52 protein-coding genes (2 of these 52 cut by a window edge) are annotated in these 57,671 nt (G+C 60.1%); 29 read left to right on the forward strand and 23 right to left on the reverse strand.

Annotated features, from left to right (window positions below; genetic code table 11):
* On the forward strand, window positions 1-412 hold the 3' portion of the coding sequence (locus ACIY1O_RS05070) for a response regulator (RefSeq protein ID WP_397474073.1). 290 nt of this gene lie to the left of the window's left edge; only the last 412 of its 702 coding nucleotides appear in the window; the start codon falls outside the window, past its left edge; the stop codon is at window positions 410-412.
* On the forward strand, window positions 413-1,831 hold the full coding sequence (locus ACIY1O_RS05075) for an ATP-binding protein (protein WP_397473999.1): 1,419 nt from the start codon (window positions 413-415) through the stop codon (window positions 1,829-1,831).
* A gap of 88 nt (window positions 1,832-1,919) precedes the next feature.
* On the opposite strand, the gene ACIY1O_RS05080 is transcribed toward ACIY1O_RS05075, so the two are convergent.
* A complete protein-coding gene (locus ACIY1O_RS05080; protein ID WP_397474074.1) occupies window positions 1,920-2,978 on the reverse strand; it encodes a cytochrome d ubiquinol oxidase subunit II in 1,059 nt (352 codons plus the stop codon).
* Window positions 2,978-4,315, reverse strand: a complete 1,338-nt coding sequence (locus ACIY1O_RS05085) for a cytochrome ubiquinol oxidase subunit I (protein ID WP_397474000.1) — start codon at window positions 4,313-4,315, stop codon at window positions 2,978-2,980. Before ACIY1O_RS05085 ends, ACIY1O_RS05080 begins: the two co-directional genes overlap by 1 nt.
* Window positions 4,316-4,424: 109 nt before the next feature.
* Here ACIY1O_RS05085 and ACIY1O_RS05090 point away from each other — a divergent pair, with 109 nt between their 5' ends.
* The 11 genes from ACIY1O_RS05090 to ACIY1O_RS05140 all read left to right on the forward strand — a co-directional run bounded on the left by ACIY1O_RS05090 (window position 4,425) and on the right by ACIY1O_RS05140 (window position 14,459).
* Window positions 4,425-6,182 (forward strand): glutamine--tRNA ligase/YqeY domain fusion protein, encoded by a 1,758-nt coding sequence (locus tag ACIY1O_RS05090; protein ID WP_397474001.1) that lies wholly within the window; start codon window positions 4,425-4,427, stop codon window positions 6,180-6,182.
* Entirely contained in the window at window positions 6,182-7,009 is an 828-nt protein-coding gene (gene minC / locus ACIY1O_RS05095; protein ID WP_397474002.1) for a septum site-determining protein MinC, read from the forward strand. The genes ACIY1O_RS05090 and minC overlap by 1 nt, the downstream gene beginning before the upstream one ends.
* A 105-nt stretch (window positions 7,010-7,114) precedes the next feature.
* On the forward strand, window positions 7,115-7,930 hold the full coding sequence (gene minD / locus ACIY1O_RS05100; RefSeq protein ID WP_397474003.1) for a septum site-determining protein MinD: 816 nt from the start codon (window positions 7,115-7,117) through the stop codon (window positions 7,928-7,930).
* A 1-nt stretch (window position 7,931) separates the two neighbouring features.
* Window positions 7,932-8,201, forward strand: coding sequence for a cell division topological specificity factor MinE (minE, locus tag ACIY1O_RS05105; RefSeq protein WP_397474004.1), 270 nt, complete (start codon window positions 7,932-7,934; stop codon window positions 8,199-8,201).
* 191 nt (window positions 8,202-8,392) lie between these two features.
* On the forward strand, window positions 8,393-10,102 hold the full coding sequence (locus ACIY1O_RS05110; RefSeq protein WP_397474005.1) for a thiamine pyrophosphate-requiring protein: 1,710 nt from the start codon (window positions 8,393-8,395) through the stop codon (window positions 10,100-10,102).
* An 11-nt stretch (window positions 10,103-10,113) separates the two neighbouring features.
* On the forward strand, window positions 10,114-10,473 hold the full coding sequence (locus ACIY1O_RS05115) for a RidA family protein (protein WP_397474006.1): 360 nt from the start codon (window positions 10,114-10,116) through the stop codon (window positions 10,471-10,473).
* A gap of 54 nt (window positions 10,474-10,527) precedes the next feature.
* Window positions 10,528-11,520 carry an ABC transporter substrate-binding protein gene (locus ACIY1O_RS05120; RefSeq protein WP_397474007.1) on the forward strand — a complete coding sequence of 331 codons (993 nt, stop codon included), beginning with the start codon at window positions 10,528-10,530 and terminating at the stop codon, window positions 11,518-11,520.
* A complete protein-coding gene (locus ACIY1O_RS05125) occupies window positions 11,517-12,317 on the forward strand; it encodes an ABC transporter ATP-binding protein (RefSeq protein WP_397474008.1) in 801 nt (266 codons plus the stop codon). Before ACIY1O_RS05120 ends, ACIY1O_RS05125 begins: the two co-directional genes overlap by 4 nt.
* Window positions 12,310-13,083, forward strand: coding sequence for an ABC transporter permease (locus ACIY1O_RS05130; RefSeq protein WP_397474009.1), 774 nt, complete (start codon window positions 12,310-12,312; stop codon window positions 13,081-13,083). Before ACIY1O_RS05125 ends, ACIY1O_RS05130 begins: the two co-directional genes overlap by 8 nt.
* Window positions 13,080-13,835, forward strand: coding sequence for an ABC transporter permease (locus ACIY1O_RS05135; RefSeq protein WP_397474010.1), 756 nt, complete (start codon window positions 13,080-13,082; stop codon window positions 13,833-13,835). The genes ACIY1O_RS05130 and ACIY1O_RS05135 overlap by 4 nt, the downstream gene beginning before the upstream one ends.
* A gap of 33 nt (window positions 13,836-13,868) precedes the next feature.
* Entirely contained in the window at window positions 13,869-14,459 is a 591-nt protein-coding gene (locus ACIY1O_RS05140; protein ID WP_397474011.1) for a MarR family winged helix-turn-helix transcriptional regulator, read from the forward strand.
* 42 nt (window positions 14,460-14,501) lie between these two features.
* On the opposite strand, the gene ACIY1O_RS05145 is transcribed toward ACIY1O_RS05140, so the two are convergent.
* Together ACIY1O_RS05145 and ettA are read right to left on the reverse strand one after the other, a co-directional pair.
* Window positions 14,502-14,729 (reverse strand): glycine zipper 2TM domain-containing protein, encoded by a 228-nt coding sequence (locus ACIY1O_RS05145; RefSeq protein WP_397474012.1) that lies wholly within the window; start codon window positions 14,727-14,729, stop codon window positions 14,502-14,504.
* A 363-nt stretch (window positions 14,730-15,092) separates the two neighbouring features.
* On the reverse strand, window positions 15,093-16,766 hold the full coding sequence (gene ettA, locus ACIY1O_RS05150) for an energy-dependent translational throttle protein EttA (protein ID WP_397474013.1): 1,674 nt from the start codon (window positions 16,764-16,766) through the stop codon (window positions 15,093-15,095).
* A 106-nt stretch (window positions 16,767-16,872) separates the two neighbouring features.
* On the opposite strand from ettA, the gene ACIY1O_RS05155 reads away from it, so the two are divergent.
* Window positions 16,873-17,364: a hypothetical protein gene (locus ACIY1O_RS05155; protein WP_397474014.1), complete on the forward strand. Its 492-nt coding sequence runs from the start codon at window positions 16,873-16,875 to the stop codon at window positions 17,362-17,364.
* 72 nt (window positions 17,365-17,436) lie between these two features.
* Here the strand turns inward: ACIY1O_RS05155 and ACIY1O_RS05160 are convergent, their stop codons facing one another.
* Window positions 17,437-18,423: a glycosyltransferase family 2 protein gene (locus ACIY1O_RS05160; RefSeq protein ID WP_397474015.1), complete on the reverse strand. Its 987-nt coding sequence runs from the start codon at window positions 18,421-18,423 to the stop codon at window positions 17,437-17,439.
* A gap of 373 nt (window positions 18,424-18,796) precedes the next feature.
* On the opposite strand from ACIY1O_RS05160, the gene uvrA reads away from it, so the two are divergent.
* Window positions 18,797-24,568, forward strand: a complete 5,772-nt coding sequence (gene uvrA, locus ACIY1O_RS05165; RefSeq protein ID WP_397474016.1) for an excinuclease ABC subunit UvrA — start codon at window positions 18,797-18,799, stop codon at window positions 24,566-24,568.
* A 374-nt stretch (window positions 24,569-24,942) separates the two neighbouring features.
* Here the strand turns inward: uvrA and ACIY1O_RS05170 are convergent, their stop codons facing one another.
* On the reverse strand, window positions 24,943-25,800 hold the full coding sequence (locus ACIY1O_RS05170; RefSeq protein ID WP_397474017.1) for a tRNA threonylcarbamoyladenosine dehydratase: 858 nt from the start codon (window positions 25,798-25,800) through the stop codon (window positions 24,943-24,945).
* 136 nt (window positions 25,801-25,936) lie between these two features.
* Here ACIY1O_RS05170 and ACIY1O_RS05175 point away from each other — a divergent pair, with 136 nt between their 5' ends.
* From ACIY1O_RS05175 to purU, 4 genes are all read left to right on the forward strand, one after another.
* Window positions 25,937-26,587 (forward strand): gamma-glutamylcyclotransferase, encoded by a 651-nt coding sequence (locus ACIY1O_RS05175; RefSeq protein ID WP_397474018.1) that lies wholly within the window; start codon window positions 25,937-25,939, stop codon window positions 26,585-26,587.
* An 86-nt stretch (window positions 26,588-26,673) separates the two neighbouring features.
* A complete protein-coding gene (gene pdxH, locus ACIY1O_RS05180; RefSeq protein ID WP_397474019.1) occupies window positions 26,674-27,306 on the forward strand; it encodes a pyridoxamine 5'-phosphate oxidase in 633 nt (210 codons plus the stop codon).
* Window positions 27,307-27,315: 9 nt separating this feature from the next.
* Window positions 27,316-27,840, forward strand: a complete 525-nt coding sequence (locus ACIY1O_RS05185; RefSeq protein ID WP_397474020.1) for a flavin reductase family protein — start codon at window positions 27,316-27,318, stop codon at window positions 27,838-27,840.
* Window positions 27,841-27,877: 37 nt separating this feature from the next.
* A complete protein-coding gene (gene purU / locus ACIY1O_RS05190; RefSeq protein ID WP_397474021.1) occupies window positions 27,878-28,732 on the forward strand; it encodes a formyltetrahydrofolate deformylase in 855 nt (284 codons plus the stop codon).
* Here purU and ACIY1O_RS05195 read toward each other — a convergent pair.
* Entirely contained in the window at window positions 28,725-29,621 is an 897-nt protein-coding gene (locus ACIY1O_RS05195; RefSeq protein ID WP_397474022.1) for a LysR substrate-binding domain-containing protein, read from the reverse strand. The genes purU and ACIY1O_RS05195 overlap by 8 nt on opposite strands.
* Window positions 29,622-29,745: 124 nt before the next feature.
* Between ACIY1O_RS05195 and ACIY1O_RS05200 the strand changes: the two genes are divergently transcribed.
* The gene (locus tag ACIY1O_RS05200; RefSeq protein WP_397474023.1) at window positions 29,746-30,933 is read left to right on the forward strand and encodes an acyl-CoA dehydrogenase; all 1,188 of its coding nucleotides are present in this window, start codon (window positions 29,746-29,748) and stop codon (window positions 30,931-30,933) included.
* 99 nt (window positions 30,934-31,032) lie between these two features.
* Here the strand turns inward: ACIY1O_RS05200 and ACIY1O_RS05205 are convergent, their stop codons facing one another.
* From ACIY1O_RS05205 to ACIY1O_RS05235, 7 genes are all read right to left on the reverse strand, one after another.
* Complete coding sequence (locus ACIY1O_RS05205; RefSeq protein ID WP_397474024.1) at window positions 31,033-32,196, reverse strand: vWA domain-containing protein; 1,164 nt, start codon at window positions 32,194-32,196, stop codon at window positions 31,033-31,035.
* A 189-nt stretch (window positions 32,197-32,385) separates the two neighbouring features.
* Complete coding sequence (locus ACIY1O_RS05210) at window positions 32,386-33,501, reverse strand: helix-turn-helix transcriptional regulator (RefSeq protein ID WP_397474025.1); 1,116 nt, start codon at window positions 33,499-33,501, stop codon at window positions 32,386-32,388.
* A gap of 144 nt (window positions 33,502-33,645) precedes the next feature.
* Entirely contained in the window at window positions 33,646-34,095 is a 450-nt protein-coding gene (locus ACIY1O_RS05215) for a MaoC family dehydratase (protein WP_397474026.1), read from the reverse strand.
* Between the two features lie 19 nt (window positions 34,096-34,114).
* Window positions 34,115-35,392, reverse strand: a complete 1,278-nt coding sequence (gene boxA / locus ACIY1O_RS05220; protein ID WP_397474027.1) for a benzoyl-CoA 2,3-epoxidase subunit BoxA — start codon at window positions 35,390-35,392, stop codon at window positions 34,115-34,117.
* Between the two features lie 118 nt (window positions 35,393-35,510).
* Window positions 35,511-36,938, reverse strand: a complete 1,428-nt coding sequence (gene boxB, locus ACIY1O_RS05225) for a benzoyl-CoA 2,3-epoxidase subunit BoxB (protein ID WP_397474028.1) — start codon at window positions 36,936-36,938, stop codon at window positions 35,511-35,513.
* 34 nt (window positions 36,939-36,972) lie between these two features.
* Entirely contained in the window at window positions 36,973-38,649 is a 1,677-nt protein-coding gene (gene boxC, locus ACIY1O_RS05230) for a 2,3-epoxybenzoyl-CoA dihydrolase (RefSeq protein ID WP_397474029.1), read from the reverse strand.
* Window positions 38,650-38,763: 114 nt separating this feature from the next.
* Window positions 38,764-39,699, reverse strand: a complete 936-nt coding sequence (locus ACIY1O_RS05235; protein WP_397474030.1) for a helix-turn-helix transcriptional regulator — start codon at window positions 39,697-39,699, stop codon at window positions 38,764-38,766.
* 152 nt (window positions 39,700-39,851) lie between these two features.
* Here ACIY1O_RS05235 and ACIY1O_RS05240 point away from each other — a divergent pair, with 152 nt between their 5' ends.
* The 9 genes from ACIY1O_RS05240 to ACIY1O_RS05280 all read left to right on the forward strand — a co-directional run bounded on the left by ACIY1O_RS05240 (window position 39,852) and on the right by ACIY1O_RS05280 (window position 49,040).
* Complete coding sequence (locus ACIY1O_RS05240; protein WP_397474031.1) at window positions 39,852-40,322, forward strand: 4-hydroxylaminobenzoate lyase; 471 nt, start codon at window positions 39,852-39,854, stop codon at window positions 40,320-40,322.
* 80 nt (window positions 40,323-40,402) lie between these two features.
* Window positions 40,403-41,944, forward strand: coding sequence for a 3,4-dehydroadipyl-CoA semialdehyde dehydrogenase (locus tag ACIY1O_RS05245; protein WP_397474032.1), 1,542 nt, complete (start codon window positions 40,403-40,405; stop codon window positions 41,942-41,944).
* A gap of 86 nt (window positions 41,945-42,030) precedes the next feature.
* Window positions 42,031-43,584, forward strand: coding sequence for a benzoate-CoA ligase family protein (locus ACIY1O_RS05250; protein ID WP_397474033.1), 1,554 nt, complete (start codon window positions 42,031-42,033; stop codon window positions 43,582-43,584).
* A gap of 1 nt (window position 43,585) precedes the next feature.
* Window positions 43,586-44,398 carry an alpha/beta fold hydrolase gene (locus ACIY1O_RS05255; RefSeq protein ID WP_397474034.1) on the forward strand — a complete coding sequence of 271 codons (813 nt, stop codon included), beginning with the start codon at window positions 43,586-43,588 and terminating at the stop codon, window positions 44,396-44,398.
* Window positions 44,399-44,455: 57 nt separating this feature from the next.
* Entirely contained in the window at window positions 44,456-45,613 is a 1,158-nt protein-coding gene (locus ACIY1O_RS05260) for an ABC transporter substrate-binding protein (RefSeq protein WP_397474035.1), read from the forward strand.
* Window positions 45,614-45,681: 68 nt separating this feature from the next.
* Window positions 45,682-46,560 (forward strand): branched-chain amino acid ABC transporter permease, encoded by an 879-nt coding sequence (locus ACIY1O_RS05265; protein ID WP_397474036.1) that lies wholly within the window; start codon window positions 45,682-45,684, stop codon window positions 46,558-46,560.
* A 17-nt stretch (window positions 46,561-46,577) separates the two neighbouring features.
* Window positions 46,578-47,576: a branched-chain amino acid ABC transporter permease gene (locus ACIY1O_RS05270; protein ID WP_397474037.1), complete on the forward strand. Its 999-nt coding sequence runs from the start codon at window positions 46,578-46,580 to the stop codon at window positions 47,574-47,576.
* Window positions 47,577-47,586: 10 nt separating this feature from the next.
* Window positions 47,587-48,333, forward strand: a complete 747-nt coding sequence (locus tag ACIY1O_RS05275) for an ABC transporter ATP-binding protein (RefSeq protein ID WP_397474038.1) — start codon at window positions 47,587-47,589, stop codon at window positions 48,331-48,333.
* Window positions 48,330-49,040 (forward strand): ABC transporter ATP-binding protein, encoded by a 711-nt coding sequence (locus tag ACIY1O_RS05280; RefSeq protein ID WP_397474039.1) that lies wholly within the window; start codon window positions 48,330-48,332, stop codon window positions 49,038-49,040. Before ACIY1O_RS05275 ends, ACIY1O_RS05280 begins: the two co-directional genes overlap by 4 nt.
* A gap of 5 nt (window positions 49,041-49,045) precedes the next feature.
* On the opposite strand, the gene ACIY1O_RS05285 is transcribed toward ACIY1O_RS05280, so the two are convergent.
* The 9 genes from ACIY1O_RS05285 to tkt form a co-directional block, all read right to left on the reverse strand.
* Entirely contained in the window at window positions 49,046-50,122 is a 1,077-nt protein-coding gene (locus ACIY1O_RS05285; RefSeq protein WP_397474040.1) for an L-threonylcarbamoyladenylate synthase, read from the reverse strand.
* Window positions 50,110-51,294, reverse strand: coding sequence for a 5-(carboxyamino)imidazole ribonucleotide synthase (locus tag ACIY1O_RS05290; protein WP_397474041.1), 1,185 nt, complete (start codon window positions 51,292-51,294; stop codon window positions 50,110-50,112). The genes ACIY1O_RS05285 and ACIY1O_RS05290 overlap by 13 nt, the downstream gene beginning before the upstream one ends.
* A 57-nt stretch (window positions 51,295-51,351) precedes the next feature.
* Window positions 51,352-51,891, reverse strand: coding sequence for a 5-(carboxyamino)imidazole ribonucleotide mutase (gene purE, locus ACIY1O_RS05295; RefSeq protein ID WP_397474042.1), 540 nt, complete (start codon window positions 51,889-51,891; stop codon window positions 51,352-51,354).
* Between the two features lie 48 nt (window positions 51,892-51,939).
* Window positions 51,940-52,818, reverse strand: a complete 879-nt coding sequence (locus ACIY1O_RS05300) for a phosphoribosylaminoimidazolesuccinocarboxamide synthase (RefSeq protein WP_397474043.1) — start codon at window positions 52,816-52,818, stop codon at window positions 51,940-51,942.
* Entirely contained in the window at window positions 52,819-53,883 is a 1,065-nt protein-coding gene (gene fba / locus ACIY1O_RS05305) for a class II fructose-bisphosphate aldolase (protein ID WP_397474044.1), read from the reverse strand. It lies immediately after the preceding gene.
* A gap of 183 nt (window positions 53,884-54,066) precedes the next feature.
* Entirely contained in the window at window positions 54,067-54,699 is a 633-nt protein-coding gene (gene mog / locus ACIY1O_RS05310) for a molybdopterin adenylyltransferase (RefSeq protein WP_397474045.1), read from the reverse strand.
* Between the two features lie 26 nt (window positions 54,700-54,725).
* Window positions 54,726-55,922, reverse strand: coding sequence for a phosphoglycerate kinase (locus ACIY1O_RS05315; RefSeq protein ID WP_397474046.1), 1,197 nt, complete (start codon window positions 55,920-55,922; stop codon window positions 54,726-54,728).
* A gap of 67 nt (window positions 55,923-55,989) precedes the next feature.
* Entirely contained in the window at window positions 55,990-57,003 is a 1,014-nt protein-coding gene (gene gap / locus ACIY1O_RS05320) for a type I glyceraldehyde-3-phosphate dehydrogenase (RefSeq protein WP_397474047.1), read from the reverse strand.
* 14 nt (window positions 57,004-57,017) lie between these two features.
* Window positions 57,018-57,671, reverse strand: the 3' portion of a protein-coding gene (gene tkt / locus ACIY1O_RS05325) for a transketolase (protein ID WP_397474048.1). Its footprint extends 1,392 nt past the window's final position; the window shows 654 of its 2,046 coding nt (coding positions 1,393-2,046); its start codon lies beyond the right edge, outside the window; the stop codon is at window positions 57,018-57,020.

Here is a 57,671-nt window from a genome sequence, read left to right on the forward strand (position 1 = left end):
AGCCGGCGCCGACGACTATCTGGGCAAGCCTTTCGACCCGCGCGAGCTTCTGGCGCGCATCGAGGCGGTGCTGCGCCGTAAAAAAGGGGCGTCAGCCTTCATCAAGGGAAAGCCCGTCGAGTTCGGCCCCTTCATTTTCGACCCGGCCACCCGCCAACTTACGCGCGACCAAGTCCTTATCAAACTGACGGGCGGCGAAGTCAACCTGCTCGAGGCCCTGGTGTCCAATCCAGGCAAGCCCCTTTCGCGCGACCGCCTGCTGGCTCTGGCTCGCGACGACGAAGAAGGCGAGCGTAACGACCGAGCCATCGATATCGCCGTCTTGCGACTGCGCCGCGCCATTGAAGACGATCCCAAGCAGCCGCGCTGGATACAGACAGTCTGGGGTGTGGGCTATCGGTTTTCCCCCTGAATGACCATGTTGCGGCGCTTCATTCCGCGGTCGCTACGCGCGCGACTCATCCTGCTGACACTAGGCACCATTCTGCTTGTGCAGGCCGGCACCATGGCTTCCGTCAGCCATTTTCGCAACCAGTTCACCGAGACCGTCACGATAGAAATCGTCTCGACCACGATACGGACGCTGCGCGCCGCCCTGGCCGAGATCCCGGCCGAACAGCGGGCCGACTTCGTGCGCGACGCTTCACGCAACGAATGGCGGCTATGGACCCGCACCCTGCCGTCCGAAGCCGAGCTCGAGCGACGGCCACGCCACTCCGCGCACGAATACCGGCACTCGGGCGACCATGCGCGCCAAGCCGGGCAGCCTCCGCCGCACGACGATCTGCGTCGCGATCTGCGCAAGCTTGTCGACACCCTGAATCTCCGGCTGGACGACGGAACCCGCGTCGCACTGTCGCGCGGCCCTACGCCCCGAATCTACGTATCGCTGCAAACCGAGAAGCACACCGACGCCGACGCCCTGGCCACCCGTGAATGGCTGGTCATCCCGCTGGACAAGCTCTCCCCGCCTGTTGCAACGCCTTTGGTCGCGATCTGGCTGGCCGGCATGGGCGTCATCTTGCTAATTTCGGCGGCGTTCTCGTGGCATATCACCCGGCCGCTTACCCGGCTTGCCAAGGCGGCCGACCAGCTTGCGGCAGGCCAGCCTCAACGAGTCGTGCCCGCCGGCCCAAGTGAAACGCGCGCGCTCGGAGAACGATTCAACGCCATGCTCGACGCGCTGAACGAGTCGGACGCCGTCCGGCGCACGCTGTTGGCCGGCCTGCCGCACGACCTGAAAGGCCCCCTGTCCCGCATGTGGTTGCGCATCGAGATGATCGACGAGGCGCCGCTCAAGGAAGGCCTGCGCCACGACCTGAAGGATATGCAACGCATGGTCGACCAGTTCATCGGTTTCGTGCGCGGCACCGATCCCGCCAACTACCGCTTCACCATGCTTGACTTGGGCCAGTGGCTGCAAGAACACGTAGCCACCTGGGAAAGCGCCGGCAGCGACGTTCGCATTCTAGAGCCCATACCGCAAGGCATAAGGCTTCATGCCGACAGCTTTGCCCTGGGGCGATTGCTGGACAACCTCATCACCAATGCCATGAATTACGCTGCGCCACCCATAGACATTGAATTGACCGCCACCGCCTCGCACGCCGTCATCACCGTCTCGGACCACGGCCCGGGCATTTTGTCTGAACGCCGCACCGAGGCCCTGCGCCCGTTTTCGCGGCTGGACGACGCGCGCACCCTGACCGGGTCCGTCGGCCTGGGCCTGGCTTTGTGTAATTCGATCGCACTGGCCCATGGCGGCAGCCTGTCGCTGGACGAGGCAAAGTCAGGGGGCTTGAAAGTGACGGTAAGCCTTCCGCTGGCGTAGAAAATCCGCCCGCAGCATGGAATGCGCCGGCATGAAAAAATCGTTTGCGGCAACACGCCGGCCAGGCCCGCATGCGGGCCTGGCCGCGTCATGCATCGATGCGCTTCAGCTCGGGTGGCTCAGGCGCGCGTGACAAGCCGAACATGCGCCAATAAACCCAGATATTGAAAATCAGGGCGACCGGAAGGGCCACGACGCAGGCGGCCAAGATCAAGCGTAAAGAGTCGACCGATGCAGCCGCGTCCCAAATGGTGATGTCGTCCAGCACCAGGTATGGGAAAAAGCTGTAAAACATACCGCCCAAGACCACCAGAAACGTCAGCAAAGTTGCCAGAAAAGGCAGCAGGGTCGCGCGGTCGCTATGTGTGACCATTCGCTGAAGGCTGAGCTCGATCGTCACGAAACACAGCAGCAACACGAACCACAGCACGGCGACCATTGTCCATTGCGGACCGTCGCTCCATTTCAAAAACACGCCGGTATTGGCAAACGCCAGCACCACCGATACGGCGACAGCACCGGCCGCCGTCCAGCGAACGGCGCGCCGGCCCCAGAATATCGCCTTCAGGCGCAACGCGCCCTGTTCCCTCATGATGAGCCAGGCCGCGCCCAAGAGGCAATAGGCCGCCAGACAACAAATGGCCACGAAGACGCCAAAGACGAGATAGCCGTCGCCGCTGCGGTAGGCAACCACCAGGCGCGCAAGAAGCAAGCCATGAGCCACAGCCGTGGCGAGCGAGCCCAGCCCGAACCCGATGATCCATCGCTGCTGCATGCCCGCTGGCGCACGCAGCCGAAATTCGAACGAGACCGACCGCAGCAACACCCCCAGCGCCAGCAGGCACAGCGGAAGGTAGAGCTGCCCCATGATGGCGCCCCAGGCATTGGGGAAGGCCGCGACGAAGACGCCAAGCCCCAGGAAAAGCCAAAACTCATTGGCGTCTCGCCACGGGCCAAGCAAGGACATCATGCGCGGCCGCAAGGAGGGCGGCGCAAAGAGGGTGAGACACCCAACGCCAATGTCGAACCCATCGAGAACCACTGCCGCGACAATGATGCAGAACAACAGCCCCATGAAAACCAGGGGCATCCAGAATGCGGGGTCTTCGGCGCTGAACCCCAGCAATTGAACCAGTGTGTCGACGATCATGCCCTGCCCCTTCGCCTGGCAACCGGCACCACGCCATACTGCACGCCATGGCGCAACAGGTGGATGAAGCCCGCCATCAGCAGCACATACACCATCAGGTGCGCGACGATGCCAATCAACAGGTGGACCGGCGCGGTGGAGCCGACCACTTCCAGGAAAGTAACCGTATGGTTGACCACGAACGGCGCCAAGCCCGCCAGCACGTGGCAAAGCACTGCCACCCCGGCCACCCAGCCCAGAAAAGTCAGGCTCGAGAAAAATATGCGCCACGCAGGCGGCATATCGCCGTGTTCGATATATTTGCGGCGCATACACCATAATGCGCCGCAGGCCGCAGCCACCATGGCAAGCGCAACGGCCAAAGTCAGGCGAAAGGACCAGAAAGTAAGCGCCACCGGGGGGTGCATTCCCGAAAAATGATCAAGGCCCAGCAGTCGCCCTGTTTCGTCCCGACCCAGCCATTTTCCACCCGCGTGTGACCAAGCGATCAGGCCGCTCGTCTGGGCACGCCTCTCGTCAGGCCAGCCGAACAACGCCAGATCGGGCTGCGAGCCGCCGTGCCAATAGGCTGCGGTCGCCGCAGCTTTGGCAGGTTGATGATCGGCCACCATTTTGCCGTAGCCCGTGATGGCCACCGCGTACACCAGCACAGCCGCCAGGCCAATGACGGCGCCGGTTCGAAACACATGGACGGCACTGCCGTCTGCAGGCAAGGACGAAGCCCTGCGAGCGATCACACCGAGCATGACGAATGCCACTGTCAAACCTGAGGCGGCAACCAATAACAGGAAGATCCATCCCACGGAAGGATTGAGCACGACTTCGTACCAATTGATGACAAAATACTTGCCATTGAGAAAGCCGACGCCTGCCGGGGTTTGCATCCACGACAATAGCGCCACGGCCCAGAAAACAGCCAATGAGGTACCCAAAGCCACCATCAGCACCACCGCGGTATGAGCCGCATCGGACAGCCCCCGCTGGCCGAACAGCATGGCGCCCATGAAGCATGACTTGACGATGAAAGTGGTAAGAATGGCTCCCGCCAACAGCGGCCCGGCCACGTCTCCGATACGGTCCAACAGGCCTGGCCAGAGGCTGCCTATCTGTATAAGCACCGGCACGGCTGCCGCAAGCGCCAGAATTGCTGCCAGCGCATACACGCGAACCCAGAACCGGTATGCCAATACCCATGTGTTGTCTTGGGCCAAGTGGTTGGCGGCCTTGAACAGCAGCAACACCCAGGCAAGGCCGAGTTCCAGCAGGAGGAACAGCAACAGGAAGCCCAGGCTGGTGAGGAATTGAACCTGTGAAAGCCAGACGGTGGTATTCATAGCCCGCTAGTTTAGAGCCTGAATAGCGATTTTGTGTACCGAAGCGAGCAAATTAATGCGAACATGGCAAAATGCTTACTTTGCTTGATTTTCTGCCTTATCTGGACCCATGACCGCTGCTTCGACCCCTTCCACCTCTAATTTCCTTCGCACCATCATCGAACGCGACCTTGACGAAGGCCGCCACGCCAGCAAGCTCTGGGCGGGCCGTCCCGGGCCCGCCAGTGTCCAACAAGAGGGCCAGGTCGACACCGCCCGCATCCGCACACGCTTTCCGCCCGAGCCGAATGGCTATCTGCACATCGGCCATGCCAAAAGCATCTGCATCAACTTCGGCTTGGCAAACGACTACCAGGGCGCCTGCCATCTGCGCTTCGATGATACCAACCCCGAGAAAGAAGAGGCGGAATATGTCGAAGCCATTATCGAGGCGGTAAAGTGGCTGGGTTTCGACTGGCAATATCAAGACGAAGACAACCAGTACTACGCCAGCGATTATTTCGGCTTCATGTTCGAATTCGCCTGCGCCCTGATCGAGTCGGGCGACGCCTATGTGGATGAGCAGTCGCCCGAGCAAATGCGCACCGCTCGCGGCACCCTTACCGAAAAAGGCGTCGATTCGCCGTGGCGCAACCGGCCCGCGGCCGAATCGCTCGCCCTGTTCCACGAAATGCGGGCAGGCAAGCATCCCGACGGCAGTATGGCCCTGCGCGCCAGGATAGACATGGGGTCGCCCAATATGAACATGCGCGATCCAGTTCTGTACCGCATCCGGCACACGCCCCATCATCGCACCGGAAGCGACTGGTGCATCTACCCCATGTACACCTGGGCCCATCCTCTTGAGGATGCCCTCGAAACCATTACCCATAGTTTCTGCACGCTCGAGTTCGAAGACCAGCGCCCCTTCTACGAATGGACGCTCGACAAATTGGCCGACCTTGGCCATTTGCGTCGTCCGCTGCCCCAGCAGATCGAATTCGCTCGCCTGCATCTTAGCTATGTGGTCACCAGCAAACGCAAGCTGCTCGAGCTGGTCCGCGGCGGACACGTCGCCGGCTGGGACGATCCACGCATGCCCACGCTGGCGGGCTTGCGGCGGCGCGGTTATACGCCGGCATCCATCCGGCTGTTCTGCGAACGCCTCGGGGTGTCCAAGGCCGATTCACGCATCGACTACAGCGTGCTCGAGCAAGCGCTGCGCGACGATCTCGACCCCAAGGCCGAACGTCGCGTCGCCGTCCTCGATCCGGTCAAACTTGTCATCACCAATTACCCCGAAGGCCAAAGCGAGCTTTGCCACGCACCCCGCAATCCGCATGACCCCGAAGCGGGCCGCCGAGAATTCCATTTCTCGCGCGAGCTCTGGATCGAGCGCGACGATTTCCGCGAAGACCCGCCCAAGAAGTATTTCAGGCTGTTCCCGGGCAACACCGTCAGGCTTAAATACGGCTATGTCGTCCAATGCACAGGTTGCGTCAAGGATGCCGACGGCCGCGTCACTGAAGTACACGCCGAATACCTGCCCGACACGAAAAGCGGTACGCCGGGCGCCGATTCGGTCAAGGTCAAGGGCAATATCACCTGGATCAGCGTGGACCACGCTGTTGCGGCAGAGGTCCGTCTTTACGACCGCCTGTTCTCCGACCCTCATCCCGACAGCGCCGACAAGAATTTCCTCGACGCCCTGAACCCAAATTCCTTCCATACCGTACAGGCGTGGCTCGAGCCGGGCATCCAGGCCTCTCCCGAAAGCTTCTGGCAATTCGAACGACTTGGCTATTTCGTGGCCGACCGTTACGATTCCACCATCGAACGCCCGGTGCTGAACCGCAGCACCACGTTGCGCGACGCTTGGGTTAAATAATGAGTAAATCCACCCCGACACAGAAAGACGCCGCGAAGGATCTCGCCGGCGGCACCACCAAAGGTCCGGCGGCGCTAGACTTCAAAAGCGCGGCGCTCTATGCGCTTAGAGTCGTTCTGCACAGTGCCGACACGTCCGAGCTCCAGGCCGCGCTTGACCGCCGCATGAACGACGCGGGCTCGTTCTTCGAGAATGAGCCCGTGGTCATCGACGCTTCCGGCATTGAAGGCGCAATCGATTGGCCCCCCCTGCTTCAATCATTGCGCGATCATTCCCTGCATCCCATCGGGGTTGTGGCCGAAGGGGCCCTCCTGGAGGCAGCGCGCGCCAACGGGCTTGCCGAGGTCGATCTATCAAGCCCGCCTGCTCGTCCACCCAGCACGCCGGCCCCGGAGGCTGACGTTCCCGTGGTGGCGCCCTCCTCGTCGGCTGCGGCGCCCGAACAGGACGCCGACGATACACCGCCCGCACCCGCCGTAGCGCCGGCCGCCATGATCATCAACCGTCAGCTACGTTCGGGCCAGCGCGTCTATGCTCGAGACACCGACCTGATCATCATCGGCGTGGTCAGCCAGGGCGCCGAAGTCATTGCAGACGGCAACATCCACGTCTACGGCCCCTTGCGCGGCAAAGCCATGGCCGGCGCCCGCGGCGATTCAAGCGCCCGCATATTCACCACCCAGCTCGACCCCGAGCTGGTGGCCATCGCCGGGGTCTATCGGGTCATTGAGACCAAACTCGACGACGAGCTGCACAACCAGGCGGCCATCGTGCAGCTTGAAGACGAGACATTACGCATCACCGCACTGAACGCCAAGGCGGGGTGACAAGTTTTGTTGCCAAGCCTTTATTCAATTAACGCCAAGTCACGGCAATCGGACGCAGTTTTGCTTTACGATTACGGGATTTATAACTAGAGGAACTCAACCATCATGACACGCATCGTTGTGGTGACATCCGGAAAAGGCGGTGTGGGAAAAACCACCACCAGCGCCAGCTTTTCGGCCGGTCTGGCCATGCGCGGCCACAAAACCGTTGTCATTGATTTTGACGTCGGGCTGCGCAATCTCGACCTGATCATGGGTTGTGAACGCCGGGTCGTTTACGACTTCGTCAACGTCATCCAGGGCGAAGCTACCCTCAACCAAGCGCTGATCCGCGACAAACAGCTCGAGAACCTCTTTATCCTGCCGGCGTCTCAAACGCGCGACAAAGAGGCGCTGACCCAGGAAGGCGTCGAAAAAACGCTTAACGATCTTAAGGAAATGGGGTTCGAGTACATTGTGTGCGACTCGCCCGCAGGCATTGAAACCGGCGCGCTCATGGCCTCGTACTTTGCCGACGACGCCATTGTGGTCACCAACCCCGAAGTGTCTTCGGTTCGAGATTCAGACCGTATACTGGGCATACTGTCGGCCAAGTCTCATCGGGCGGTCAGCAGCCAAGAACCCATTAAAGAGTATCTGCTGCTTACCCGCTACCATCCCAAGCGCGTGGCCGACGGCGAAATGCTGTCGCTGCAAGACGTGGAGGACATCCTGCGCATCAAACTGATCGGCGTCATCCCAGAATCCGAATCCGTGTTGCAGGCCTCCAATCAGGGTATCCCGGCCATCCACATCCGCGAGAGCGATGTCGCCGTGGCCTATAAAGACGTCGTGGCGCGCTACTTGGGCGAAGAAATTCCCCTGCGCTTTGTCGACTACGAGAAACCGGGCCTGTTCAAGCGCCTTTTCGGAGGCAAGTAATATGTCGTTCCTGTCTTTCTTACTCGGACAAAAGAAAACCTCGGCCAGCGTGGCCAAAGACCGCCTGCAGCTCATACTTATTAACGAACGCGGCACGGGCAACGGTCCCGACTACCTGCCTCAGTTGCAGAAAGAACTTGTCGAAGTCATCTCACGCTACGTGAAGATCAGCCCCGACGACATCAAGGTCAATCTCGACCGTCAAAACTCGCTTGAAGTGCTGGAAGTCAAGATAGAGATGCCGCAGCCGGGCGCTGACGCCACAACCTGAACACCCCGAGAAGTAAATAGCTTAAAAGCCGGCCCATGGGCCGGCTTTTTTACGTCTTGTATTCCTTACCCGCAAAACCGACGCACGGGTGAAAACTAGGGAAATCCATAATGACTAGAAATTAATTTTATACAGTAAGCTGATTTAAAACATAAAAAACATTTTCATTTTTACAAAATAGAAAGATGGCCATGGTCAGCACTGCTCCAAATTCTGTCGCATATCGGTTTCTCACCGGACTTTCCGAAAGAGGAGTGCGTCATATCTTTGCCAACGCCGGCACCGACTTCGCTCCTTTGATAGAAGCCGAGCTTCTAGGCCGCCAGCACAACGCGGCCATGCCGCGTTTCATCAACGTTCCTCACGAACACACTGCGGTCACCGTCGCTCACGGAGCCCACCTCGTCGATGGTCAGCCACAGGTGGTCGGTGTGCATCACACTGTTGGAACGGCCAACACGCTCTCGGCCGTAATGACTGCAGCTCGTGAACGCATCCCGCTGCTTTTGTTCGCCGGCCGCACTCCTTCCACCGAACAGGGCCATATCGGCTCCAGAGATGTCGTAGTGCATTGGGGCACCGACACCTTTGACCAAGCCGGCATGCTGCGCGAATACACCAAGTGGGATCATGAATTACGCGAGGGGCAAAACATTGAAGATATTCTCGATCGCGCACTGGATATAGCACTCTCAGAGCCCTGCGGCCCGGTCTACCTGACTTTGCCCCGTGAGGTCCTGTCCGGCAACCCTGCTTTCAAGGCTATACCCGGGCGGAGGCGCACTGGTTCCCATGGCGCGGCACCCGACCACGACGCGATCGAGCATGTTACCGACTGGCTGCTTGAGTCTGACCACCCGGTCATCGTTACGTCGTCCGCAGGACGAGACCCGTCGATTCCGGAGATCTTGGCGCAGTTTGCCGAACAGGCCGCCGTTCCGGTCGTCGAGCATTACCCTCGCGCCGTCAACCTGTCGAGCAAACACCCTTTCCACGCAGGCTTCGATCCATCGGGCCTGGTCGCCGAAGCAGACCTGGTGATTGTGCTCGATTGCGAAGTGCCCTGGATTCCTCGCACAGTCGCCCCGCATGCTCACGCACGTATCGTTCATATCGGCGTCGATCCGCTTTATGCACGAATCCCGGTTCGGTCATTTCCTGTTGACAGCAGCATTACCGGACGGCCCGCGGCAGCGCTTCGCATGATGGCAGAATCTTTGCGTAGAAAATGCAATATCGACACGTCATCGATGGCGCGACGTCGAGAGCAAGCACAGTCTGAAGCGATACATCGTGCCGACTCGAACCCTGCCGCCACATGTCCGGCCCCAGACGACCGGATCGACGCTGCCGAACTCAGCGCCAGCCTGGGCAGGTTGATCGACAACGACATGATCGTGCTGAACGAGTACGGGCTCCAGCTGGAATCACTGGGCCTTACCAAAGCTGGCACATTTTTTAGCGCGGGTATCTCGGGCGCACTGGGTTGGACAGTCGCAGCGGCGATTGGCGTACAAATGGCCGCCCTAGACAAAACGGTAATCGCTGTTGTAGGAGACGGCTCTTATATTTTCGGCAATCCCGTATCGTGCCACTACCTGGCACAAGCCGAACAATTACCCATAATCACGATTGTCGTTAACAACGCCGGATACGCCGCTGTAAGCCGTGCCGTTGAAAGCGTATATCCCAACGGACTGGCGGCAAAAACGTCTGACATCCCTCTGGCCAGTTTTCATCCGCAACCTTCTTACGAAGGCGTGGCTTCCGCCTGTGGCGCTTATGCCGAAAGGGTCGAAACGCGACAGCAGTTGCATGACAGTCTCACCCACGCAATTCAAATAGCCCGTCGGGAACGTCGACAGGTATTACTTAACGTTATCTGCAACCCCACGTCCTGAAGGAGTGTCCAATGTCCGCCATTACCCGCAAACAACTCAACCCCCGTATGAGCCAGATCGTTGTGCATCAAGACATCGTCTACTTATCCGGACAGGTACATTCGAGGTATTTGGAAGAGTGCCCCCCGATCGAAGCGCAAACGGCTGAAGTACTGGCACGCATTGATGAGTTGCTTACCGAGGCGGGAACTGATCGATCCAAGCTTTTGACAGCCCAAATCTGGTTGGCCGACGTCGCTGAGTTCGAGCTTATGAACGCCGTATGGGAGCGCTGGATCGATCCAGAGAACCCACCGGCGCGCGCCACATGCGGCGTCACGCTGGGACACCCCAACGTGCGCGTTGAAATCACCGTTAGCGCGGCCATGTGACACGCCCCCGTTTTTTCGTCATGGCCCCACACCACAACATCCAGGAGACAAATCATGGGCTTGATTCAAACAGTACTTGCATCGGCTGTGCTGGCTGGCGCCGCAGTTTCCGCCTCTGCACAACCCATCCCCACAATCAAGGTTGCCTTCAACGCGCCAGGAGACGAAGCCAAATTGCTTATGCGCGAACACCCCGAATATTTTCCAGCTATCGGGCGCGACTACAAGATAGAGTGGCTACATCTGCAAGGTACGGCCACTGTGTCGCAAGCCTTGATAGTCGGCACAGCCGATTGCGGCATCAGCGCCCCATTGACACTCGCCCAAGGCATTATTGCCGCCGGGCTTCAGCCCGTACTGATCGGCGCGACAATCGGCGAATCTCCTACTTCGTTTACCAGTTACTGGGCGGTTAAAGAAGACTCGCCGATAAAAACGATACAAGACCTGAAAGGAAAAACAGTAGCGGTCAATACCATAGGCTCCCAATTGGATGCGTTCACTCGCATGTGGCTCAAGCAGAACGGCATCGACCCGCAACGGGGCGTCAATATTGCAGAGATTCCCTTCCCTCTTGCAGAAACCGCCTTACGGCAGGGTAGGGTTGACGCCATCATTCTGGTTCAACCTTTTGCATCGCGCGCTGAAGAAGCCGGCGGGCTACGTAAGCTGGGTGCGCAACGCGATGTACAGACCACGTTGCTAAACCTGATCGAAGTCTGCAGCAAGCGGTTCGTCGATGAGCACCCCGATGCCGCCGCCCAATACGCCAAGGATTTTGCTTCAGCCTCCAGCAGATTCTCGTCCGATAAAGAGGCTTCGATAAAACTGATCTCAAAAACCGTCAAACTGCCCGAGCCGGTGCTGAAAAGCTTTATGTTTACGGACAAAGATTATCAGCGCTACCCCGACGGTGCGATCGATATCGACTCCTTGCAACAGAGTTTTGATATTTTCCATGCCAACGGCTTTTTGGATAAAAAGCTGGACGCCAAAGCGTATATCCGGCCACAAATCAGTTTGACCACTCAGCCGGAGGCACAATGAACGCGACATCAATCGGCGCTAATCCAGCGCCGGCACTGTCCCTGGCACGGGTCGGCAAACAGTTTCCGGGCCCGGCCAACACATTCGTCGCCCTCGACAACATTAACCTGGACGTCAACGAAGGCGAGTTCATCTCGGTTCTGGGTCCCAGCGGCTGTGGAAAAAGCACATTGCTGTACATGATCGGCGGCTTCATACCGGTAAGTTCCGGCACAATCCTGGCCGGAGACACTCCGATAGCTGGCCCGGGCCGCGACCGAGGAGTGGTATTCCAGGATGCGGCGCTCTTCCCGTGGATGACCGTTCGCGCCAATATCGCCTACGGCTTGCTTGAGGGAGGCATGAGCCGCAAAGAAGCGAACCCTGCGATCGACGAGATGCTGTCGCTCGTTCACCTCGATAGTTTCGCTGATTTTTATCCAGGCCAATTGTCGGGGGGTATGCGACAGCGAGTCGCGATCGCCCGCACCTTGGCCTATGACCCACGCATTCTCTTGATGGACGAACCTTTCGGAGCCCTCGATGCCTACACTCGCAGCGTATTGCAAGACGAGTTATTACGAATCCACGATTCTCAGCGCAAAACCGTAGTGTTTATCACACACAGCGTGGATGAAGCAGTCTATCTTTCGGATCGGGTTGTCGTGCTCGACCGCTCACCCGGACGAGTACATAGCAACGTTGCCATCGATCTGCCCCGCCCACGGGTGCGTCAAGAGTTGCTGCGCAACCAAGTCTATCAAGACCATGTTATCGCGCTTGGCAACATCATGATGCATATGCATGCCCATGCGTGATTCACTGCGTACTTATCTCTCTGCCGAGCTCGTCTTCTATTATGTGTTGACCACTGCAATTTTATTCGGCTTTTGGCAGGGCGCCTCATGGCTTGTCCAGGCCGACTATCTCCCCAGTCCGCTCAAGGTCGTACCAAGACTCATAGAAATGCTGGGCAATGCGGAGCTCTGGCTTGCCCTGTTGGCCAGCTTGCAACGCTTGGTCATCAGCTTCGTTTGCGCCCTGGCCGGGGGCATTGTGGTGGGCCTTGCAATCGGTCGCTCTACACTGGCGCGAGGCCTTATCGAACCGCTGCTGGCCCTAAGCTACCCCATACCCAAGGCCGCCGTTCTGCCCATCGTGATGCTGTGGTTCGGCGCCGGCGACATATCGCAAGTATTCGTGATCGCCACCACCGCTACCCTTCCCATTATTTACCACACCGCCGACGGGTCAAGACGAGTCAACCAAAAACTTATCTGGGCGGCAAATTCCATGGGCAGCAATTCCATAACTTGTCTCCGGCGCGTCATTCTTCCCGCGACGCTGCCTGACATAGCCGCCGGCAGCCGCACCGGCATCATGATGGGATTGATTGTGATGGTAACCGCCGAGATGATCGCTCGCACCGACGGCGTCGGCAGCCTGCTGTTCGTGTATTTCGACATGGGGCAGAACGTGGATATGTATGCGCTGATCGTGTTACTTGGTATCGTCGGCCTGGCTCTGGATCGCCTGCTCGCCTGGCCGCTTCGCCGTCTTACTCACTGGGCAGCCTCGCGATGAACGAAGCCGCAACCTCCCCCCCACGCTGGCTGGGCCTAATCTCGATATTCACGGTACTGGCTATTTGGGAGGCCGCGTGTCGCATGGAGGCCATTCCGCCGGCGCTGCTGCCGTCGGTTTCGACCATTGCCTCACGGTTTTTTGTATTTTTAACTGACCCCTATCTGCTCACGCAACTAGGCACCACACTGCAACGCTTGGCGGCCGGGCTGACCTTGGCCATCGTTATCGGCGTAGTCGTTGGCATTATGGCTTCGATGTACCGACCCACGTCGAAAATACTGGAAATCGTGATCGGCATACTTGCCCCATTGCCTAAAATTGCGCTCTACCCGGCACTGTTGTTGACCCTGGGTTTCGATCATGCTCCAAAAATAGCCTTGGTCGCTATCGACGCATTGTTTCCGATTCTGATCGCCACTTTTCAAGCCGTACGGTTAATGGATTCCAAACTGCTTTGGTCTGCCTCGTCGATGGGCACTACCCGCTTAAGCAGCGTATATAAAATTGTTCTGCCGGCGTGCTTGCCCGCTGTCCTCACAGGGATAAGAATCGGCGCGGTTATCGCTTGCATCGTCGTCCTGCTTGCAGAAATGCTGGCCTCTACCAATGGTTTGGGCCATGTGCTGGTGTCGGCGTCCCGTAGTTTTCGCAGCGCCGATATGTTCGTGCCCATTATCATTATGTCGTTGATTGGATTTAGTCTGGACAAAGGCCTGGCATTCCTTGCTCGCAAATCAGCACACCGCTAAATACGAGATCTCGACTTAAGGCAAAATAAACGCATGGATTCTCCTGAACAACCCATAGTTCCCGCCCCCAAGACAAGGCAACGCGCCCGTCGGCCATCGAAACTGCCGTTCTCAGTACCCGCTTATCCACGGCCCAGCGACAAAGAAGTAGAGAAAATGTATGCCGAGATGTTCACCGGGCATTTTTTCGATGAGTATCTGGCCGCACTTTTAGCTCGCGCGAGCGCTGCAGTATCGGCCGAATTCAATGAAGACATTACTCGCGCCGGCCTGCCTGTTCTACATTGGCGCGTTCTGGCTACGCTGCATGATGTCGACAATATGGCGATGTCACAGATAGCCGAGCTAACTCTAATCCCGCTACCGTCACTAACCCGGCTCATCCAGCGGCTCGTGACAAGCGGTGACGTCCTAACCACAAAGGCTCCGGGTGATCGACGCACAACCTGGGTGTGCATTACGCCAGAAGGCCGCGACAAAGTCAGCGGCCTTCTTGCCATGGCAAAAGAACGGCAACGTACGTTCCTGGAAGGCGACTTGCACGCCGAAGCGCTAAAAAAATCGCTACAGCACCTGATCGCCTTCTGTGCAGCGCGTCGCAGACGACCAACTATTATTACGTGATTCGTCGTTCTGGCGCCTGAGTATCCGTTAGCCGCTTGGCATTTACCGGTTTTTACCTATCTGGTCGCCGATGACACCGCCGATTGCGGCGCCGCCGACCGTGCCAAGCACGCCGCCGTTGGAGATCACCGCGCCGGCAACACCACCAACGCCCGCCCCAGTGACAGTGCTTTTCTGGCGACCGCTCATGTTGTCCCAAGAGGAACATCCCGCAGTGGCTATCGCCACCAAGCCAATGGCCGCCCACTTGGTAAATTGATGCGCTTTCATGTGTGTACTCCCGTTTTTTAACAGTCTTGGATTCACCTTAACCGGTTTGACGCCTTTGGAAAAGCCCAATTGTTAGCATCAGAAAATGCTGTATCAGGGCGCGCGCCCAAGTCTATTTCAGGAAACCAGCAATTAGCTTGCCCAGGCACGAGACGACCACGACGGGAATGACCGCCTTGAGTAGATACAACCGCCTTAAGTAGATTGGCCGCCTCGAGGCAACGCTTAAAGACTCAAATCAACGCTAAACAATCGCCCGACCGCGCAAGGCCTCTGTCATGAGACACCGGTCGGTAAATATTCGCATCGCGCGGTGATTTCACCTTGTGATCACTTACAAAAAACTGACAACTGTAACCAACACTACTTCAAGGCTTTGTAGCGTAAACGCCGCGGCTTGGCGGCTTCCTCGCCCAGGCGTTCGCGTTTGTCAGCCTCGTATTCTTGATAGTTGCCATCGAAGAACACCACCTGTGAGTCTCCCTCGAAAGCCAGGATATGAGTGGCGATGCGATCGAGAAACCAACGGTCGTGGCTGATTACCATGACCGTACCGGCGAATTCGAGCAAAGCGTCTTCGAGGGCGCGCAGGGTTTCAACGTCCAAGTCGTTGGAAGGCTCGTCCAGCAGCAACACGTTGCCGCCCGAAATAAGCGTTTTGGCCAGGTGGAAACGACCGCGCTCTCCACCCGACAAATTGCCCACCCGCTTGTTCTGGTCTCCGCCCTTGAAGTTGAAGCGGCCCAGGTAGGCTCGCGACGACATTTCAAATTTGCCGATGGTGATCAGGTCGGCACCGTCAGACAGGGCCTCGAATACGGTTTTTTCGTCGGGCAGCGACTCGCGCGATTGATCCACGTAGGCGAGCTGCACCGTCTGGCCGATCTTGACCTCGCCCGAATCGGGCTGGTCTTTGCCCGCAATCATGCGAAACAAAGTGGACTTTCCCGCGCCGTTGGCGCCGATGATGCCGACAATGGCCCCGGCAGGCACCCGGAAGCTGAGATCGTCGATCAACAGCCGGTCACCGAAGCCCTTGGACACGTTCTGGAACTCGATCACCTCATTGCCCAGACGCTCGGCCACCGGAATGAAGATTTCCTGTGTTTCATTGCGCTTCTGGTAGTCGTGCGATGAAAGCTCTTCGAATCGGGACAACCTGGCCTTGGCTTTGGCCTGGCGTCCCTTGGGGTTTTGCCTTACCCACTCGAGTTCTTTTGCGATGGTGCGTTGGCGGGCCGATTCGGCGGCTTCTTCTTGCTTGAGACGCTGTTCTTTCTGCTCAAGCCACGAGGTGTAATTGCCCTTCCAGGGAATGCCGTGACCGCGGTCAAGTTCAAGAATCCAGTCGGCGGCATTGTCGAGGAAATAGCGGTCGTGGGTAACCGCCACGACCGTGCCGGGAAACTTGCGCAGGAACACTTCGAGCCATTCGACACTTTCTGCATCCAGGTGGTTGGTGGGCTCGTCCAGCAGCAACATGTCGGGTTTGGCCAGCAACAGGCGGCACAACGCCACCCGCCTTTTCTCGCCCCCCGACAAATTACCGACCACGGCTTCCCACGGCGGCAGCCGCAGCGCATCGGCGGCAATGTCCATTTGATGTTCAATATCGTCTGATCCACTGGAAGCAGCGGCGGCGATGACAGCCTCGAGCTCGGCCTGCTCGGCCGCCAGGGCGTCGAAATCCGCGTCCGGCTCGGCATAGGCGGCGTACACTTCGTCCAGCCGCTTGCGGGCTGAAACCAGTTCCCCCAGGCCTTCTTCGACGGATTCTCGCACCGTGTGCTCGGCATTAAGCACGGGTTCTTGCTCGAGATAGCCGATTTTGATGCCGGGCATCGGAATGGCTTCGCCTTCGATCTCGCGGTCTACGCCTGCCATGATGCGCAGCAAGGTCGATTTGCCCGCGCCATTCAAGCCCAGGACGCCGATCTTGGCGCCGGGAAAAAAGGATAGAGAGATGTCGCGCAGGATTTGCCGCTTGGGAGGCACGATCTTGCCGACCCGATTCATTGTAAAGACGTATTGGGCCATGACTTCAGTTTGATTGGATATGCTTGGAAAAGACAGATTGTAGGCCGAGTCCCGGAATAAAGCCGACATGGACTAAAATGAAAGCCGCTTTCAAACTCCGACCATCATGTCCATACCCGACCAAGACACTCCCCTCATTTTCACCCCCGACGAGCTCGACATGCTGGGCCGCACGGCCGACGCGCTAAGCGCCTACATGGGCAAGCCGGTACTGGCAGAAGTGGTTGACGCCGGCGAAACCGGGTTCGAATGGGTGCTGTTTGCTGTTCCGCTCGAAACCAACGAAGACGCGCGCGAACTGGTAACCGTGCAGGTAGGCGGCCCTGGCTCACGCATCGTCGGCAATAAAGGCGGCCTCAACATGGCAAAGGACGAGGTCTATCAGTGCAGATATCTATGGGCCATCCAGCTATCCGACATCGAGGGCGTTCGCTTCATCAAGGTTGACGAAGAAGGCGACGAAGTGGCCTGGAGCGACGACCTGGGCACCATGCTCCCATTCGCGCTGGGTAATGAGCCGCCGCCCCTTGACGACGACAACGAAATCGACGATGGCATAAACCCGGAACCGTCCGGGCTGCCTCCCACCCTGCACTAAATATGGCTGCCCGCCGGATGCGGCCTTAATTTACAGGAACCACGGCTTGGCGCGTACACTGCGCGCCCCGCTTCAATGCCGCCCGGCTCGGGCCTTCACGCCCAAGGCCTGCGGCCGTGAAGCCCGGATATCCCGCAAGTAAAGCGCCGCGCCGACCGGCCACATCAACGCAACCAGCAGCCGACTGCGCAAACCGGATAAAGAGCGTCCACGTGGAAGCTGCTGGCCGTTTCGTTTTACGTGCAGCGCAAAGCGGGTATAGCGGGCGGCTGCAGCCAGGAATTCTTGCGGCCGATAGCGAAACCAGGGCAGGCACTCGACGACGGTATCGCGCGCCAGCAGCCATAAGCCTTGCGCATGAGGCGCACCGCCTGTCTCACGGCTGTGGTGTGTAAGCGTATCGCCACTTTCGCCGCCGCTTTCGAAATACACGCGAAAGACCTGATTGAGGAATCGGGTGCGATAGCCCGCACGCGCCATGGCGCGCCACACCAGGCTTTCGGGAACAAAGCCGGGAATATCCTCGGGAAAGGGAAAGCGCCTTAGCACGTCGGTGCGCATGCAGCCGAACTTCTCGCCCTTGACGTGATGCTTGAAAGACATGTCGATGGCCGTGGTATCGAAGACGTCGGCAGGAAACATGTCGCCCACGATGTGCCCGTCGGGGCGGGCGCACAAGCCGGTAATGGCTACGAAAGTCGACCGCTCGGAAGGCTCCATCGCGCTCCATGCCTGCGCCATGACATAGAGTGCGTTCATGTCGAGGCTATCGTCACTGTCGAGCGCCACAATCAGTTCGCCGCGCGCTTCCCGCACGCCCCGATTGAACGCTGCTTTTTTATGCGCATTCGGCTGCCACTCGTAGCGTATGGGGAAACTGGCCCGCTGCTGCCAGCCCATGACAAGCTCGCGCGTGTTGTCAGTAGACCCGTCGTCGACCACCAGCCATTCGAAATCCTGGAAGGTTTGCTCAGCCAGAGAGTCGTACACCCGCGCCAGTGTATGGGCACGGTTGTATGTTGGAGTAAGTACGGTGAAAAGATGGCGTCGAGAGGACATAATTGTTTTCGTTATGCATCGTCAATTTGCTCATGCCCGTCCGCATGCATGAACTCATGATAGGCCAAAAAAAAACCATGAGCGGAAAACTCATGGTTTTTTTGCCTTTGCAACATGAAGACACAGATTAAGCGCGCTTCACTTTCTCGAGCATTTTGAAAACACCCTTGGGCGAGTTCACAAAAAGGCGCTTAAAGGCCTTGCCCAAGCACCGACGCTCTAGCGTATTGCGCCGCGTCCGTTTGATTTCTGCCATTGACAGCTCCCGTAAAATAAACTTCTGGAATAACCCCTCATTCTATCGTACACCGGTACTTTCCTCAAAATGTCTTGCTCCAAGGCAATCCGGGCGCGAAAGTCATACCATATCGTCATGAGTTCACATATTCGCATTTTCGGCGCGCGCCAGAACAACCTCAAGAACCTCGATGTCACCATCAACACGGGCGAACTTACCGTCCTGACCGGCGTGTCGGGCTCGGGCAAGAGTTCTCTGGCCTTCGACACACTCTATGCCGAAGGCCAGCGGCGCTACGTGGAAACCTTTTCGCCCTACGCCCGCCAGTTCCTCGACCGCATGGACAAGCCTCAGGTGGACCGCATCGAGGGCATATTGCCGGCCATCGCCATCGATCAGGTCAACCCGGTGCGCAATTCGCGCAGCACGGTCGGCACCATGTCAGAGCTCAACGATCACCTCAAGCTGCTGTACGCGCGACTGGGCCGGCTGTACTGCCAATGCTGCGGCCGCCAGGTCGAGCGAGACAGCCCCCAGTCGATATTTGCGCGGCTCACCGAACTGACCCAGGCCGACGATCCGCGACTGGCCATCACGTTTCCAGTGACGATACCCGCCAACTTTACCGAAGATGAAGTGGTCGGCTACCTGAACCAGCAGGGTTATACGCGCATCCATCACGAAGAAAGTGTGCGTGCGCCGGCCCAGGCCCCAGCAAAGAAACGGGGCAAGAGCGGCTCCAAGGCTGCGGCCCAGCCCGAAAAACTGCGTGTGCTGCACGTAATTCAGGATCGCTTCCGCTTCGGCAATGCCGAGTCCGAGCGCGTCATGGAAGCGCTGGATGCGGCGCTGAAACAAGGCAACGGCCACCTGACCATCTACGCTTCACAGCCAGACAGCGACACCGAGACGGCATGGCGCTTCAGCAACCAACTGCATTGCGCACACTGCAATATCGAATATACCCAGGCCCAGCCCAGCGCATTTTCCTTCAACTCTCCTTTGGGCGCCTGCGAGGCTTGCCGGGGTTTTGGCCGCGTGATGGGCATCGACTACGGCCTGGTTGTTCCCGACGAAAAGAAAACCTTGCGCGACGGCGCCGTCAAGCCATGGCAAACGAAAAGCTATAAAGAATGCCAGACCGAGATGGAGCAATACGCCCCTGCGGCCGGCGTGCGCCTGGACGTGCCCTGGCACGACTTGAGCGAGGCCGAAAAAGAATGGGTGGTGGGCGGCACGCCAGACTGGAAGGGCGGTCCCCGCGCCTGGAAGACGCAGTGGTACGGCGCCCAGCGCTTTTTCGACTGGTTGGAGTCGCGAGCCTACAAGATGCACGTACGCGTCCTGCTATCCAAGTATCGAAGCTACACGCCCTGCCCCGCCTGCGGCGGCTCGCGGCTGAAGCCCGACACCACACTGTGGCGCCTGGGAGATGAGCGCGCGACGCCGGACAATTCCTATCCCCGGTTCATGCCCGTCCATGCGCATTGGACGCGTGAGCAACTCGACCAGCTTCCGGGCCTGAGCGTCCACGATCTGATGGGCCTTCCCATCGAAAGGGTGCGCAATTTCTTTGACACGCTAAGCTTTGGCGACAAAATGGACGCCGCCATCGACCTGCTGATGGATGAAGTGCGGTCCCGCCTCAAGTTCCTGTGCGACGTGGGCCTGGGCTACCTGTCTCTCGACCGGCAAAGCCGTACGCTCTCGGGCGGCGAGGTCCAGCGCATCAACCTGACCACAGCGCTGGGCACCTCGTTGGTCAATACTCTGTTCGTGCTGGACGAACCGTCCATCGGCCTACATCCTCGGGACATCCATCGCATAGTCCAGGTCATGCATCGTCTGCGCGACAATGGCAACACCCTGGTCGTCGTCGAACACGACCCGCAAGTCATGGCGGCGGCGAACCGCATCATGGACGTGGGCCCCGGACCAGGCGAACGCGGCGGCCAGATCATTTTCGATGGCACGCCCGAAGGCCTGCGCAACAGCCACACTCTTACCGGCGACTATCTGGCTGGCAGGCTGTCCGTCGAAGCGCCCCGGCCCATGCCGGTAGCCGACAACACGCCGCGCCTGTTGCTGGAAGGTGTCACCGCCAATAATCTGCAAGACATCTCCGTGTCGATTCCATTGGGCCGCCTGGTGTGCCTGACCGGGGTATCGGGGTCGGGCAAATCCACCCTGGTGCAAGATGTGCTTTATCCCGCCTTGCTCAAGCAGCAGGGCAAACCGGTCGAGGCGCCGGGAGCGCATCGCCACCTGTTGGGCGCCGAGCAAATCGCCGACGTCGTCATGGTCGACCAGACTCCCATCGGCAAGACGGCCCGCTCGAATCCCGCCAGCTTCGTCGGCGCGTTCGACGCAATACGCAAGCTTTTCGCGCAAGCGCCGCTGGCCAAAGAGCGCGGCTATACACCGGGCACCTTCAGCTTCAACACCGGCGACGGCCGCTGCCCCACTTGCGGCGGTACAGGCTTCGAGCACGTCGAAATGCAATTCCTTTCCGACGTCTACCTACGCTGCCCCGATTGCGACGGCAAGCGCTTCCGGCCCGAAGTACTGGAAGTGCGGGTCGAACACCTTGGCCGCAGCGCATCCATCGACCAAGTGCTGGACATGACCGTCAGCGAAGCGCTGGAGTTCTTCAATGGGCTGCGCGATGTGCAGTACGGACTGGCCCCATTGGCGGACGTTGGGCTGGAATATGTCCGCCTGGGCCAACCCGTGCCGACTCTATCCGGGGGCGAAGCACAGCGACTCAAGCTGGCCGGCCACTTGGCCGCGGCCGCCCGCGGCGGCATATCCACCGCCAAGGTGGCCAAGAAGGGCAGCCTGTTCCTGTTCGACGAACCCACGACCGGCCTGCATTTTGACGACATCGCCCGCCTGATGCGCGCCTTCCGCAAGCTGCTCGCGGCCGGTCACTCGCTATTGATTATCGAGCACAACCTGGACGTCATTCGGGCCGCCGACTGGCTGATAGACCTGGGCCCGGAGGGCGGCGACGCGGGCGGCTGCATCGTTGGCGTAGGAACGCCCCGCCAGCTTATGGACAACCCCGCCTCGTATACCGGTCGGGCGTTGAGCGAGTACGCCGACGACGTGCTATCGCCCGCCCCAGGCTCCTCCGGTGCCGATCGCGCCGCCAAAGTGACTGAGCCGGCGCTCTCTTATTCCGACGAACGCGGCACGCCTCTGCAATCAGTATTGCGCCGGGGCCGAGACGCGGCGCCCAGCATAGACATCGTCAACGCGCGCGAACACAACTTGAAGGGAATCGACGTTTCCATTCCCCGCAATACCTTCACCGTCGTCACGGGCGTCTCGGGCTCAGGCAAATCCACACTGGCATTCGACATCTTGTTCAACGAAGGCCAACGGCGCTATCTCGAATCGCTTAACGCCTACGCGCGCGCCATCGTCCAGCCGGCGGGAAAGCCCGACGTCGACGCCATCTACGGCATCCCACCCACCGTGGCGATCGAGCAGCGCACCAGCCGGGGCGGCCGTAAGTCCACGGTCGCCACCATGACCGAGATCCATCACTTCCTGCGTCTGCTGTATGTCAAGCTTGGCACCCAGATGTGCCCCGATTGCCACGTACCCGTGCAGCCGCAGACGGCCGAGCAGATCGCCGCCCAGCTTCTGCGAGACTACAAGGGCCAGCATATCGGCCTTCTGGCGCCGCTGGTAACCGCGCGCAAGGGCTACTACACCGACCTGGCAAAATGGGCGGCCTCCAAGGGCCACACCCATCTGCGCGTGGACGGCGAGTTCATCCCTGTTTCGCCCTGGCCCCGCCTTGATCGCTACAAAGAACACACCATAGAACTGCCCATCGCCGACCTGGTGATTGACCCGCGTCATGAACTACAGCTACGCCAGGCCATACGCCAAGCGCTGGAACATGGGCACGGCGCCTTGAACGTCCTGCCCGGCCTTACCGCCGACACAGCGGATTCAATCGAAGCGCGCCGCGCCGGCGGCCTGGACGATTCGGCTCTGCAGACCCTGAGCTTCTCGGTCAAGCGGGCCTGCCCTTGCTGCGGAACCAGCTTTCCCGAACCTGATCCTCGCCTTTTCTCATACAACTCCAAGCACGGCTGGTGCCCGGGCTGCTTCGGCACCGGCTTGCAATTAAAAGGATTCGACGCAGAGCAGACCGGCGAGGAGACAAGCTGGAACGCCTGGTATGACGGCCCCGCCCCCACCTGCCCCACCTGCGATGGCGAGCGCCTGAACCGAGTCGCCCGCGCCTTCCTGTGGCGGGACCGTTCCATTGCTCAGTTTGCCGCACTGTCCGTTTCCGAGGCCTACACATTCTTCAGGGCCCTGGTGTCGCGCGGGCGCGAAGAAGAGATTTCCCGCGACATCCTGACGGAAATCCGCAGCCGGCTCGACTTCATGCAAGAGGTCGGCCTGGGCTACCTGGCCCTTGACCGCGCCGCACCCACCCTTTCGGGCGGCGAAGCACAACGCATTCGCCTTGCCGCCCAACTAGGCTCAAACCTGCAGGGCGTCTGCTATGTGCTGGACGAACCCACCATCGGACTGCACCCGCGTGACAATCGCATCCTGCTCAACGCCCTGGCCCGGCTCGAGAAGAACGGCAACACGCTTGTGGTGGTCGAGCATGACGAAGACACCATACGGCGCGCCTCGCACGTTATCGACATCGGCCCTGGCGCAGGCGTGCGTGGCGGACGCGTGGTCGCCCAAGGCACGGTGCACGAAGTCATGGAATCGCCGGATTCTCTGACGGGAAAATACCTGCGCCATCCGCTCGTCCATCCCTTGCAGCCGCGCCGCCCCGTTGACGACAACACGGCCATGATCACCGTACGCGGCGCCCACTTGCACAACCTGCACAATGTCGACGCCCATATTCCCATCGGCCGCCTCAGCGTCGTCACCGGTGTCTCGGGCTCGGGCAAATCCACTCTGGCACGAGATGTTCTGCTGGACAATCTCGCCCACGCAGTCGCTTCCCGGGGTGAGGTCAGTTGGCAAGGCTGCGTCGGCATCGAAGGTTGGGAACCCATCGACCGGGTGCTTGAAGTCGACCAAACCCCCATTGGCAAGACGCCCCGCTCCTGCCCGGCCACCTACGTCGGCTTCTGGAACGATGTGCGCAAACTGTTTGCCGAGACGCGCGATGCTCGAGTACGCGGCTGGACCGCCGCGCGCTTCTCGTTCAACACCGGCGACGGTCGCTGTCCCATCTGCGAAGGCCAGGGCATGCGCACGATAGAAATGAGCTTCCTGCCCGATGTAAAAGTACCTTGCGACGCGTGCAATGGCGAACGCTTCAATCGCGACACCCTCGGCGTTACCTGGGGGAACAAGAACGCGGGCGAGGTCCTGAAGCTCGAAGTGGACGACGCCATCGAGTATTTCGCCGCGCACTCACGCATATGGCGCCCCTTGAGATTGATGCAGGACGTCGGCTTGGGTTATCTGACCTTGGGCCAGCCCTCGCCCACTCTCTCGGGTGGCGAGGCGCAGCGAATCAAGCTGGTTACCGAACTCACCAAGGCCAGGCTGACTGACGGGGTGATAAAAACCGGCCGAGCCTCGCGAATTCCACATACCTTGTATGTTTTGGACGAACCGACAGTGGGTCTGTCGATGGCCGACGTCGAAAAACTGATCCACGTATTACACCGCCTGGTCGAAGCTGGCAACACGGTAGTGGTGATCGAACACAACCTGGACGTAATCGCCGAAGCGGACTGGATCGTAGACATGGGCCCGGAAGGCGGAACCGGCGGCGGCCGCCTGGTCGCGGCAGGAACACCGGAGCATGTCATGGAACTGAAGGACACGTCGCATACGGGGACGGTACTGGCCGAGTTCATGCAAACCACCGGATCTGTAGTGTCCGAGGCGCAGGCTAACTAACCTCTTTGTGGCGCCGTTGGTTCTAAATCCGCCCCCGCGCTGCGGGTACTGGTTGGAGCGGCCGGTGCCTTGCTCGAAGGCTGCCCATGAACGACCATGTCACAACGACTCGTGAGTTCTCACAGTTCTAGGCATCATGAGGCGCGGGGTGGGGCTGTGTAAAGGGGCGACGTCCGACCAAGCCGAGCACCCTGTCAATTTTGGGGAGGCAAGCCCGGAACTGTTTGAGCGGGCAGCTTGGCGGACCACTGGTCCGCCGCCCGCGAGTTTTTCGGGCGCCCCAAAATTGACAGGGTGGGAGGGAAGCCGGCAAAGCCGGCCGCAGGGAGCGGCGCCCCTTTACACAGCCCCACCCCGCGCCGGCTCAAGAACGATCAAACCGCAAACTTCCCATTGCCAATAAAGTGAATCGCCTCAGCCGCAGCCGCCATCCCCATTGACCCCGTGATCGCCACTGCCGACCCATAGCCCGCGCACGACAACCCCTGCAATCCCACGCCCCCAAGCTCTCGAGGCTGAGTATCCGTCCACTGCTCCGGCAAGATAGCCGGCTGATCGAACCACAAGGCACGCACCCCCATGCGAGGCACACGCTTCAGCGCCTTGCCATTAGCATCCGCCCCCTTCGGGTACCCATGGTGACGCCGCAGCGTATTGCGCAGCTTCGCCAATAATGCATCATTCAATGCAGTGGACAAGTCTCCGGCCCGCAGGGCCAGCACGTTCGTCTTCCCCCCTGCCCCGCCGCACACCACAATGGGCAGCTTGCGGCGCCGCGCCTCCAGAATCATCGCTATCTTCGCGCTTGCCTGATCCGTACAATCGATAAGCACATTCAAATCCGCGGCTAAAACATCGGCCACATTTTCCGGTGTCACGAAATCATCGATAAGATGCAGCCCACAGTGCGGGTTGATGCCCCGCACCCGCGCCGCCATCGCGTTGACTTTAGATTGCCCCAGGGTTTCAGTAAGCGCATGCAGCTGCCGATTGACGTTTGACTCCGCAACATGATCCATGTCGACCAATGTCAGGCGTCCCACTCCCGACCGCGCCAGCGCCTCCGCGCACCAGGACCCTACCCCGCCGATGCCCGCCACCGCCACGTGCGCACCCGCCAACTTGCGTAGCGTTTCCGGCCCGTAGAGGCGCTCGAGCCCGCCGAATCGGCGCTCAAGGTCTGCCTGGTCCGGCCCTGGGCCGGCACCCACATCAGCTTCAGATATATCCATATATCGCTGCATGCCCTTGTTCCCCGATTTGACCCGAGACGCAAGGTATAGAATCATGGTTTGCAATTGAACTGAACATTAGACCACGCGCCAGGCCGCCCTTTTAGCCCAAGCGCTCATCACCGTCTTTATTGCCGTGACTTCCTCCGACTCGCTCGAAACCCTATTCGCCACATCCGGCGCCAGCTTCCGCCTGCTAACCGACGAGCAGCGTAAAGCCTCGCTGGATGCCTCGCTCGCCCATTGGAATGGTCGCGACGATTTATGGGTGTACGGCTATGGCTCCCTAATTTGGCGCCCCGAATTCAACTTCACCGAAAGCCGACCAGCCCTGCTGCGTGGCTATCACCGCTCGCTATGCCTGTGGTCGCACGTCAATCGCGGCACTCCCGAACGACCCGGCCTGGTGTTCGGGCTCGACATCGGCGGCTCATGCCGCGGCATGGTCTATCGCATCCCCGCGGAAGAAGTCCCGCACACGCTCACCCAACTGTGGGTACGCGAAATGCCCAGCGGCGCCTATCTTCCCAAATGGCTAAGCTGCGCAAGCGAGTCCGGCCATGTTCAGGCACTGTCTTTCGTGATGGACCGCAGTCAAGACGCCTACGTTCGCGACCTGACACATGAACAGCTCGTCGCCATCGTTCGCGACGCCCACGGCGTATACGGCTCATGTATCGAATATGTATTAGAGACCGCTCACGCGCTCGAAGACGCCGGCATCCACGACCGCAAGCTGGACGCCCTCGTACGGGAATTGAAGTCTCTCTCGGCAACAGCAAGCTGATCTACCCATGCGTCCGGTCTCGAAACCGGCCAAGCGGGTAGAATAGTTCTTTCGACGAAAAAACGTCCCGCCCTGTTATTTCACCCATGTCCATTGCCGATCTACGCCAGATCTACAAAAAAAGCGTGTTGCTCGAGAACTCGCTGTCGGCCTCGCCGTTGAATCAGTTTTCGCTCTGGTTCGACGAGGCTGTTCAAGCCAACGCCATCGAGCCCAACGCCATGACCCTGGCCACCGCCGATGCCGAAGGCCGCCCCTCGGCCCGCATCGTACTGCTCAAGGGAATAGACGAACAGGGGCTGGTGTTCTTTACCAATTACCACTCGCGTAAAGGCCATGACCTGGCCGTGCAGCCCCACGCCAGTTTGCTGTTCTTCTGGCCTCAGCTAGAACGCCAGGTGCGATTTGAAGGCCCAGTGGAAAAAATCAGCGCCAAAGAATCCGACCAATACTTCGATAGCCGGCCGCTGGGCTCGCGCATCGGAGCATGGGCCTCGCCCCAAAGCCAGCCCATCAGCCGAAAGGAACTCGAGACGCGTACGCGCGAATTTGCTGAATCTCTGGGCGATAAACCCGCCCGCCCACCGCATTGGGGCGGCTACCGGCTGCTGCCCGATCGGGTCGAATTTTGGCAGGGCCGCCCCTCGCGCCTGCACGACAGGCTGGTATATCAGCGCGACGAGCTCGGCCAGTGGCAAGTTACACGCCTGGCTCCCTGAACACGGTTTATGACTGCACACGCACCCGATTTCGACGCTGCTTTCTTTCGTTCCGCCCTCGGCAGGTTCCCCACCGGCGTGACCATCGTCATGACGCAGAACCAGAGCGATGGGCGACCCATCGGCCTGACCATCAGCTCGTTCAACTCTGTATCGCTTGATCCACCGCTGGTATCCTGGACGTTGACCAAGAAGGCCGCATCGCTGGGGCATTTCGATCGCTCCGAACGCTACGTCATCCACGTGTTGTCGGCTCGACAACTGCCCCTGGCCCGGAAGTTCGCCAGCGGTTCCCAGGCAGAACGATTTGCCGGCGTAACCCTTGCCGGCTCGCCCGGCGGCGTTCCTATGCTGGACAGCGCCGACTGCGCCGCCTGGTTCGAGTGCTACAACCTTTGCCGACACGAAGCGGGAGACCACGTTATCTTCATTGGCCAGGTCGAGCGCTGCGGGCACGCTGCACACCAGCCGCTGGTCTACCATGCCGGCGACTTCGACCTGACCCCTTCACACGATCCCTTGTCCGATCACTGACCCGAGCCGCAGCCGGCTCGGCAACGCTACACGACGCTTGACCATGAACGACTTCATTCTTACTTTATCCTGTCCCGACCGCATCGGCATCGTCCACAGCGTCACGGGCTGGCTTCTCGGCCTGCACGGCAATATCATTGACGCACAGCAATTCGGCGACATCGAAGAAGAGCGATTCTTCCTGCGGGTCCATTTCAAATTGCCCCTGCCCTCCACAGTCGAGTCATTAGAAGAAAGTTTCGCCTCTGTAGCGACGCGCTTCAGCATGGATGCGCGCATCCATGACGCCAATCGCAAGGCGCGGTTATTGATCCTGGTCAGTCGCCAAGGGCATTGCCTGAACGATCTGCTGTTTCGCACTCATAGCGGGCAACTGCCGGTGCAGATCGCCGCAATCGCGTCGAACCATAATGATTTCGCGAACATGGCGGCTTCATACGACATTCCTTTTCATCACCTGCCGGTCACGGCCGAAAGCAAGAGCCGGCAAGAACAGCAGATACTCGAGCTTGTCGAAAAGCAGGAAGTCGACCTCGTGGTGCTGGCCCGCTACATGCAGATTCTGTCGCCCGAACTTTGCGAGGCGCTGTCCGGGCGCGCCATCAACATCCACCACAGCTTTTTGCCCAGCTTCAAGGGCGCGCGTCCCTATCACCAGGCCCATGCCCGCGGGGTCAAGATCATCGGGGCCACCGCGCATTACGTCACGTCCGATCTGGACGAAGGCCCCATCATCGAACAAGACATCGAGCGCGTCGACCATTCGATGAGCGCCCGGCAACTGACCCGTGTGGGCAGCGACGTCGAATCACTCGTGCTGGCGCGCGCGGTGCGCAACCATGTCGAGCACCGCATCCTGCTCAACGGCAACCGTACAGTCGTATTCAAATAGGCAGCGCCGCCTCGGCGCGCAGCCAGGCCTCGAAGCCCAGCAAGGCCTCGGATGGCTTGTCTTGGGCCGGGTAGCTGAAATAATAGGCGTCGTCCACCGGCAACACGCCTTCATCGGCCATGGTCAAGGCTTTCGAGGCCAGGGCCTGCCTGGCCAGGAAACCGGGCACCAGCGCCACCCCCATCCCGGCCTGGGCGGCCGCCAGCAGCATGGTAAACAGCTCGTAGCGCGGCCCCGCCCCCACCGAAGGCGGGTAGTCGCGTTTCTGTTCGCGATACCACAGGCGCCAAACGTCGGGACGCGACATCATGTGCAGATGCGGCACGCCCGCCATGCCGCCGGCATGCCGTGCGATGGCCTCGCGCACTGCGGGCGTGCATACCGGCACAAGCTCTTTTTCGTCGAACAGCTTGAAGCCCACGGTGCCCGGCCACAGCTGCGAGGCGTGATACACGGCGGCGTCAAACGGATGGTCATTGAACTGGAACGGCCGGGTGCGCACCGACAGGCTTACCGATACGTCGTCGTGCTGGCGCTGGAAAGCGGGCAGGCGGGGAACCAGCCAGGTTGTGGCCAGCGTGGGCAATACCGCAATATGCAGGCTGCGGCCCAGGCCGGCCCGCGAGATCAGCCCAAAGGTGTCCTTCTCGAGTTGATCGAGATGGTGGCGCACGCGGGCCGCGTATTCAGCCCCGGCGTCGGTCAGGGCGATACGCCGCCGGATGCGGGTGAACAACTGCACCCCCAGGCGCTCTTCAAGACTGGCAACCTGCCTGAATACCGCACTATGAGTCAGCGAAAGTTCTTCGGCAGCACGCGAAAACGAACCCAGCCGGGCCGTGGCCTCGAAGGCTTGCAATGCGCCGAGATTGGGTATTCCGTGCCTCATGATTCTTCCAGCATCCGCTCTTACGTTCGTAAATTGCACTATATTGTGCTTTTTTATCAATTGCACTGTGCGGTTAAATCACATTATGATAGTTTAAACCTAAACTTATTCCACGGAGCAAACTATGTCGGCGTCCTTCAACTGGGAAGACCCCCTTTTACTCGACTCGCAACTGACCGAAGACGAGCGCATGGTGCGCGAAGCCGCCCTGGCCTACGCCCAAGACAAGCTGGCGCCGCGCGTGCTCGAAGCCTTCCGCAACGAAAAAACCGACGCCTCCATCTTTGGCGAAATGGGCGAGCTGGGCCTGCTGGGCCCCACCATCCCCGAAGAATACGGCGGCGCCGGGCTTAACTACGTATGCTACGGTCTCATCGCCCGCGAAGTCGAGCGTGTCGATTCCGGCTACCGCTCGATGATGAGCGTGCAGTCCTCCCTGGTCATGGTTCCCATCAACGAGTTCGGCACCGAAGAGCAAAAAAAGAAATACCTGCCCAAGCTGGCCACCGGCGAATGGATCGGCTGCTTCGGCCTGACCGAACCCAACCACGGTTCCGACCCCGGCAGCATGGAAACCCGAGCCGTCAAGGTTGACGGCGGCTACAAGCTTAGCGGCACCAAAATGTGGATCACCAACTCGCCCATCGCCGATGTTTTCGTGGTGTGGGCCAAGGTGGTCGGCGGCGACGACGATGGCAAGATTCGGGGCTTCATCCTGGATAAAGGCCTGAAAGGCCTTAGCGCCCCCCCCATCCACGGCAAGGTAGGCCTGCGCGCCTCGATCACCGGCGAAATCGTCATGGACGAGGTCGAAGTGCCCGCCGACGCCATGATGCCCGGCGTCAGCGGCTTGCGCGGCCCCTTCACCTGCCTGAACTCGGCCCGCTACGGCATCGCCTGGGGCGCCCTGGGCGCCGCCGAAGACTGCTGGCACACCGCCCGCCAGTACACGCTCGATCGCAAGCAATTCGGCCGCCCCCTGGCCGCCAACCAGCTCATCCAGAAAAAGCTGGCCGACATGCAAACCGAGATCACTCTAGGCCTGCAAGGCTGCCTGCGCCTGGGCCGCATGAAGGACGAAGGCACGGCCGCCGTCGAAATCACCTCCATCATGAAGCGCAACTCCTGCGGCAAGTCGCTGGACATTGCCCGCATGGCGCGCGACATGCTGGGCGGCAACGGCATTTCCGACGAGTTCGGCGTGGCCCGTCACCTGGTCAACCTCGAGGTGGTTAACACCTACGAAGGCACGCACGACGTTCACGCCCTGATCCTGGGCCGCGCGCAAACGGGCCTCCAGGCTTTCTTCTGATACCCCCTAAGCCGCCAAGACGAAGCCCGGGCTTTTTTGCCCGGGCTTTTTTTGGGTGTCTGCCAGGCAGCAAGCAGACTGTTGCGATCACTGCCTGCGCTAACGCCTGACGGTTACGGTGAAGTTGACCATCACCGGAATATCTCCGGCCGGTGTATGGGCCGTGATGGTGAAAGGCTGATTGCACGTGCGCAACTCACCGCCGGGGAGGTCTTTACACAGAGACTCGGCCTGCACGACGCCGCGATTTCCTATCACCAGGCGATAAATGGGGATGTTTCCGCGCAACAGATTGCCCAGGCTGCCGTAAGCGGCCATCAATTGTTGCGCGGATGACGCGTACAGCATGGCGCCGCCGGTTTCGGTCGCCAGCCGTTGCATGACGGCAAAGTCCTGGTCGGCCCCCGCCAGGGCAAACATGTGCAAGGGCATGCCCGCGCTGTTGGCGGCGGAAATGACATTATCGATAGTACGCTTGCTGTCAGTGTCTTTCCCGTCCGAGAACGCGACTACGGCTTTATTTGGGCGTCGAGAGTGCCGTTCAGTAGCGTAAATCGCGTTGGCCAAGGCGTCATATAGCGGAGTACCGCCATTTTGCTTGCCCGCCAACGACTTTAGAAACTCGGCTTGCTCACCGGTATCGGACGAGAACATATCCTGCGGCGACGAGCCAAGATAGCTCAGCCCGCCACTGGAGCCTGGAAAAAACCCCAGTGCGGTCTCATCCGGCGCAGTGTTCTTTTGCAGGAAAAGCGTGCCGGCCTCAATGCGCTGATTGGTGGGATCCGTGCCGGAGATGCTGCCGCTCTGGTCGAAGGCCAGGAATGCCGAATAGGCGCCTGCCTTCCCTGGCGAGGTGATCTTGGTGGAACCTGCGAAGCTGAGGAAGGGCTGCACACCCGCGACGGTGTCTTGCGTGAACGACGTAGCATCGGGAACGAAATCCACCGGTGCGCCGTCCTTGTCGAACAAGACCAGATCAACAATCGCCGCATAGGCGCTACCTTGCGCTTGACGGCACTGTTCGCCGGTTTCCGTCAATGGCGATGACAGCGGGTTCGTATCGTCGACATATATAAGCTTCCGGGCGGCAATGCTATTGCACAGCAGCGAGGACAGCACGCCCGCCACCGGCTCGGAGGCTTGAGGCGGCGGGCCGGGGTTGGACGATTCATCGTCTCCGCCTCCACCGCCACACGCCGAAAGCAAGACCGAAACAGCAAGCGCCAACGCCAAAGGTTGAAATTTATGTGTAATCCCCATGCTTTTCCCCTGTTTTTTTACTTCAACCACAACCAGCCTGCGCCGCCGCGATGATGGCACCGCCTTGCGCCAGAGGCTTCGAAGGGGACATATTACGAATTGGGCTTGCGCCTTTCCTCCCCAAAATTGGGGAAAAACCGCCTGGTGTTGTTGGCCGCGCCCGGTGATGAATTGGCGCCTGGACGAGGCTCAGTCCGCCCGCCCTTCCACCACGGCAAGCTCTGTCAGCAAACGCGCAAGGTCGTACTGCCGGCCCACATGTGTCTTGTGGAAAATGGATTTGATATGCGAGCGCACCGTGGACTCTCCGACCGACCTCAGTTCCGCGATCTTTTGCGGAGTATGGCCTTGAGCCAACATTTCCGCCACGCGCGCTTCCGCGAGGCTAAGGCCGAATACTTCCCGCAAGAGTTGCAGTGCCGGGGCCTTGGGCCGAGCCGGCCAGACCATCAGCAGCGCGGCGTCATAGCGTTCGGCCGGTGTTTCTTCGTCGCCTTCACCCAAAGGGATCGCCACGCAGGTAGTGCCCGCTTGGGGCGCATTGAACGACAAGCGCACCGAAGCCAAGCGCGGTGGCTCGCCCGACTCGCCTAGAGCCTGCCGGACGATATGCAGCAACGCCTGTCGGGCGGAACCCGTGTCCTTGACGGACAACGGACATGTCGGTTCAGACAACCAGGCTTCGGCGGCGCGATTGGCCTGCAGGACGGCGCACGCCTCATCGACGATCATCACCGGGAAGCTCAGCGCATTCAGCGCCCTCCGCTGCCAGGCTTGCTCCCGTTTAAGACTGTGCAACTGATGGCGCAATGCATAGCTGCGGTTCAAAGCGCCATGCAAGGCCGACAAGCTTGCGGCCTGCCCGGCGTCGAAAGCGGCTTCACCCGCCAGCCTATGCAAAGAGAGGTTGCAGCTCTGCGTTCCGAACGTACCCACGCAATGCGCCATGATGTGGCCCAGGCCGTAGGACTTGAGAAAATCCTGGTAATAAGGACTGCGCTCGATGAAACGATGGCCCAATTCCACCCAGTCCAGGTACTGCCCGCCTTCTGTGGGCATGGTCTTTAGCAGATTGGTCGGGTTGAGCGCCTGGAACTCATTGACATAGGTCTCGATGGCGCTTTGCGGCAGCTTGATGGGCTCCAGGATATCGAGGCGCTTGGTCAGCTCGTTCTGCGACGTCACGCAAACATAAGAGGCTCCAACCTGGCCTGCCACCAGCATCAAGGCATCGTTCCAGGCCTCGTCGGACAAAACACCTTCCAACAAGGCCCTTTCTATCGTCAACATTTTCTGCGGAGTCATCGATCCCTCCCGCTCAAACCCCCGGCTCCAATGCCAAATGCGCCGGCCTTGCGATTCTAGCGCACTTGGGCCATTGGGCGATGCAAACAAAAAAGCGCCCGAAGGCGCTTGATTTGCCAGAGCGGCTCAAGACCGCCGACGGAATCAGGACGACTGGCCGACCGCCAGGTCGAACAGGCTGGTCACTTCAAGCTCGAGAACCTGCTCGTCACGCTGATTGAACAAACGCCACGTCCAGCGCACGATGCCAAGGTCTTCGCGCGAAGATGACACCCGTACCGAGTCGACGGTGATTTCAAGCCGCAGCGCGTCGTCGGGGCGCACGGGCAACATCCAGCGCACGCGCTCCACACCCGGCGAACCGAAAGATTCGGAATCGTGCAAGACGCTCTCGAACACCATGCGCATGGCCAAGCCACAGGTCTGCCAGCCGCTGGCGATCAACCCGCCCCAGCGGCCCTCTTTGGCCTTGACCGGGTCGGTGTGAAACCATTGGGGGTCATAAAGCTTGGCGTAATCGAGCATTTCCTGCTCAGTGATTACCGCCGGCCCGTGGTGAATGACCATGCCATTTCGAAACTCACTAAATTTCATGATTCAGTCCAGAAATTGGTCAGTAAGTCTCGAAATGCAGCCTCCCTTGCGATCTGAGCTGTGCATGGACCTCGTCCCAGTTGCGCCCCGCCCCTTCGACTGCGTCTTTAAGGGCATCGAGCACACCGGTTTCCATCCCCTTGAGGCCGCAAACGTAGATGCACGTGTTGCTGTCATCGATAAGCTCGAGGACCTCGGCGGCGCGCTCGCGGATCAGGTCTTGCACATAACGCTTGGGCTTGTCTGTTGCTCGAGACAATGCCAAATTGATGTCGATAAAATCTTTGGGCAAGTTCATGAGCGGGCCAAAGTACGGCAACTCACGCTCGGTTCGTGCGCCAAAAAAGAGCATCAGCTTACCATTAAAGGCCTTGTTCTTGGTAAGCCGGCGGCAACGCTCGGTCATGGCCCGCATGGGCGCGGAACCCGTGCCGGTGCAGATCATGATCAAGTTCGAGTGCGGCAAGTTGGGCATCAGGAAAGTGTTGCCGAACGGGCCGATCACCTGGACCTTATCGCCTTTTTTTAGATCGCACAGGTAATTGGAAGCAACGCCCGTGACAGGGTTACCGTCGTAATCCGATGTGACGCGCTTTACCGTCAAGGAAAGATTATTGTAGTTGGGGCGTTCGCCGTCGCGCGGGCTGGCGATGGAATACTGTCGAGCATGATAGGCTCGACCGTTCTCGTCGGCTCCGGGAGGGAACACGGCGATCGACTGGCCCTCGAGCACCGGGAAAGGCAGTTCGCCAAAATCGAGCACGATGTGGTGAATGTCGTTGTCGGTGTCTGCGTCAGTAAGGCGGTAGTTGCCCGCCACGGTGGCGGTCGCCGCATTCTTGTGCGTGTAAAGATTGATGTAGGGATGGGCCGCCGACCAGGGCGGTATGCTTGCGCCCGAAGCCGTGGAAGGCACCCCCTCAAGCTCAGAGCTTACGTCGTCTTCGGCGGGCGTCAACACGTCGGGCGCCGCAGCGGCATCGCCGACGGCTGCAGGAGCCTCGACCACGTCTGCGGGCAGCTCTTGCTCGGCCGGAAGTTCGTTCCAGCTGAACTGTTCTTCAAGCGAGTAAGCCTCGGAGGACAAGACGCGCAGCCAGTTGTCGATGGCGCCGGTGGGACAGGGCGGCACGCAAGCCATGCAGCTATTGCAGATATCGACGTCCACGACATAGTTGTTGGAGTCGTGGCTAATGGCATCGATCGGGCAGGTTTCTTCACACGTGTTGCAACGGATGCAGATCTCTGGATCGATCAGGTGTTGTTTGATAACGCGATTTTGGGTTTCGACTGTCATTCTAGGTCTCCGTATCGCCAGAGTCGCCACTTCAGGCAGGCCCGACCACTGGAAGGCCCGCCGGACGGCGCATAATGCGCCGGCCGGCGGAAGTCCTGTTCAACAGGACGATACAAGTTTAGTTGAAGCGCACATACTCGAAGTTGATGGGCTGGCGGTTAATACCCATGACCGGGGGCGCGATCCAGTTGGCGAATTTGCCGGGCTCGACCACTCGACCCATCAGCGAAGCCACGAATTCGCGATCTTCAGGGCTGGGTAGCCACTCGTTTTCGTGGTTCTTCCACTGCTCTTCGGTAAGCACCTGGCCTTCTGGCGAGACGCGAATGCCGGCGAGCGTGCCGATCTTGCGGTTGAACGCCTTGTGAGGCACCGTCAGGCGGAAGTTGATGCCCTGCTTCTCGAGCACTTTGTTCCAACGGCCCACGCCCGCCACCGTGTCCTTGATGAAGTCGTCGCGCAGCACTTCGTTAAGTGCGTTGAGCATGGGAACTTCGATTTCGCGCAGCTCGCCGTTTTGAACGTCGAGGATGCGGTAGGTGTCGTTCTTGAGCTGGTGATCGTCGGTGCGCTTGCTTTCTTCGTAGCGGCCCTTGAGACCCGAGCTGTAGAAGATGGCGGCGTTGGACGACTGGTCGGCGCCGAACAGGTCGATTGTGACGCTGTAGTGGAAGTTGATGTAGCGCTGGATGGTGGGCAGATCGATGACGCCCGCTTTGCGCAGTGCTTCGGGGTCTTCGGTCTTGAGCTCGTTCATTACCTGGGCCGTACGCTGCAGCACGCGCGAAACACCCGATTCACCCACGAACATGTGGTGCGCTTCTTCGGTCAGCATGAACTTGGTCGTGCGGGCCAGCGGGTCGAAGTTCGACTCGGACAATGCGCTGAGCTGGAACTTGCCGTCGCGGTCGGTAAAGTAGGTAAACATGTAGAAGGCCAGCCAGTCGGGGGTCTTCTCGTTGAAAGCGCCCAGGATGCGGGGGCTGTCTTCGCTGCCCGAGTTGCGCTGCAACAGGGCATCCGCCTCTTCGCGGCCATCGCGGCCGAAATAGCGGTGCAGCAGATAAACCATGGCCCACAAATGACGGCCTTCTTCGACGTTGACCTGGAACAGGTTGCGCAGGTCGTACATCGAGGGGGCTGTCAGGCCCAGGTGACGCTGCTGCTCGACGGACGCGGGTTCGGTATCGCCCTGGGTAACGATGATGCGACGCAGGTTGGCACGGTGCTCGCCGGGAGCCTCTTGCCAGACGTCTTCGCCGATATGCTCGCCGAAATGGACCTTGCGCTGGCCGTCTTGCGGGGTCAGGAAAATACCCCAGCGGTAGTCGGGCATCTTGACGTAGTCAAAGTGCGCCCAGCCGTCGGGCTGCACGCTGACAGCCGTGCGCAGATAAACATCCATGTTCTGGGAGGCTTCGGGGCCCATATCTTGCCACCATTGCAGGTAGTTGGGCTGCCAGTGCTCCAGCGCGCGCTGAAGCGTACGGTCGCTGGACAGATTAACGTTGTTGGGAATCTTCTCGGAATAGTTGATACCAGACATGTCTTGCTCCTAAATAGCTCTGTTTATCGTGCGCTTACACGCGGTTCCAATCGAAGTTGGCTTTCTCGCCCTTGCCGTACAGCTTGAGGGCACCCTTGTCGCCCGAGGCGTTGGGGCGATAGAAAATCCAGTTCTGCCACGCGGACAGGCGGCCGAAGATGCGGGTTTCCATGCTCTCGACTTCGCAGAAACGCAGGTTGGCTTCAAGGCCGGTAAGCGAGTCGGGCGACAGCGCGGCCCGTTCCTCGAGGGCGATGCGGATTTCGTCGTCCCAGTCAAGGTCGTCGAGCGCGTAGGTGATCAGGCCAAGCTCTTCGGCTTCGGCAGCGCTGACACGCTTGCCGATGGTGGCCGACACGGCGCTAATGGCGGGCTCTTCGTCGTAGAAGCGGCGCGCCATGCGGCTTTGGCCGTTTACCATGGGGTAAACGCCCATGTTGAGCGCATTGACGGCGATTTCTGTTGGCTGATCAGGCTCGTCAAGCATATAGCTGCGATCGCAAGCCAGGGCCAGTTCGAGCAGGGTGCCGGCGAAGCAGGAGCCGGGCTCGATCAGCGCGAACAGCGAGCGCGAGGTGACGTCCAGGCGGGCCAGCGTGCGACGCAGCATGCCGCGGGTTTCACGCACGAACCAGTGATCGGCGAATTGCTCGAGCGTGGCGTCGGCCTCGAGCACCTTGGCAACGTCGCCCTGAGTGCGGATGACCCAGGTGCCAATGTCGAGTTCATTGGTGCGCAGTTGCAAAATGGCGTCGTCGAGTTCGCGAGCCAGCTGCAAAGGCCACCACGACACACCCTCGGACACAATGGCCTCAATGTCGGCGGGCACGGATTCGGGGCCGCGTACCACCAGGTTGGCAATACGCTTCTGGCGGTCGATTTGAACTTCGACATATTTGTATGCCAGGCCGTTCTCGGAATCGGTACGCTGCAAGGGCGTAAGCTCGACGCCTTTGGCGTCTGCGGGCCGGTCGCTGCCGGCGGCCAGTTCGGCGGCGCGCTTCTGCACGCCTTCGGCAAACTGGGCGGGCTTGATGACATCGTCGACCAGGCGCCAGTCTTTGGCGCGCTGGCCGCGGATGCCCTCGACCAGGGTGCAGAAAATATCGGCGCGATCGTGACGCACCTTGCGCTTGTCGGTGACGCGAGTAAGGCCGCCGGTGCCGGGCAGCACGCCCAGCAGGGGAACCTCGGGCAGCGATACCGACGAAGAGCGGTCGTCGACCAGCAGGATTTCATCACATGCCAGCGCCAGCTCGTAGCCGCCGCCCGCACAAGCGCCGTTCAGGGCCGCGACGAACTTCAGGCCGCTGTGGCGGCTGGAATCTTCAATGCCGTTTCGGGTTTCGTTGGTGAATTTGCAGAAGTTGACCTTCCAGGCGTGAGACGACAGCCCCAGCATGAAAATATTGGCGCCCGAGCAAAAAATACGGTCTTTGGCGCTGGTGACCACCACAGTACGGACTTCAGGATGCTCGAAACGAATGCGCTGCAGTGCATCGTGCAGCTCGATGTCGACACCCAGGTCGTAAGAGTTGAGCTTGAGCTTGTAGCCGGGACGCAGACCGCCCTCTTCGGATACGTCCATGGTGAGGGTGGCGACTTCGCCTTCGAAAGCCAGCTTCCAGTGTTTGTACTGACTAGGGTCGGTACGGAAGTCGACTCGGCTTGCGGCGGCTTGCTCGACCGCGGGGGTTGCGACTTGATTCATCGATATCTCCTGATTATTTGAAGCCCGAACATTACTGCATCTGTGAAAGGTTGATGCATAATAATGCAATCGAAGTTTCTCGTCAACAAAAACATGCATGAAAATGCATGGGAGTTACGCAGCCGTTAATGGCAGGCCTGCGGCTTCCCGAATATGCGTGCGTAATATCTCGAAGGAGTCGGAAAGCGATTGATTGCTGGTCGAGCAGATGAAATCTGCCTTTGAATAAAAAGCCTCGCGGCTGGCAAGAATGCTTTTGAGATCGGCCATGGCTTCGTTGTTGCCCGCCATGGGGCGGAAATCGCCTTGCGCCATGACCCGGGCCATGTGGTCTTCCGGGGTAGCCTTGACCCATACGCTATAGCAATGCGCCAGCATCAGGTTCATGGTTGAAGGCTCGGACACCAGCCCCCCCGGCGTGGCCAGGACCATGTCGGGGTAAAGCTGAAGCGCCTCTTCGAGAGCGCGACGCTCGTAGCGCCGGTAGGCGGTGGCGCCATACAAACTGTGGATTTCAAGAATACCGCAGCCGGCCACGCGCTCGATTTCAGAGCTGAGCTCAATGAAAGGATAGCCGATATCCGCAGCCAACATGCGCCCCAATGTGGATTTTCCGGCGCCTCGCAGGCCCATCATCGCAATTTGGCGCAAGCGGTTGCGAGGAGCCCTTTCGGGCTGGCCCGCAAAAAGCCCGGACAAGGTTTGCCGGGCAAGCTGAAGCTCTTGTTCAGTACGCCCCTCGAGCAACTCGCGGATAAGCAGCCATTCGGGCGTGGCGGTGGTGACATCGCCGACCAATTCCGCCAACGCGCAGTTGAAAGCCTTGGAAATGCTTTGCAGAACCAGAATGGATACGTTGCCGACGCCATGCTCGAGATTCGCCAAATGGCGTTCCGACACCGACGCCGCCCGGGCCAGTTCTTTGCGCGTCATGCCGCGCCTGGCCCGCAAACGTCGGACGCGTTCGCCCATTGCAACCAGGTAGGCATCACGCACTGTCTCCGTGTTGGCCGTTACACCGACCTTTTTAGCTTGTGCTGTATTCTTCACCCAGAAAAACCCTTAGAAAGCCGTTGATATGCATTATAGTGCTTGACAATGCAGAAGAAAAGGCATAATTTTCAGCCTGACAAGCATATTGGTCACGCCCACGGTAATTTAGCCACGCCGTACGCCGCAGACCAACCCCAGAAGGATGCATCATGAGCAACATTGAGACATTTCGAGGGCTTATCCGCCAAGTAACAGATTTTATCGGCGCCCAGGCCCTCGACAAAACCCTTCAAGAGAAACTGAATCAACAATTTCCCTACGACGGCGAAATATGCCAACGTATTGTAGAGACCTGTAGAACCGCGGCACAGGAAGGCTGGATGTGCCAATATGAAGGCGGTGGCGTGCGCTATGGGCGCGTCATCAAGCCCGCAGCCGAGCTCAACGGCTATTCCGTTGACGTTGTCGACATGGAAAATCTTGCCGGCCCCCATCATAGCCACCCCAATGGTGAAATCGACCTCATCATGCCGGTTTCGAACGACGCCCGTTTCGACGGACATTCGCAGGGTTGGCTGGTATATGGTCCAGATACCGCTCATAGCCCCACTGTTACACAGGGGCGCGCCATGGTTCTCTATCTGTTGCCCGAAGGCAAGATCGAGTTCACGAAGAACTAAGCCGGCTGCGCCGGGTTGCCTGAGTTCAGCCGCCTTTTCGGCGGGTATCGCTCACCCGCCCACCACCGCAATGGATACTTATGAAAAAACTACCTAATTACGTTCAAGGCCGCTGGCAGGAAGGCTCCGGCGAGGGCACGGCGCTGCACGACCCCGTACTTGGCACAGCACTGGCTGTAGTCTGCGCCAAAGGCGTGGACATGGCCGCAACCTACGATTTTGCCCGCCGCCAAGGCGGAGCCGGCTTGCGCAAACATACATATGCCGAACGCGCCGCCCTGCTGGCCCAAATCGCCCAGGTGCTTCAAGCCAATCGCGACAAGTACTACGACATATCGCTGCAAAACTCCGGCACAGTCAAGAACGACACAGCCGTTGACGTGGATGGCAGCATCTATACGCTGGGCTACTACGCCAAGCTCGGTTCCAAGCTTACCGACGGCCAGGTACACCTTGACGGCGACAGCAGCTCGCTGGCTAAAGACAATGCCTTCGCCAGCCAGCATATCGAAGTGCCCGTGCGCGGCGTGGCCCTGCTAATCAATGCATTCAACTTCCCGGCCTGGGGCCTGTGGGAAAAAGCCGCGCCGGCCCTGCTGTCAGGCGTGCCCATCGTCGTCAAGCCGGCCACCGCCACGGCATGGCTCACGCACGAAATGATCAAAGACGTCATCGAAGCAGACATATTGCCCGAAGGCAGCCTGAACATCGTGTGCGGGCGACCGGAAGGAATGATTGACGCCTTGAACGGGCTCGATCTGGTGTCTTTCACCGGCTCGGCCGACACCGCCGCCTTGTTGCGCCAGCATCCCCGCATCCAGCACGACGGAGTGCGCTTCAATGCCGAAACCGACAGCGTGAACTGCGCCGTCCTTGACCCCGCAGCCGCCGGCGCCGACCTGCTGGTGCGAGAAGTGGTCCGCGAGCTCACCATCAAATCAGGTCAGAAGTGCACGGCCATCCGGCGCATTTTCGTACCCGAAGCCAGTTACGATGCCGTCGCCAAGGCCATTGCAGACAAACTGCAAACCATTACCGTGGGCGATCCGCGCAACGAGTCGGTGCGCATGGGCAGCCTGGTCAGCGCCACACAAAAGAAAGCCGTAATCGACGGAATCGAATTGCTTGCCGAGCACTGCGATGTTCTCTTCGATGGCCGCAGCCAAAGCACCGTGCTGGCCGATGCGCCGGACCACGCTTGCGTGCCGCCAATGCTTTTCGGCACTCGCGACCCCGATGGCCAGGCCTTGGTCCACGAAACCGAAGTGTTCGGGCCTGTAGCCACTCTCATGCCTTACCGCGATGTCGAGCATGCCTACGAATTGGCGCGCCGCGGCATGGGTTCCTTGGTAGCGTCCGTCTATGGCGAGGATGCTGATTTTCTCGCCCAGGCCGCATTGAGGCTGGCCGAAAGCCACGGCCGGGTGCACGTCATAAACAGCGAGGTTGCCAAGGTACAAACGGGTCACGGCAACGCCATGCCCCAATCCAACCACGGCGGTCCGGGCCGGGCCGGCGGCGGCCAAGAGCTTGGCGGTTTGCGAGCCTTGGCGTTTTATCACCGCCTGGCAGCCGTTCAAGCTGCGCCCGATGTACTGGCCCGCCTGACTGCCAAGCACTGATTTCTTCCTGAAAAACCGCCACAGCACTTGAACACATAACACCCCGGGACCGCAGTACGGTCCGTCCGCAAGATCTGGAGACACTGATGCACGCCTGCCCCGCAGAACTCAACTTCGCTCAATATATCGCCGAGCTCAACGCGGGCCGTGCCGGCAAGACGGCCTATATCGACAGCCAGGGCGAGCTGTCATATGGCGAATTGGCCAGGCGCGTGGCCAAGTTTGCCGGCCTGCTCCAGCAACTGGACATTCGGCGTGAAGAGCGCATCTTGCTTTCCATGAACGACATCAACGATTGGCCGGTGGTGTTCCTGGGCGCCCTGCACGCGGGCGTCGTGCCCGTGGCGGTCAATACCTTGCTGACCCCGGCCGACTATGCCTACATGATGGAGCACAGTCGCTGCCAGGCGGTGTTCGTCTCGCCGCAATTGGTTCCCACCATTCAAGAGGCCATGTCCAGCGCGAACCACGATGTGAAGCACATAGTTGTGGCCCGCCCCGAGGGAGAACTGGCGGAAGGCCTCATCGAACTTGAAAGCCGCTTGCAAGCCGCGCCCGAAGTGCCTGCCGTGCAGACCAAAGCTGACGAAATCGCTTTCTGGCTCTACTCGTCGGGCTCTACCGGCCAGCCCAAGGGCGTGGTCCACAGCCACTGTAACCTCTGGTATACGGCCGAACTTTATGGCAAGCCGGTGCTTGGTGTGCGCGAGGACGACATCGTGTTCTCGGCGGCAAAGCTGTTCTTTGCCTATGGGCTGGGCAACGGCCTGACATTCCCGCTGTCGGTCGGCGCCACGGTGGTATTGATGGACGAGCGCCCCACTCCTGCCGCCGTTTACAAACGCCTGGTCGAGAACAAACCCACAGTGTTCTGTGGCGTACCCACCCTTTACGCCAGCATGCTGGCCTACGAGGGCATGCCTTCGAAAGAAGAGGTGGCGATCCGCGTCTGCGCCTCGGCAGGCGAGGCCTTGCCCAGCGACCTGGGCCAGCGCTTCACCCAACAATTCGGCTGCCAGATCCTTGACGGTATCGGCTCCACCGAAATGCTGCACATCTTTTTGTCGAACAGCCAGAACGATCTGCGTTACGGCACAACCGGCAAGCCCGTTCCGGGCTACGAGGTAGAGCTGCGCGACGACGAAGGCAATCTGGTGCCGCGCGGCACCATCGGCGACCTTTACATCAAGGGTCCAAGCTCCGCGCTCATGTACTGGAACAACCGCCAGAAAAGCTGTTCAACCTTCCTCGGAGAATGGACCAAGAGCGGAGACAAATACGTCTGCGACGAAGACGGCTACTACACTTACTCAGGCCGCAGTGACGACATGATCAAGGTCAGCGGCCAGTATGTTTCCCCCATCGAGGTTGAAAACATCCTTATCCAGCACACCGCGGTGCTCGAAGCCGCGGTTATCGGCGCCACCGACGGGCAGGGGCTGGTCAAGACCACGGCCTTCGTCGTGCTGCGCTCCGGCAATGCGGCCGGCGACGGCATCCAGCAAGAGTTGCAAGCCTTCGTCAAAGGCCAACTTGCGCCGTTCAAGTATCCGCGCACCATCCATTTCGTAGACGAATTGCCCAAGACCGCCACAGGCAAGATCCAGCGTTTCCGCTTGCGTGAGCAGGAGAACCACTAACATGCGCGACGTCGCTTCCACTCAAGAGGCGGGCCTGGCAACGATACAGTCGCTGGGTCGCCAGATGCAGATCGAGTATTACCTGATCTCACCCGAAAAAAAGGATGCCGATCTCATCGTCTTCCTGCACGAAGGTCTGGGCTCGGCATCTATGTGGAAAGATTGGCCGGCACAGCTTTGTGAGGCAACCGGCTGCCGCGGCCTCGTTTTCTCGCGCTATGCTTACGGTTCCAGCACGCCTCGACCGCATGATGAAAAATGGCCGGTCGAATACATGCATGACCAGGCTCGCGAAGCCCTGCCCGCTTTGTTCAAAGCCTTGGGTTTGCAAAACGAAAAACCCATCTTGTTCGGTCATAGCGACGGCGGCTCGATTGCACTGCTTTACGCAGCCATGTATCCCGATTCGGTCCGGGCCATCGCGGTGGCGGCGCCCCATATATTCGTTGAAGATATTTCCATCGAGAGCATCGAAAAGGCACGCGACGCGTATCTGCACACCGATCTGCCGCAACGTCTTGCACGCTATCACGATGACCCGGACTCTACTTTCTGGGGCTGGAACGATATCTGGCTGAAACCCGAATTCCGTCAATGGAATATCGAGTCTTACCTGGATAAGATTCGCTGCCCCATCCTGGCGATTCAGGGCGTCGACGATGAGTACGGAACACTAGAGCAAATACAAGGGATTAAACGGATTGCAACACATGCAAAGCTCTGTATCATTGAGCGCTGCCGCCATTCCCCCCACAAAGACCAGCCAGAAACAGTCATTAACGAGGTCGCGAACTTCATTCGCGATCTTGTCTGAAACGCGCTCGTTTGCGCATCCCCGAAGTTATTTTTTTCATAAAAACAGGAGTAGGCAATGAAAAAAACCCTCACCCGCACTGCCTTGGCAACATTGCTCGCATTCAGCGCAGGCAGCGCCTTCGCCGCCGTCAAGGTCGGCTTCATGCTTCCCTATAGCGGCACGTACGCCAAACTGGGCGAAGCCATCGAAAACGGCTTCAAGATGTACGTGGACGAACAAGGCGGCAAGCTGGCCGGCCAAGAAGTCCAGTACTTCAAGGTCGACGACGAGTCCAACCCTTCGAAGGGCCCCGAAAACGCCAACCGCCTGATCAAGCGCGACCAAGTCGACGTCCTGATTGGCACGGTCCACTCGGGCGTCGCCATGGCTCTGGCCAAGGCTGCGAACGACTCCGACACGACGCTCATCATTCCTAACGCCGGCGCCGACGCCATTACGGGCCCGCTGTGCAGCAAGAATGTGTTCCGTTCTTCGTTCTCGAACTGGCAACCCGGCTTCGCCATGGGTTCGGTCGCCGCCGAAGAAGGCCATAAAACAGCCGTCACCATTTCCTGGAACTACGCGGCAGGCAAAGAGTCCACCGATGGCTTCAAAGAGTCGTTTGAAAAAGCCGGCGGCAAGGTCGTACGCCACTTGACGCTACCCTTCCCCAACGTCGAGTTTCAGCCTCTGCTGACCGAAATCGCTTCCATCAAGCCTGACGCGGTCTATACCTTCTTCGCAGGTGGCGGCGCTGTCAAGTTCACGCAAGATTACGCCGCGGCTGGACTGAAAAACTCCATCCCGCTGCTGGGCGCCGGCTTCCTCACCGACGGCACGCTCGATGCCCAAGGCGATTCGGCCCAAGGCCTGCTGACCACGCTGCACTACGCGGATGGTCTTGATACCCCGCGCGACAATGCGTTCCGCGAGAACTACATCAAGAGCTTCCCGCAGCTTCCGCCCGATGTCTACGCTGTGCAGGGCTATGACGCTGCTCAGATGCTCGACGCCGGCCTGAAGGCGGTCGATGGCGATGTCAGCAAGAAGGACGCCATGCGCGATGCGATCCGCACAGCCAAGATCGACAGCCCACGCGGCGAGTTCACCTTGTCGGCGGCGGGCAACCCCGTGCAGGACATGTACCTGCGTAAAGTCGAAGGCGACGAAAACAAAGTCGTGAAGGTCGCCGTCGAAAATCTGGCCGACCCAGCTCGCGGCTGCAAGCTGTAAATCCGTATCCATCCGGTACGCGCGCCCGTCACGCGTACCGGATGTTCCGTTGAATCAAAGGAATCCTCGTGGACCCGGCCATCTTCCTGATCCAGTGCCTTAACGCCGTGCAATACGGCTTGCTGCTTTTCCTGGTCGCCAGCGGCCTGACCCTTATTTTCGGCATCATGGGCATCATCAACCTTGCCCATGGCGCCTTCTACATGATCGGGGCCTATATGGCCTTTGCCATGCAGCCCCTGGTGGCGCAGTACCTGGGCGGCGGCTTCGTCGTGACCGTGCTGGTGTGCGTGCTGCTGGCCACCTTGCTGGGCTATTTTCTCGAATGGGCCTTTTATAGCTATCTGTACTCGCGCGATCACTTGCAGCAAGTGCTCATGACCTACGGGCTCATCCTGGTCTTTGAAGAGCTTCGCAGCATGATCGTGGGCAACGACGTGCACGGCGTGCCGGTGCCGTCCTGGCTGGCCGGGTCCGTCCAATTGGGCAACGTCATGACCTACCCGGTCTACCGGCTGTTCATCTCGGCGATGTGTATTGTGGTCGGGCTGCTGATGTTCTGGGTGCTTACCCGAACTCGCCTGGGCATGATGATCCGCGCCGGCGCCAGCAACCGCGAAATGATCAATTCGCTGGGCATCGACATCAACCGGCTGTTCCGCATCGTGTTCGCCATCGGCGTTGCACTGGCCGCTTTTGCCGGGGCCATCGCCGCACCCGTCTCCTCGGTGTATCCGGGCATGGGCAATGCGGTCATTATCATCTGCTTCGTGGTGGTGGTCATTGGCGGCATCGGCTCCATCAAGGGCGCCTTTCTGGCCGCCATGCTGGTGGGCTTCGTCGATACGTTCGGGCAGGTGTTCTTCCCGGCCGCCGCCGGCGTCATGGTGTACCTGTTGATGGCCGCCATTCTCCTGTTCAAGCCCGAAGGGCTCTTCAAACATTAATCAAGGCAGACCCACGCATGCGTTTCGTTCTTCGTGCCATTTTGTTGCTGGTGCTGGTGGCGGTGGTGCTGTCCTTGCCCTCGTTCGCCTCCACCTACTATCTGAGCCTGATCATCAAGATCATGATCTACGCCCTGTTCGCGCTAAGCCTTCAGTTGCTGGTCGGCGGCACGGGCCTGGTCAGCCTGGGCCATTCAGCCTTCTTCGGCATTGCCGCCTACTTCGTCACCCTGCTGTCGCCCGAGTCGGGCGCGGGCAATATGCTGTGGCTGCTGCCCGGCGCCGTGCTGGCCGCCATGGTCTATGCGGCCGCCACCGGCGCGCTGGCGCTGCGCACCAAGGGCGTTTATTTCATCATGGTCACCCTGGCGTTCGCGCAGATGGCCTATTACGTGTTCCACGATACCGCGCTAGGCGGCGGCACCGACGGTATTTATCTGTATTTCCGTCCTGAAATCCGTTTGGGCGACTGGGTCGTGCTGAATATCGACAATCAGTTCGTGTTCTATGTGTTCACGCTGGCCTGCCTGCTGCTGACCTGGCTGTTCCTGTCGCTGCTGATGCGCTCGCGCTTTGGCGCCGCGCTCACCGGCATCCGCGTGAACGAACAGCGCATGCGCGCGGCCGGGTTTTCCACCTTCAAGTACAAGCTTACGGCCTACATCATCGGCTGCGGCCTGGCCGGGGTGGCGGGGTTCTTGTACGCGGCCAAAGACGGCTACGTCAACCCCGAACTATTGGCCTGGGAGCAATCGGGCCTGGTGCTGCTGATGGTCATCCTGGGCGGCATGGGCCGCCTGTGGGGAGCCATCCTGGGCGCCATCGCGCTTACGCTGTTGCAAGAGGTGTTCCAATCGCACGCACTGTTTGGCGATTTTGCCAGCCGCTGGCACCTGACCTTCGGCCTGGCCATCATCGCCCTGGTCGCCGTCCTGCCCCAAGGCCTGGCAGGGCTTCCCGAACAACTGCGCAACCGCCGTCGCGCCAAGTCCATCTTGCCGGCTTCGGCCCAGTAAAGGCAGCACCATGACGCAAACTTTATTATCGGCCAAGAACATCACACGCCGCTTCGGCGGCCTGACGGCCATCGACAACGTCTCGCTCGAGCTCAAGCGCGGCGCCGTGCACGCGGTAATCGGCACCAACGGCGCCGGCAAATCCACCCTCGTCAGCGTGCTGTCGGGCGAATTGGCGCCCAACGAAGGCGCCATCTTCATGAACCAGGAAAACATCACCGCCTGGCCGCAGCCCAAGCGTGCCCGCGCCGGCATGGGGCGCAGCTATCAGCGCACCACGATTTTCCCGTCCCTGACCGTGCACGAAAACTGCCGCCTGACAGCCCAGGCCAATCACCAGCACTTCTGGAGCTGGCTGCCTTCCAGCCGCTGCAAGCAAAGCAACGAGGCCGCCGACCGCGCGCTCGAACTGGCGGGCCTGTCACAGTTCAGCGGCCAGGTGGCCGGGCTGCTCTCGCATGGGGGCAAGCGCCAACTGGAAATCGCCATGAGCCTGTCTACGCACCCTGCGGTGCTGTTGCTGGACGAGCCGTTGGCCGGCATGGGCTCCGAAGAAACCGACCGCATGCTCAATTTGCTGGATTCACTCAAGGCCCAGCACGCCATCCTTCTGGTGGAGCACGACATGGATGCCGTGTTCCGCATCTCCGACGAGATTACGGTAATGGTCAACGGCGCAGTGATCGCGCATGGCGACCCGGTCAGCATCAAGGCCGACCCACTAGTGCAAACCGCCTACCTCGGAGACGACGAATGAGCGCGCTGATCGAAGCCTCCGGGCTGCATACATACTACGGCGCCAGCCACGTCCTGCACGGCATCGACCTGCGCATCGAGGCAGGCGAATCCATCGGGCTGCTGGGGCGCAACGGCATGGGCAAAACCACGCTGATCCGCACCGTAATGGGCCACCTTCCACCGGCACAGGGCAAAATCGTGATCCGGGGCCGGGACAACACCCGCACCCAGCCGCACCAGGTGGCCCGCCTGGGTGTGGCCTATGTACCCGAAGGGCGGGGCATCTTCCCCAACCTCGACGTGCGCGAAAACCTGCTGGTGGCCGCCCGCCCCGGCTACAAGGGACGCAAAGACTGGTCCTACGAGCGCGTATTGGAAACCTTCCCCCGGCTGACCGAAAGGCTGGGCCATGGGGGTCAACAGCTTTCTGGCGGCGAGCAGCAGATGCTGGCTATCGGCCGGGCGCTAATGACCAACCCCGACGTGCTCATCTTGGACGAAGCCACGGAAGGCCTGGCGCCGCTGATCATCGCCGAGATCTGGCGCATTATCGAATCCATCCGCGAAACAGGCGTGGCAACGCTGATCGTAGACCGCAACTACCGCAAGGTGCTGGCGCACACGGATCGTTGCGTCGTGCTGGAAAAAGGCAAGGTCGTCGAGCAGCGCGATAGCGCCACCTTGTCCAGCCAGAACGAGCTGCTTACACGGTATTTGGGGGTTTAGGCACCTTAGCTGTCAAAGGCGGCAGCCGCCCGACCCAAGCGATCGTTAATGGCACGCCAGGCCGGCGTGCCCGGCGGTCGCTCAAAGACCAATCGGCTGTAGCCGCCTTGATCCAAACGACGCAGCAAGGCATAAAGCTCGCGGGCATAGGCGTGAGGCTCTGCTTGCGCGACGAACCATTCGACACCCGGCAAAACAGCGCCAAGCTCATCGAGCGGCTCGAACACGATACAGGCCAGGGGCTTTTGTGCGGCGGAGGCGTCGTTCAACAGAGCTAGCAGTTCGTGGCGCGGCAATACCTGCAGCGGTGTGCGGGGCGCGTAATGCGCCTTCAGAGAGCCGGAAACGCGCGGTGCCTGGGCAGGCGTATTTTCTCGGCCAGGCTCCAGGCTCTTGCGCCGGCTTGCGTCCTTGCCGCTGTGGGCCTGCACGAGGGTGTCGGGGGAAACGCCCAAGACCTCGCCGATCTGAACCGCAGTGATATGACCCGGGCGCAAAATGGCGGGGCCCACGCCTTGCTCAAGGCGTGAAAGATCCACGATGGTCGACTCGATGCCCACTTCCGAGGCTCCGCCTTCCAGAATCAGCAAGTCATCATCGGACATGTTCGAGAATTCGGCTCGCACATGATCGGCCTGAGTAGGCGACACCTGCCCGAACAGATTTGCGGAAGGCGCTGCCACACCGCCATGCCCCCCTTTTAATTTCGCGAACGATTTCAGCAAGTCTTGGGCGACGGGGTGGGCGGGACAACGCAGGCCGATGCTGCTCTGCCCGCCAGCCACCGCGGCTGGAATATGTTCTGTCCTGGGCAGGATGAGGGTCAGTGGGCCGGGCCAGAAAGCATCGATCAAGAGTCGGGCCTGCGGGGGTACCTGCGCCGCCCAGTACTCGATGTCAGCACCCGGCGGCAGATGCACGATGACCGGGTGGTTCGCCGGACGCCCCTTGGCGGCATAGATGCGGGCGATGGCTTCGACATTCTCGGCGTCGGCGCCAAGCCCGTACACAGTTTCGGTCGGAAAAGCGACAAGACCGCCTTCGAGCAGGCGCTGCGCCGCTCGCCGGATCATGGCTTCCATTCGATTTCCAGCGCGTCGGCGACATCGCGCGCGCCCTTGCGGGCTTCATCCAGCGTAGCACCCAGCACGGTGACGTGGCCCATCTTGCGACCGCGTCGAGCGTCGGCTTTGCCATAGAGATGCAGCTTGGCGCCCCGCACGCGCAACACGCGGGACCAGTCCGGCTCGCGCTGCCGACCCTGAGCATCGAACCATGCGTCGCCCAGGATATTGAGCATGACGGTGGCGCACAAGCACGAGGGGTCGCCCAGCGGCTGTCCGGCCATGACTCGGGCCTGCTGCTCGAACTGGCTGCTGATGCATGCATCGATGGTGTAATGGCCGCTGTTATGCGGCCGGGGCGCCATTTCGTTGGCGACCAGGCTGCCATCCTCAAGAACAAAGAACTCGACGCACAACACACCGACATAATCCAGAGCGTGGGCAATATCTTGCGCGATACGCTCGGCTTTCTGGCCGGAATTACGCGCCGAGGCTGAATCGGAAGCCTCAACCATCGATACCGCCAGAATGCCGTCTCGGTGCTCGTTGGTGGAAGGTGCATAGGCCACGGCATCTCCGTTGGCATCACGTGCCACCACAACAGAAATTTCGGAAACCAGCGGCACGAAAGCCTCTAACACACATGGCACGCCGCCCATGGCCTGCCAGGCCGAAAGGGCCTCGTCGCGGTTGGCGACGCGTGCCTGCCCCTTGCCGTCGTAGCCCAATCGGGCTGACTTCAAGATGCCGGGGAACAGGCCATGCCCCGCCTGTTCGAGATCAGCGGCCTGCATAACGGCAACATGAGGCGCAATCTGAACGCCGGCCTCGACGAGAAAGGTTTTTTCAGCGATACGGTCTTGAGCAATGGCCACCGCACGCGAGTCGGGGGTGACACGAATGCTTTGTGCAAGCTTCGCCAGGCTTTGTGCAGGTACGTTCTCGAACTCGGTAGTTACTGCAGCGCATAAACCGGCCAGGCGGTCGAGCGCTTGCGCGTCATTGTAGGCTGCCTGGATGTGCAGGTCGGCCACGACCCCGGCCGGGCATTCGGCGGCCGGATCCAGCACGGCAACCTTGTAACCCAAGCTTTGGGCGGCGTGGCAGAACATCCGGCCCAACTGACCGCCACCCAGCATCCCGAGCCAGTTGCCAGGCGCGATCACGGAAGAGTCGGAAGGTTTCTTCATATTGTAGGTACCATGTACGCTGCTGTAGAACGCGATTGGAAATATTGCCGCGCAGACTCAACCCGCCTGGCCGTCGACTGCTGGAGGCGGCACCGCCATGGCGCGCGCGGCCTCGGTCTGCCTGGCTCGGAAGGCAACGAGCTTGCTGCGCAAGCCAGGTTCGGTAACCGCCATGCAGGCAATGGCATGTAGCGCCGCGTTGGCCGCACCGGCCTCGCCGATGGCGAAGGTGGCGACGGGCACGCCCTTGGGCATCTGCACAATGGACAGCAGCGAATCTTCTCCGCGCAGATAGCGCGAAGGCACGGGCACGCCATACACCGGCACCGGCGTGAGGGCCGCCATCATGCCGGGCAAATGGGCTGCGCCACCGGCGCCGGCGATGATGCCCCGCAGGCCGCGTCCCGCAGCTTGCTCCCCATAGCGTGCCATGTCTCCGGGCATGCGATGCGCCGAGATGACGCGGGTTTCGTGCGGCACACCGAATTCCTGCAGCATCGCCGCAGCGTGCTTCATGACGTCCCAGTCGCTGGACGAGCCCATGATGATGCCGATAAGCGGATGCTCATCGGAAGACGTATCGGCGGATGTGCTCATAAAAATACCGGCTAGCAGGCCCGGCAAGCGAGCCAGGAAACACGAGAATCAAGTGGTTAGGCGGGTGACCGCCTCGCGATACTTGGCGGCCGTCTTTTCAATGACTTCGGCCGGAAGGCGCGGTGCGGGCGGGGTTTTGTCCCACGGCTGGGCTTCAAGCCAGTCGCGCACGAACTGCTTGTCGAAAGACGGTGGGCTGATGCCTTCGGCGTATTGGTCGGCCGGCCAGAAACGTGAAGAGTCCGGCGTAAGCACTTCGTCCATAAGGTGCAACACCCCTTCGGCATCAAGACCGAACTCGAACTTGGTGTCGGCGATTACGATGCCCTTTTCAGCGGCGTAAGCGGACGCTTCCGAATAAAGCCGCAACGTAACGTTGCGAATTTGTTCCGCCATGTCCTGGCCCACCTCGGCCACTACGTGGGCAAAATCGACGTTTTCATCATGAGCCCCAACCTCGGCCTTGGCCGCAGGCGTAAAGATCGGTTCGGGCAGGCGGCCGGCCTGCTTCAGGCCGGCAGGCAGCGTAATGCCACAAACCCGGCCCGAGGCTTGGTAGTCTTTCCAGCCCGAGCCGATGAGGTAGCCCCGCGCCACCGCCTCGACCATGATGGGCTTGAGGCGTTTGACCACCATGGCGCGGCCGGCGACCTGGTCGCGCTCGTCGGCCGCCACCACGTCTTCCGGGGCAATGCCCGTAGCATGGTTGGGCAGCACATGGGCAAGCTTGCCAAGCCAGAACGCAGTAAGTTCGGTAAGCACCTGGCCTTTGCCTGGAATAGGATCATCAAGAATGACGTCAAAGGCCGAAATGCGGTCGGCGGCGACGATGAGAAGCTTGTCGTCGCCCACGGCATACATATCGCGCACCTTGCCGCGCGCCAGCAAGGGCAGCGACCTGATCTGCGATTGATGCAATGCCGTCATTTACTGCACCACCTGGGCCAGTTCGCCGGCGGCGTAGCGGCGCGCCATTTCGTCCAGCGCGATGGGCTTGATCTTGCCGGCGTTGCCGGCCGTGCCGAACTGCTCGTAGCGCTGAAGGCAGATTTGCTTGGCGGCCAAACGCGCTGGCTTGAGGTATTCGCGCGGGTCGAACTTTGAGGGGTTTTCGGCCATGAAGCGACGGATGGCGCCTGTCATGGCAAGGCGGATGTCGGTGTCGATGTTGACCTTGCGCACGCCGAACTTGATGGCCTCTTGAATTTCTTCAACGGGCACGCCGTAGGTTTCTTTCATGTCGCCGCCGAACTGGCGAATTTCGGCCAGAAGCTCTTGGGGCACGCTGGAGCTGCCGTGCATGACCAAATGGGTATTGGGCAGGCGGGCGTGGATCTCTTTGATGCGCGAGGTGGAAAGAATGTCGCCAGTGGGCTTGCGCGAGAACTTGTAGGCGCCGTGGCTTGTGCCGATGGCGATGGCCAAGGCGTCAAGCTGGGTTTGGCGTACGAAATCAACAGCCTGCTCGGGGTCGGTAAGAAGCTGCTCTATGGTAAGCGTGCCTTCGGCGCCATGGCCGTCTTCTTTGTCGCCCATCATGGTTTCAAGCGAGCCCAGGCAGCCCAGTTCACCTTCGACGGTAATGCCCAGCTTGTGCGCCATTGCGACAACTTGCCTGGTGACATCGACGTTGTACTCGTAGTCGGCGATGCTCTTGCCGTCTTCTTCAAGCGAGCCGTCCATCATGACGCTGGTAAAGCCCAGATCGATCGCGCCTTTGCAGATTGCGGGCGACTGCCCGTGGTCTTGGTGCATGACCACCGGCAGGTGCGGATAGCTTTCGACCGCAGCCTGGATGAGTTTCTTCAGGAAGCCTTCACCGGCATATTTGCGTGCGCCTGCCGAAGCCTGCATGATGACCGGACTGTCGGTTTCATGCGCGGCCTCCATGATGGCCTGGACCTGCTCAAGATTGTTGACGTTGAATGCCGGAATGCCGTAGCCGTTCTCGGCGGCATGATCAAGCAACTGGCGCATGGAAACTAGGGCCATGACAAGACCTCCAAAATCTAAGAATAAAGGGGATTACCGCAATTTTACCCGAATGGGGCGCAAGGCATTTCCCTGCACAACGCGCCAAAAACATTGAAAAACCGCGCTTTCAGCCCACTTGGGCCAAATAGCGCGGAACCAGCCCCGCCTCAAGCGGCCACGGCTGAGCGGCGCGCACTGCGATCAAGCACGCGGCGCACGCACTGCAGACTTGGGCCGGAAAGCCTTGACGATATGCTCGTGAGTTTCAATATACGGGCCGCCGATCAGGTCAATGCAATACGGCACGGCGGCGAATATCCCCGCCACAACCACACGGCCCTCGTCGTCCTTCAGGCCTTCGAGTGTTTCTTTGATGGCTTTTGGCTGACCCGGCAGGTTGATGATCAGGGCGGCGTGCCCGGCCGTTTCCCGGATGACCGCCACCTGTCGCGAAAGTATCGCCGTCGGCACGAAGCGCAGGCTGATCTGACGCATCTGCTCGCCAAAACCGGGCATTGGCTTTGTGGCGATATCAAGGGTGGCCTCGGGGGTGACATCACGCCGCGCGGGGCCGGTGCCGCCGGTGGTCAGCACCAGATCGCAGCCCACTGCGTCCACCAGTTCAATAATGGTATCAGAAATGGTTTGCCTATCGTCGGCGACAAGACGGGCGGCATATTGACTGGCGCCCACCAAGGCATCGTCCAACCATGATTGCAGGGCGGGAATGCCTTGGTCTTCGTATGCGCCGCTAGAGGCGCGGTCGGACACCGACACCAAGCCGACCAGAAGCTCATCGGGATTGCGGCGAGTCAGCCGCACATTCGTAGACATGAATCAACCTCCTGCGTAAACACGGCTCAGGCGGTGGCGCGCTGCTGAAGAATCTCGACGGCAGGCAAAGTCTTGCCTTCGAGGAATTCCAGGAAAGCGCCGCCGCCGGTAGAGATATAGCCAACCTTGTCGGCGATGCCGTACTTGGAAATAGCGGCGAGCGTGTCACCGCCGCCGGCAATGGAAAACGCCTCGGATTCGGCGATGGCACGAGCAATGGCCTCGGTGCCGCCGGAAAAAGCGTCGAATTCGAAAACACCCACCGGGCCGTTCCAGACGATGGTGCCGGCCTGGCGCAACTGGTCGGCCAGCATGGCCGAGGTTTCGGGGCCAATATCCAGAATGAGGTCATCGGCGGCCACCTCGCTTGCCGGCTTGACCGCGGCTGCGGCATCGGCAGCGAACGACTTGGCGCAAACAACGTCGACCGGGATGGGTACCTCGGCGCCGCGCTGCTTCATGATCTCGATCACCTCGTGCGCCTGCAGCAACTGCTCGGGCTCAGCCAGCGATTTTCCGATGGAAAGCCCTTGGGCCAGCATGAAGGTGTTGGCTATGCCTCCGCCAACGATAAGCTGGTCCACCTTATCGGCCAGCGACTTCAATATTGAAAGCTTGGTCGACACCTTGGAGCCCGCAACAATGGCCACCATGGGCCGCTTCGGGTCGCTAAGCGCCCTGCCCAGCGCATCGAGCTCGGCCTCGAGCAAAGGGCCCGCGCATGCAATGGGAGCGAACCGCGCAATGCCATGCGTGGTGGCCTGGGCGCGGTGCGCAGTGCCAAAGGCATCGTTCACGTACACGTCGCACAACTTAGCCATCTTGCGCGACAGGGTTTCGTCATTCTTTTTTTCGCCGACATTACAGCGGCAATTTTCAAGCAGCACGACCTGGCCTGGCTCGACCTGCACGCCTTCAACCCAGTCTTGAACCAATTGCACGGGCTGGCCCAGCAGCGATGTCATGCGCGCGGCAACAGGCGCCAGGCTATCGCCGGCGGCCAGGGCGCCTTCGACCGGCCGGCCCAGATGGGATGTAACCATTACGGCCGCGCCCGCGTCCAGCGCCATGCGAATGGCCGGAATCGAAGCACGGATGCGCGTATCTTCGGAAATTTCTCCGGCATCGTTGAACGGAACGTTGAGGTCGGAACGAATGAAGACGCGCTTGCCTGTCAGGGCGTCTGTTTTGGCCAAGGCCGATAGGGTATTGATCGCAGACATGGATTATCGATAGTATGAATATCAAAGGGCGGGATTGATCCCGCCCTTGTTGCACTGTAACGCCCGACTACTTGGCCGACATCAAGGCCACGGTCGTGTCGAGCATGCGATTGGAGAAACCCCACTCGTTGTCGTACCACGAACCAACCTTGACGAGGTTGCCCGAGACCTTGGTAAGACCTTCGTCAACGGTGCTGGACGCGGTCGTGTGGTTGAAGTCGATCGAAACCAGTGGCTCGTCGGTGTAGTCGAGAATGCCCTTGAGGGGGCCCTCGGCGGCCGCTGCCTTCAGTATGCCATTGACTTCGTCCACCGAGGTTTCACGAGCGGCAACAAACGACAGATCGACCAGCGAAACGTTGAGCGTGGGAACGCGGATGGCGTAGCCGTCGAGCTTGCCGTTAAGCTCGGGCAAAACCAGGCCCACCGCCGACGCCGCCCCGGTTTTGGTGGGGATCATGCTGGAAGTGGCCGAGCGCGCACGACGCAGGTCGCTGTGATAGACATCGCTAAGCACCTGGTCGTTGGTATAAGCGTGGATGGTGGTCATCAGGCCGGTGACCAGGCCCAATTTCTGGTGCAGCGGCTGTACCAGCGGAGCCAGGCAGTTCGTGGTGCACGATGCATTCGAGATGACCGTGTCGGTGGCCTTGAGCACATCGTGGTTTACGCCGTACACAATGGTGGCGTCCACGTCTTTACCGCCGGGAGCCGAGATAATCACCTTCTTGGCGCCGCCCTGGATATGGGCGCCGGCCTTTTCCTTGCTGGTAAAGAAGCCCGTGCATTCGAGCACTACGTCGACCTTGAGCTCGCCCCAGGGCAGCTCGGCCGGATTGCGGTTCGCCAGCACCCGGATGCGGTCGCCGTTGACCACCATGTAGTCGCCGTCCACCTCGACCGTGCCGGGGAAGCGGCCGTGCGCGGTGTCGTAGCGGGTAAGGTGGGCGTTGGTCTTGGAATCGCCCAGGTCGTTGATGGCCACGATTTCAATATCGTGCTTCTTGCCGTCTTCGTAATGTGCGCGCAGAATATTGCGCCCAATACGTCCATATCCGTTGATCGCTACGCGAATCGCCATGATTACTCTCCTGTTTACAAAATTTGCTCGACGGCTGCCGCGACGTGCTCAACAGTCAGGCCGAAATGTTTGAATAGGACGCCTGCGGGAGCAGACTCGCCATAAGTGTCAAGGCCCACGACCGCGCCGTCGAGGCCCACATATTTGTACCAGCCGGCGGTCACGCCCGCTTCGACCGCAACGCGCGGCAAGCCCTTGGGCAGCACGGCCTCGCGCCATTGCGCATCTTGCTCGTCGAAAAGCTGCGTGCAAGGCATGGACACCACGCGCACCGCGATGCCGCGCGCGGCGAGTTGTTCTTTCGCGCCAAGCGCCAGCGCAACTTCGGAGCCGGTAGCGATAATGACCGCCTTGGCATCGGCGGCATCGCTAAGCACGTAGCCGCCGCGGGCTATGGCCTCGATGGCGGCGGCATCGCGCTGCACAAACGGCAGATTCTGCCGCGACAGCAGCAAAGCGCTGGGGCCGCCCTGACGCACCGCCATGCCCAGGCTGGCCGGGCGCTGCAATGCCTGTTGCCAGGCGATGGCGGTTTCGGTCGTGTCGCACGGACGCCAGACATGCAGGTTGGGTATAAGGCGCAGGCTGGCGGCATGTTCCACAGATTGGTGGGTCGGCCCGTCTTCGCCCAAACCGATCGAATCGTGGGTAAAGATGTGCACCACGCG

Source organism: Pusillimonas sp. (assembly GCF_044464525.1).
Taxonomy (GTDB): domain Bacteria; phylum Pseudomonadota; class Gammaproteobacteria; order Burkholderiales; family Burkholderiaceae_B; genus Pusillimonas.

Coding starts and splice junctions, on each gene's coding strand:
- ACIY1O_RS05075 (WP_397473999.1), top strand. CDS start 413: ATGACCATGTTGCGGCGCTTCATTCCGCGGTCGCTACGCGCGCGACTC.
- ACIY1O_RS05085 (WP_397474000.1), bottom strand. CDS start 4,315: ATGAATACCACCGTCTGGCTTTCACAGGTTCAATTCCTCACCAGCCTG.
- ACIY1O_RS05090 (WP_397474001.1), top strand. CDS start 4,425: ATGACCGCTGCTTCGACCCCTTCCACCTCTAATTTCCTTCGCACCATC.
- minC (WP_397474002.1), top strand. CDS start 6,182: ATGAGTAAATCCACCCCGACACAGAAAGACGCCGCGAAGGATCTCGCC.
- minD (WP_397474003.1), top strand. CDS start 7,115: ATGACACGCATCGTTGTGGTGACATCCGGAAAAGGCGGTGTGGGAAAA.
- minE (WP_397474004.1), top strand. CDS start 7,932: ATGTCGTTCCTGTCTTTCTTACTCGGACAAAAGAAAACCTCGGCCAGC.
- ACIY1O_RS05110 (WP_397474005.1), top strand. CDS start 8,393: ATGGTCAGCACTGCTCCAAATTCTGTCGCATATCGGTTTCTCACCGGA.
- ACIY1O_RS05115 (WP_397474006.1), top strand. CDS start 10,114: ATGTCCGCCATTACCCGCAAACAACTCAACCCCCGTATGAGCCAGATC.
- ACIY1O_RS05120 (WP_397474007.1), top strand. CDS start 10,528: ATGGGCTTGATTCAAACAGTACTTGCATCGGCTGTGCTGGCTGGCGCC.
- ACIY1O_RS05125 (WP_397474008.1), top strand. CDS start 11,517: ATGAACGCGACATCAATCGGCGCTAATCCAGCGCCGGCACTGTCCCTG.
- ACIY1O_RS05130 (WP_397474009.1), top strand. CDS start 12,310: ATGCGTGATTCACTGCGTACTTATCTCTCTGCCGAGCTCGTCTTCTAT.
- ACIY1O_RS05135 (WP_397474010.1), top strand. CDS start 13,080: ATGAACGAAGCCGCAACCTCCCCCCCACGCTGGCTGGGCCTAATCTCG.
- ACIY1O_RS05140 (WP_397474011.1), top strand. CDS start 13,869: ATGGATTCTCCTGAACAACCCATAGTTCCCGCCCCCAAGACAAGGCAA.
- ACIY1O_RS05145 (WP_397474012.1), bottom strand. CDS start 14,729: ATGAAAGCGCATCAATTTACCAAGTGGGCGGCCATTGGCTTGGTGGCG.
- ettA (WP_397474013.1), bottom strand. CDS start 16,766: ATGGCCCAATACGTCTTTACAATGAATCGGGTCGGCAAGATCGTGCCT.
- ACIY1O_RS05155 (WP_397474014.1), top strand. CDS start 16,873: ATGTCCATACCCGACCAAGACACTCCCCTCATTTTCACCCCCGACGAG.
- ACIY1O_RS05160 (WP_397474015.1), bottom strand. CDS start 18,423: ATGTCCTCTCGACGCCATCTTTTCACCGTACTTACTCCAACATACAAC.
- uvrA (WP_397474016.1), top strand. CDS start 18,797: ATGAGTTCACATATTCGCATTTTCGGCGCGCGCCAGAACAACCTCAAG.
- ACIY1O_RS05170 (WP_397474017.1), bottom strand. CDS start 25,800: ATGGATATATCTGAAGCTGATGTGGGTGCCGGCCCAGGGCCGGACCAG.
- pdxH (WP_397474019.1), top strand. CDS start 26,674: ATGTCCATTGCCGATCTACGCCAGATCTACAAAAAAAGCGTGTTGCTC.
- ACIY1O_RS05185 (WP_397474020.1), top strand. CDS start 27,316: ATGACTGCACACGCACCCGATTTCGACGCTGCTTTCTTTCGTTCCGCC.
- ACIY1O_RS05195 (WP_397474022.1), bottom strand. CDS start 29,621: ATGAGGCACGGAATACCCAATCTCGGCGCATTGCAAGCCTTCGAGGCC.
- ACIY1O_RS05200 (WP_397474023.1), top strand. CDS start 29,746: ATGTCGGCGTCCTTCAACTGGGAAGACCCCCTTTTACTCGACTCGCAA.
- ACIY1O_RS05205 (WP_397474024.1), bottom strand. CDS start 32,196: ATGGGGATTACACATAAATTTCAACCTTTGGCGTTGGCGCTTGCTGTT.
- ACIY1O_RS05210 (WP_397474025.1), bottom strand. CDS start 33,501: ATGACTCCGCAGAAAATGTTGACGATAGAAAGGGCCTTGTTGGAAGGT.
- ACIY1O_RS05215 (WP_397474026.1), bottom strand. CDS start 34,095: ATGAAATTTAGTGAGTTTCGAAATGGCATGGTCATTCACCACGGGCCG.
- boxA (WP_397474027.1), bottom strand. CDS start 35,392: ATGACAGTCGAAACCCAAAATCGCGTTATCAAACAACACCTGATCGAT.
- boxB (WP_397474028.1), bottom strand. CDS start 36,938: ATGTCTGGTATCAACTATTCCGAGAAGATTCCCAACAACGTTAATCTG.
- boxC (WP_397474029.1), bottom strand. CDS start 38,649: ATGAATCAAGTCGCAACCCCCGCGGTCGAGCAAGCCGCCGCAAGCCGA.
- ACIY1O_RS05240 (WP_397474031.1), top strand. CDS start 39,852: ATGAGCAACATTGAGACATTTCGAGGGCTTATCCGCCAAGTAACAGAT.
- ACIY1O_RS05245 (WP_397474032.1), top strand. CDS start 40,403: ATGAAAAAACTACCTAATTACGTTCAAGGCCGCTGGCAGGAAGGCTCC.
- ACIY1O_RS05250 (WP_397474033.1), top strand. CDS start 42,031: ATGCACGCCTGCCCCGCAGAACTCAACTTCGCTCAATATATCGCCGAG.
- ACIY1O_RS05255 (WP_397474034.1), top strand. CDS start 43,586: ATGCGCGACGTCGCTTCCACTCAAGAGGCGGGCCTGGCAACGATACAG.
- ACIY1O_RS05260 (WP_397474035.1), top strand. CDS start 44,456: ATGAAAAAAACCCTCACCCGCACTGCCTTGGCAACATTGCTCGCATTC.
- ACIY1O_RS05270 (WP_397474037.1), top strand. CDS start 46,578: ATGCGTTTCGTTCTTCGTGCCATTTTGTTGCTGGTGCTGGTGGCGGTG.
- ACIY1O_RS05275 (WP_397474038.1), top strand. CDS start 47,587: ATGACGCAAACTTTATTATCGGCCAAGAACATCACACGCCGCTTCGGC.
- ACIY1O_RS05280 (WP_397474039.1), top strand. CDS start 48,330: ATGAGCGCGCTGATCGAAGCCTCCGGGCTGCATACATACTACGGCGCC.
- ACIY1O_RS05285 (WP_397474040.1), bottom strand. CDS start 50,122: ATGGAAGCCATGATCCGGCGAGCGGCGCAGCGCCTGCTCGAAGGCGGT.
- ACIY1O_RS05290 (WP_397474041.1), bottom strand. CDS start 51,294: ATGAAGAAACCTTCCGACTCTTCCGTGATCGCGCCTGGCAACTGGCTC.
- purE (WP_397474042.1), bottom strand. CDS start 51,891: ATGAGCACATCCGCCGATACGTCTTCCGATGAGCATCCGCTTATCGGC.
- ACIY1O_RS05300 (WP_397474043.1), bottom strand. CDS start 52,818: ATGACGGCATTGCATCAATCGCAGATCAGGTCGCTGCCCTTGCTGGCG.
- fba (WP_397474044.1), bottom strand. CDS start 53,883: ATGGCCCTAGTTTCCATGCGCCAGTTGCTTGATCATGCCGCCGAGAAC.
- mog (WP_397474045.1), bottom strand. CDS start 54,699: ATGTCTACGAATGTGCGGCTGACTCGCCGCAATCCCGATGAGCTTCTG.
- ACIY1O_RS05315 (WP_397474046.1), bottom strand. CDS start 55,922: ATGTCTGCGATCAATACCCTATCGGCCTTGGCCAAAACAGACGCCCTG.
- gap (WP_397474047.1), bottom strand. CDS start 57,003: ATGGCGATTCGCGTAGCGATCAACGGATATGGACGTATTGGGCGCAAT.